The sequence below is a fragment of the Microbacterium phyllosphaerae genome, from assembly GCF_017876435.1.
Classification (GTDB): domain Bacteria; phylum Actinomycetota; class Actinomycetes; order Actinomycetales; family Microbacteriaceae; genus Microbacterium; species Microbacterium phyllosphaerae.
This window is the reverse complement of record NZ_JAGIOA010000001.1, coordinates 1822245-1879430: the sequence shown is the minus strand read 5'-3', so window position 1 is coordinate 1879430 and position 57186 is coordinate 1822245. Positions and strand designations below refer to the sequence as shown.

General features: G+C 68.5%; 53 protein-coding genes and 2 riboswitches (1 of these 55 cut by a window edge). Of the genes, 16 read left to right on the top strand and 37 right to left on the bottom strand.

What is annotated here, in order from left to right:
- Positions 1-540: 540 nt before the first annotated feature.
- Together JOF42_RS08720 and nudC are read right to left on the bottom strand one after the other, a co-directional pair.
- Positions 541-2262: an ATP-dependent helicase gene (locus tag JOF42_RS08720; RefSeq protein WP_210097505.1), complete on the bottom strand. Its 1722-nt coding sequence runs from the start codon at positions 2260-2262 to the stop codon at positions 541-543.
- The gene (nudC, locus tag JOF42_RS08715; RefSeq protein WP_210097504.1) at positions 2259-3155 is read right to left on the bottom strand and encodes an NAD(+) diphosphatase; all 897 of its coding nucleotides are present in this window, start codon (positions 3153-3155) and stop codon (positions 2259-2261) included. The genes JOF42_RS08720 and nudC overlap by 4 nt, the downstream gene beginning before the upstream one ends.
- Before the next feature lie 64 nt (positions 3156-3219).
- On the opposite strand from nudC, the gene JOF42_RS08710 reads away from it, so the two are divergent.
- Entirely contained in the window at positions 3220-4563 is a 1344-nt protein-coding gene (locus JOF42_RS08710) for a phosphotransferase (RefSeq protein ID WP_245340760.1), read from the top strand.
- Here JOF42_RS08710 and JOF42_RS08705 read toward each other — a convergent pair.
- Positions 4509-7952: an ATP-dependent DNA helicase gene (locus JOF42_RS08705; RefSeq protein WP_210097503.1), complete on the bottom strand. Its 3444-nt coding sequence runs from the start codon at positions 7950-7952 to the stop codon at positions 4509-4511. The genes JOF42_RS08710 and JOF42_RS08705 overlap by 55 nt on opposite strands.
- A complete protein-coding gene (locus JOF42_RS08700; protein ID WP_210097502.1) occupies positions 7949-11179 on the bottom strand; it encodes an ATP-dependent helicase in 3231 nt (1076 codons plus the stop codon). Before JOF42_RS08700 ends, JOF42_RS08705 begins: the two co-directional genes overlap by 4 nt.
- Before the next feature lie 184 nt (positions 11180-11363).
- Here JOF42_RS08700 and JOF42_RS18205 point away from each other — a divergent pair, with 184 nt between their 5' ends.
- The gene (locus JOF42_RS18205) at positions 11364-11588 is read left to right on the top strand and encodes a DUF3107 domain-containing protein (protein ID WP_210097501.1); all 225 of its coding nucleotides are present in this window, start codon (positions 11364-11366) and stop codon (positions 11586-11588) included.
- A gap of 7 nt (positions 11589-11595) precedes the next feature.
- On the top strand, positions 11596-11883 hold the full coding sequence (locus JOF42_RS08690; RefSeq protein ID WP_210097500.1) for a hypothetical protein: 288 nt from the start codon (positions 11596-11598) through the stop codon (positions 11881-11883).
- 33 nt (positions 11884-11916) lie between these two features.
- Here JOF42_RS08690 and JOF42_RS08685 read toward each other — a convergent pair whose 3' ends face one another.
- Positions 11917-12630 carry a ferritin-like fold-containing protein gene (locus tag JOF42_RS08685; protein ID WP_210097499.1) on the bottom strand — a complete coding sequence of 238 codons (714 nt, stop codon included), beginning with the start codon at positions 12628-12630 and terminating at the stop codon, positions 11917-11919.
- Positions 12631-12798: 168 nt separating this feature from the next.
- Between JOF42_RS08685 and JOF42_RS08680 the strand changes: the two genes are divergently transcribed.
- Positions 12799-14322 (top strand): DEAD/DEAH box helicase, encoded by a 1524-nt coding sequence (locus JOF42_RS08680; RefSeq protein ID WP_210097498.1) that lies wholly within the window; start codon positions 12799-12801, stop codon positions 14320-14322.
- 94 nt (positions 14323-14416) lie between these two features.
- Here the strand turns inward: JOF42_RS08680 and JOF42_RS08675 are convergent, their stop codons facing one another.
- Positions 14417-15292, bottom strand: coding sequence for a PHP domain-containing protein (locus JOF42_RS08675; protein WP_210097497.1), 876 nt, complete (start codon positions 15290-15292; stop codon positions 14417-14419).
- A gap of 87 nt (positions 15293-15379) precedes the next feature.
- Between JOF42_RS08675 and JOF42_RS08670 the strand changes: the two genes are divergently transcribed.
- From JOF42_RS08670 to JOF42_RS08660, 3 genes are read left to right on the top strand one after another with little or no spacing between them, the layout of a single operon-like run.
- Positions 15380-16402: an endonuclease/exonuclease/phosphatase family protein gene (locus JOF42_RS08670; RefSeq protein ID WP_210097496.1), complete on the top strand. Its 1023-nt coding sequence runs from the start codon at positions 15380-15382 to the stop codon at positions 16400-16402.
- A 37-nt stretch (positions 16403-16439) separates the two neighbouring features.
- Complete coding sequence (locus tag JOF42_RS08665; protein WP_210097495.1) at positions 16440-17861, top strand: aminopeptidase P family protein; 1422 nt, start codon at positions 16440-16442, stop codon at positions 17859-17861.
- Between the two features lie 9 nt (positions 17862-17870).
- Positions 17871-18764: an aminoglycoside phosphotransferase family protein gene (locus JOF42_RS08660; RefSeq protein ID WP_210097494.1), complete on the top strand. Its 894-nt coding sequence runs from the start codon at positions 17871-17873 to the stop codon at positions 18762-18764.
- A gap of 3 nt (positions 18765-18767) precedes the next feature.
- Here the strand turns inward: JOF42_RS08660 and JOF42_RS08655 are convergent, their stop codons facing one another.
- From JOF42_RS08655 to JOF42_RS08635, 5 genes are read right to left on the bottom strand one after another with little or no spacing between them, the layout of a single operon-like run.
- Positions 18768-19163, bottom strand: a complete 396-nt coding sequence (locus JOF42_RS08655; protein ID WP_210099137.1) for a VOC family protein — start codon at positions 19161-19163, stop codon at positions 18768-18770.
- Positions 19160-19897, bottom strand: a complete 738-nt coding sequence (locus JOF42_RS08650; protein ID WP_210097493.1) for a metallophosphoesterase family protein — start codon at positions 19895-19897, stop codon at positions 19160-19162. The genes JOF42_RS08655 and JOF42_RS08650 overlap by 4 nt, the downstream gene beginning before the upstream one ends.
- A 12-nt stretch (positions 19898-19909) precedes the next feature.
- Complete coding sequence (locus JOF42_RS08645) at positions 19910-20560, bottom strand: alpha/beta hydrolase family protein (RefSeq protein WP_210097492.1); 651 nt, start codon at positions 20558-20560, stop codon at positions 19910-19912.
- Positions 20560-21354, bottom strand: coding sequence for a DUF4870 domain-containing protein (locus tag JOF42_RS18085; RefSeq protein WP_210097491.1), 795 nt, complete (start codon positions 21352-21354; stop codon positions 20560-20562). The genes JOF42_RS08645 and JOF42_RS18085 overlap by 1 nt, the downstream gene beginning before the upstream one ends.
- The gene (locus tag JOF42_RS08635) at positions 21354-22106 is read right to left on the bottom strand and encodes a general stress protein (RefSeq protein ID WP_210097490.1); all 753 of its coding nucleotides are present in this window, start codon (positions 22104-22106) and stop codon (positions 21354-21356) included. The genes JOF42_RS18085 and JOF42_RS08635 overlap by 1 nt, the downstream gene beginning before the upstream one ends.
- A gap of 112 nt (positions 22107-22218) precedes the next feature.
- On the opposite strand from JOF42_RS08635, the gene JOF42_RS08630 reads away from it, so the two are divergent.
- Genes JOF42_RS08630 through JOF42_RS08615 form a run of 4 tightly spaced genes read left to right on the top strand, consistent with a single transcriptional unit; the run spans position 22219 to position 25632 of the window.
- Entirely contained in the window at positions 22219-23484 is a 1266-nt protein-coding gene (locus JOF42_RS08630) for a magnesium transporter MgtE N-terminal domain-containing protein (protein WP_210097489.1), read from the top strand.
- On the top strand, positions 23484-24035 hold the full coding sequence (locus JOF42_RS08625; RefSeq protein WP_210097488.1) for a DUF1003 domain-containing protein: 552 nt from the start codon (positions 23484-23486) through the stop codon (positions 24033-24035). The genes JOF42_RS08630 and JOF42_RS08625 overlap by 1 nt, the downstream gene beginning before the upstream one ends.
- A complete protein-coding gene (locus tag JOF42_RS08620) occupies positions 24032-25150 on the top strand; it encodes an Mrp/NBP35 family ATP-binding protein (RefSeq protein ID WP_210097487.1) in 1119 nt (372 codons plus the stop codon). The genes JOF42_RS08625 and JOF42_RS08620 overlap by 4 nt, the downstream gene beginning before the upstream one ends.
- 8 nt (positions 25151-25158) lie before the next feature.
- Positions 25159-25632 (top strand): YcxB family protein, encoded by a 474-nt coding sequence (locus JOF42_RS08615; protein WP_210097486.1) that lies wholly within the window; start codon positions 25159-25161, stop codon positions 25630-25632.
- Positions 25633-25659: 27 nt separating this feature from the next.
- On the opposite strand, the gene JOF42_RS08610 is transcribed toward JOF42_RS08615, so the two are convergent.
- A complete protein-coding gene (locus tag JOF42_RS08610) occupies positions 25660-26046 on the bottom strand; it encodes a twin-arginine translocase TatA/TatE family subunit (protein WP_210097485.1) in 387 nt (128 codons plus the stop codon).
- A gap of 89 nt (positions 26047-26135) precedes the next feature.
- Here JOF42_RS08610 and JOF42_RS08605 point away from each other — a divergent pair, with 89 nt between their 5' ends.
- Entirely contained in the window at positions 26136-26771 is a 636-nt protein-coding gene (locus JOF42_RS08605) for an O-methyltransferase (protein ID WP_210097484.1), read from the top strand.
- Between the two features lie 88 nt (positions 26772-26859).
- Here JOF42_RS08605 and JOF42_RS08600 read toward each other — a convergent pair whose 3' ends face one another.
- The 3 genes from JOF42_RS08600 to dapE form a co-directional block, all read right to left on the bottom strand.
- The gene (locus tag JOF42_RS08600) at positions 26860-27033 is read right to left on the bottom strand and encodes a DUF3117 domain-containing protein (RefSeq protein WP_017203323.1); all 174 of its coding nucleotides are present in this window, start codon (positions 27031-27033) and stop codon (positions 26860-26862) included.
- Positions 27034-27129: 96 nt separating this feature from the next.
- A complete protein-coding gene (locus JOF42_RS08595; RefSeq protein WP_210097483.1) occupies positions 27130-28347 on the bottom strand; it encodes a hypothetical protein in 1218 nt (405 codons plus the stop codon).
- Positions 28329-29402, bottom strand: coding sequence for a succinyl-diaminopimelate desuccinylase (dapE, locus tag JOF42_RS08590; RefSeq protein ID WP_210097482.1), 1074 nt, complete (start codon positions 29400-29402; stop codon positions 28329-28331). The genes JOF42_RS08595 and dapE overlap by 19 nt, the downstream gene beginning before the upstream one ends.
- A 66-nt stretch (positions 29403-29468) precedes the next feature.
- Between dapE and dapD the strand changes: the two genes are divergently transcribed.
- The gene (dapD, locus tag JOF42_RS08585) at positions 29469-30422 is read left to right on the top strand and encodes a 2,3,4,5-tetrahydropyridine-2,6-dicarboxylate N-succinyltransferase (protein WP_210097481.1); all 954 of its coding nucleotides are present in this window, start codon (positions 29469-29471) and stop codon (positions 30420-30422) included.
- 228 nt (positions 30423-30650) lie between these two features.
- Positions 30651-32048, top strand: coding sequence for a DEAD/DEAH box helicase (locus tag JOF42_RS08580; protein ID WP_210097480.1), 1398 nt, complete (start codon positions 30651-30653; stop codon positions 32046-32048).
- 72 nt (positions 32049-32120) lie between these two features.
- On the opposite strand, the gene JOF42_RS08575 is transcribed toward JOF42_RS08580, so the two are convergent.
- The 7 genes from JOF42_RS08575 to JOF42_RS08545 all read right to left on the bottom strand — a co-directional run bounded on the left by JOF42_RS08575 (position 32121) and on the right by JOF42_RS08545 (position 37052).
- Positions 32121-32600: an SRPBCC family protein gene (locus JOF42_RS08575; protein ID WP_210097479.1), complete on the bottom strand. Its 480-nt coding sequence runs from the start codon at positions 32598-32600 to the stop codon at positions 32121-32123.
- 11 nt (positions 32601-32611) lie between these two features.
- Complete coding sequence (locus JOF42_RS08570; protein ID WP_157534228.1) at positions 32612-33931, bottom strand: citrate synthase; 1320 nt, start codon at positions 33929-33931, stop codon at positions 32612-32614.
- Positions 33932-34075: 144 nt separating this feature from the next.
- Entirely contained in the window at positions 34076-35188 is a 1113-nt protein-coding gene (dapC, locus tag JOF42_RS08565; protein WP_210097478.1) for a succinyldiaminopimelate transaminase, read from the bottom strand.
- A gap of 3 nt (positions 35189-35191) precedes the next feature.
- Positions 35192-35512, bottom strand: a complete 321-nt coding sequence (fdxA, locus tag JOF42_RS08560) for a ferredoxin (protein ID WP_042542002.1) — start codon at positions 35510-35512, stop codon at positions 35192-35194.
- Between the two features lie 9 nt (positions 35513-35521).
- The gene (locus JOF42_RS08555) at positions 35522-35995 is read right to left on the bottom strand and encodes a histidinol dehydrogenase (RefSeq protein ID WP_307803569.1); all 474 of its coding nucleotides are present in this window, start codon (positions 35993-35995) and stop codon (positions 35522-35524) included.
- Positions 35996-36030: 35 nt separating this feature from the next.
- Positions 36031-36345, bottom strand: coding sequence for an AzlD domain-containing protein (locus JOF42_RS08550; protein WP_210097477.1), 315 nt, complete (start codon positions 36343-36345; stop codon positions 36031-36033).
- Complete coding sequence (locus JOF42_RS08545) at positions 36342-37052, bottom strand: AzlC family ABC transporter permease (RefSeq protein ID WP_210099136.1); 711 nt, start codon at positions 37050-37052, stop codon at positions 36342-36344. Before JOF42_RS08545 ends, JOF42_RS08550 begins: the two co-directional genes overlap by 4 nt.
- Before the next feature lie 93 nt (positions 37053-37145).
- On the opposite strand from JOF42_RS08545, the gene JOF42_RS08540 reads away from it, so the two are divergent.
- Entirely contained in the window at positions 37146-37694 is a 549-nt protein-coding gene (locus JOF42_RS08540; protein ID WP_210097476.1) for a helix-turn-helix domain-containing protein, read from the top strand.
- Position 37695: 1 nt separating this feature from the next.
- Here JOF42_RS08540 and JOF42_RS08535 read toward each other — a convergent pair whose 3' ends face one another.
- The 4 genes from JOF42_RS08535 to typA form a co-directional block, all read right to left on the bottom strand.
- Positions 37696-39321 (bottom strand): MFS transporter, encoded by a 1626-nt coding sequence (locus JOF42_RS08535; RefSeq protein WP_210097475.1) that lies wholly within the window; start codon positions 39319-39321, stop codon positions 37696-37698.
- Between the two features lie 36 nt (positions 39322-39357).
- Entirely contained in the window at positions 39358-40368 is a 1011-nt protein-coding gene (glsA, locus tag JOF42_RS08530; protein WP_210097474.1) for a glutaminase A, read from the bottom strand.
- Positions 40369-40540: 172 nt separating this feature from the next.
- Positions 40541-41434 (bottom strand): aggregation-promoting factor C-terminal-like domain-containing protein, encoded by an 894-nt coding sequence (locus JOF42_RS08525; RefSeq protein WP_210097473.1) that lies wholly within the window; start codon positions 41432-41434, stop codon positions 40541-40543.
- Positions 41435-41597: 163 nt separating this feature from the next.
- Positions 41598-43511 carry a translational GTPase TypA gene (gene typA, locus JOF42_RS08520; protein ID WP_210097472.1) on the bottom strand — a complete coding sequence of 638 codons (1914 nt, stop codon included), beginning with the start codon at positions 43509-43511 and terminating at the stop codon, positions 41598-41600.
- A 101-nt stretch (positions 43512-43612) separates the two neighbouring features.
- Between typA and JOF42_RS08515 the strand changes: the two genes are divergently transcribed.
- Positions 43613-44398 (top strand): CPBP family intramembrane glutamic endopeptidase, encoded by a 786-nt coding sequence (locus JOF42_RS08515; protein ID WP_307803568.1) that lies wholly within the window; start codon positions 43613-43615, stop codon positions 44396-44398.
- Positions 44399-44420: 22 nt separating this feature from the next.
- Here JOF42_RS08515 and JOF42_RS17890 read toward each other — a convergent pair whose 3' ends face one another.
- The 11 genes from JOF42_RS17890 to JOF42_RS08460 all read right to left on the bottom strand — a co-directional run.
- Positions 44421-44984 carry a PH domain-containing protein gene (locus JOF42_RS17890; protein WP_210097471.1) on the bottom strand — a complete coding sequence of 188 codons (564 nt, stop codon included), beginning with the start codon at positions 44982-44984 and terminating at the stop codon, positions 44421-44423.
- Positions 44981-46660, bottom strand: coding sequence for a dipeptide ABC transporter ATP-binding protein (locus tag JOF42_RS08505; RefSeq protein WP_210097470.1), 1680 nt, complete (start codon positions 46658-46660; stop codon positions 44981-44983). The genes JOF42_RS17890 and JOF42_RS08505 overlap by 4 nt, the downstream gene beginning before the upstream one ends.
- Entirely contained in the window at positions 46657-47601 is a 945-nt protein-coding gene (locus JOF42_RS08500) for an ABC transporter permease (RefSeq protein ID WP_210097469.1), read from the bottom strand. Before JOF42_RS08500 ends, JOF42_RS08505 begins: the two co-directional genes overlap by 4 nt.
- Positions 47594-48520, bottom strand: a complete 927-nt coding sequence (locus tag JOF42_RS08495) for an ABC transporter permease (RefSeq protein WP_210097468.1) — start codon at positions 48518-48520, stop codon at positions 47594-47596. The genes JOF42_RS08500 and JOF42_RS08495 overlap by 8 nt, the downstream gene beginning before the upstream one ends.
- A gap of 103 nt (positions 48521-48623) precedes the next feature.
- The gene (locus JOF42_RS08490) at positions 48624-50297 is read right to left on the bottom strand and encodes a peptide ABC transporter substrate-binding protein (RefSeq protein WP_210097467.1); all 1674 of its coding nucleotides are present in this window, start codon (positions 50295-50297) and stop codon (positions 48624-48626) included.
- A 225-nt stretch (positions 50298-50522) separates the two neighbouring features.
- A complete protein-coding gene (gcvP, locus tag JOF42_RS08485) occupies positions 50523-53354 on the bottom strand; it encodes an aminomethyl-transferring glycine dehydrogenase (protein WP_245341090.1) in 2832 nt (943 codons plus the stop codon).
- Positions 53355-53415: 61 nt separating this feature from the next.
- On the bottom strand, positions 53416-53793 hold the full coding sequence (gene gcvH, locus JOF42_RS08480) for a glycine cleavage system protein GcvH (protein WP_210097465.1): 378 nt from the start codon (positions 53791-53793) through the stop codon (positions 53416-53418).
- Positions 53790-54974 (bottom strand): glycine cleavage system aminomethyltransferase GcvT, encoded by a 1185-nt coding sequence (locus JOF42_RS08475; RefSeq protein ID WP_210097464.1) that lies wholly within the window; start codon positions 54972-54974, stop codon positions 53790-53792. The genes gcvH and JOF42_RS08475 overlap by 4 nt, the downstream gene beginning before the upstream one ends.
- Before the next feature lie 54 nt (positions 54975-55028).
- A riboswitch (glycine riboswitch) is annotated at positions 55029-55130 on the bottom strand.
- A 1-nt stretch (position 55131) separates the two neighbouring features.
- Positions 55132-55226, bottom strand: a riboswitch (glycine riboswitch).
- Positions 55227-55352: 126 nt separating this feature from the next.
- Positions 55353-56189, bottom strand: a complete 837-nt coding sequence (locus JOF42_RS08470) for an ATP-binding cassette domain-containing protein (protein WP_210097463.1) — start codon at positions 56187-56189, stop codon at positions 55353-55355.
- Positions 56186-57049: an ABC transporter ATP-binding protein gene (locus JOF42_RS08465; RefSeq protein WP_210097462.1), complete on the bottom strand. Its 864-nt coding sequence runs from the start codon at positions 57047-57049 to the stop codon at positions 56186-56188. Before JOF42_RS08465 ends, JOF42_RS08470 begins: the two co-directional genes overlap by 4 nt.
- On the bottom strand, positions 57046-57186 hold the 3' end of the coding sequence (locus JOF42_RS08460; RefSeq protein WP_210097461.1) for an ABC transporter permease. It continues 840 nt past the right edge of the window; 141 of the gene's 981 nt are visible here — the last part of the coding sequence; its start codon lies off the right edge, out of view — the gene reads right to left on this strand; it ends in the stop codon at positions 57046-57048. The genes JOF42_RS08465 and JOF42_RS08460 overlap by 4 nt, the downstream gene beginning before the upstream one ends.

Sequence of the window (57186 nt, the reverse complement as noted above, 5' to 3'; positions counted from 1 at the left end):
GGCGCTCGGCATTCGATGTGATCGCCCACTCCGCGGGTGCGCCTCGCGCCGACGCGCGGTCGCTCCTCGCCCGCCTCGAGCCCCTGCTTGTCGATGATGCCGAGGCGGCGCGCGCGGCGTGGGTCGAGAGCATCGACGTGCTCGACGGACGCTGCGAGTACCGGATGCGCGAGGCCCTCGCCGAGGAGGGCATCGCCGCCGGCGCGAGAGAGAACCCCGGCGACATCGGTGTCGTCCTCGTCGAGGGGGCCGCCGCGGCACTGCAGTTCGCGCGCTACCTGCGCGAGGACACCGCCCATCTGCCGGTCTCGCTGGAGAGCGGCCGGACGACGATCGGGCCTCTGATCGTGCCCGGCGACACGCCGTGTCTGACCTGTCGTGACGAGCACGAGCGCGACCGTGACTCCGCCTGGCCGAGGATGCACGCGCAGCTCATCGGACGCAGGTCGGGGCCGATCAGCATCGCTCGGATCGCCGAAGCGGCGACTCTCGTGGCGCGCCTGCTCATGACGACGGCCTCGCTCGGGTCCTCTGTCGAGGTCAGCGGCGATGGCCGGCGCGTGTGGCGTTCACTGACGTTTCACGCAGAATGCCGGTGCCGCGCGCAGTCGTTCCTATCTCTGCCAGGAACCGGGACGGCGCCCGCTCCCCTCGTCCCGCTGAGCGCGACCACGACAGAGAAAGCGTACGCGCGGCGCGCGTGACGCCGACGTATGCGAGCCGACGTTCCTCGTCGATCGCCTCGAAGCCGGTGGCATACGAGATCGGCAGTGCCCCCTCCGCCCATCCGGCGAGGTACACGTGCGGCCACTCGAGGCCTTTCGCCGCGTGCAGCGTCGACAGCGTGACGGTTCGCATCGTCGGCTCGTGCTGGTCCTTGGCCCGGGCCATGAGCGCATCGCTGAAGGTGCGGAGGTTCTCGTCGGGACCGGCTTCCTCCGCCAGTCGGAGGATCGCCCGTCGCGCTTCCCACCCGTCGCGCTGCGCACCGCCGGCCTGGGGCGGATCATCGGTGAGGCCGAGCTCGCGAAGCACCCGCTGAACGCCGGGAAGGAAGCCGTGCTCCGTGGGGGCCACGGCGGCCGCACGCAGCGCGAGGATCGCCTGGCGCACCTCGGGCATCGCGAAGAAGCGGGTTCCGCCCAGCACGGATGTCGCGATCCCCTCTGCGGCGAGCGCCTGCTGCAGGACGGCCGACTGCGCGTGGGCCCGGTACAGCAGGGCGATGTCGGCCGGTGAGGCTCCGGCCTCGATCCGCGCCGACACCGCGGCCGCGATGCCCTCCGCCTCGTCGCGCTCTGTGTCGTAGGCGGTGACGGTCGGCGAATCGGCGTTGAAGGTCTCGCGAGCAGGCACGAGTTCGAGTGCGCCCGGCCGGCCCTTCATCAGGGCGTTGGCCGCGTCGAGGATCGGAGCCTGCGACCGATAGTTGGTCTCGAGGCGCACCACTGTGGCATCCGCGTGTCGGCGTTCGAACTCGAGCAGGAACCGCTGCTCCGCACCGGCGAACGAGTAGATCGTCTGGCTCGCGTCGCCGACGACGCAGATGTCACGGCGATCGCCGAGCCACAGCTCCAGCAGCCGGTTCTGCAGTGGGGAGACGTCCTGGTACTCGTCGACCGTGAAGTGCCGGTACTGCTCGTGGACAGACGCCGCGACTCGCGGCTCGGCCTCGAGCATCCCCGCACAGGCCAGCAGGACGTCTTCGAAATCGAGCTGGCGCCTCTCGTCCTTCAGCGCCTCGTACCGCTGCTGGAGTTCGGCGAACTGCGACGCATCGATTCCGCTCATCGAACGCCCGAGTGCCGCGTGCTGCTCGATCGAGAGCATCGACACCTTGCGCCATTCGATCTCGGACGCGATGTCACGCAGAGTGGCCGTACTCGGCCGCAGCCGCATGGCGTCGGCGGCCTGACCGAGCACCCGCACCTTGTTGTCGATGATCGAGGGCGCCGGCGAGCCGGCGAGTGTCGGCCAGAAGAAGTTCAGCTGCGCGAGCGCCGCGGCGTGGAACGTGCGGGCGGCGACGCCTTCGACACCGAGCGCGCGCAGTCGTCCCCTGAGCTCACCCGCAGCTTTGGCCGTGAAGGTCACCGCCATCACGCGCGACGGCGAGTAGGCGCCGGTGTCCACGCCGTGGGCGATGCGGTGGGTGATCACCCGGGTCTTTCCGGTTCCGGCACCGGCAAGAACGGCCACGGGGCCTCGGAGCACCGATGCCGCCTCCCGCTGTCGATCGTCGAGTGCCTCGAGCGCGCTCACGCACGCTCCTCGAACCACGACACGATGAGGGCGCGGGCGATCGATGCGGGGCCGGGCAGTCCGACGGGTCCGTCGCCGGCGAGGGCGGAGCCGATCTCGTCGCGGGTGAACCACCGCACGTCGATGATCTCCTCACCGTCCGGGCGCAGTTCGTGATCGTCCACAGCCACCGCACGGAAGCCGAGCATCAGCGACCGCGGGAAGGGCCACGGCTGCGACGACACGTATCGGAGGGATGCGAGGCGGACGCCGGACTCCTCCTCGAGCTCGCGGTGCACGGTGGACTCCAGCGACTCCCCCGCCTCGGTGAACCCGGCGAAGCACGAGTACATCCGGCCGCCCCAGTTCGCGTTGGCGCCGAGCAGCAGCCTCTCGCCGTCCGAGCTCTCGACCGCGACGATCACGGCGGGGTCGGTGCGCGGGAAGTGCTCGCGGCCGCAGACGAGGCAGTGCCGCGACCATCCGGCCTGACGAAGCTCCGTCGCTCCTCCGCAGGTGGGGCAGAACGGGGCGTCGCGCAGCCATCCCCCCAGTGCGAGGGCCTCGATGAGGAGCTCGGTGTCATCCGCGCCCAATCGCGCCCCGAGGTCTCGAAGGCCGAGCCAGGTCTCGTCCGGAGCCGTGTCGACGGTGTCGCCCTCCGGCGGCAGCATCGCGAGAAGGATCGGTGTGCCGTCGGCGTCGCGCCCCAGCAGTGCCCAGACGGCATCGGCGATCTCGGACGCGGGCACCCTGAGCAGCGAGGCCGTGTCGAGGTCTCCGCCGGCGATGCGCACCCGCCCGTCGCGGACGGCGATCGCGCGAGTGTTCTCGTCGGCGCGGAGCCGCTCGATGACGCCCGGTTCCGCTCTCAGATCTGCGGCTCGGTCGAGGGACGTGGTCTTCGTGGTCATCGGCTCCCTCTCTCACGGGCGTGGCGGAAGCGGGACCGCCCCCGCGTCCACCTACCCTGGGGGTATGGGACGCTCTCCATTCACTCTAGCCGCGGCGGTGACTGCCGCACTGCCCGGCGCGGAGGTGACCGGAGCCCGCACACTCAGCGCGGACGGCGACGGACGCTTCGACTCCGCGGTGGCCACACTCGCAGACGGACGCGAGCTCGCGATCCGCGTCGCCGACGACGACGAGTCCGCCCGCGAGCTCGCCGGCGAAGCCCTCGCGCTGCGTGCTCTGACGGCCGGCGCACGAGCGATGCTCCCGTTCCAGGCGCCCGAGTACATCGGCGAGACCCGTCTCGCCGATGCCCGCGCCCTCGTGACCGACCTGCTTCCGGGTTTCCAGATCGAGGCGGCGATGGTTCCTGCGGGGCGCGGCGCCGCCGAGTCGATGGGAACCGCCATCGCGGCCGTGCACGCTCTCCCCACCTCGGTGGTGCGCGGTGCCGGGCTGACCACGCGCTCCGCACTGGAGAGTCGCGACGAACTGGCCCGTCTCGTCGACGCTGCCGCGTCGACCGGGCGTGTACCCGCCCGACTCACGGTGCGCTGGCGCGAAGCCGTCGCCGATGACGAGCTGTGGCGGTTCGAATCCACCGTCGTGCTCGGCGGAGTGCAGTCGACCTCCTTCCTCTTCCACGACGACCCCGAACGCGGGCCTGAGGTGACCGGCCTCATCGGGTGGCATTCGCTGGCCGTCGGCGACCCTGCCGTCGACCTGTCGTGGCTCTCTGCAGCCCCGGATGCGGCAGACGACGTGCACGCCGCCTACGCGCGGTCCGCCGACCGTGTTCCCGACCCCGCGCTCGAGGTGCGGGCACGGCTGCTCGCCGAGCTCGAGTTCGCACGCTGGCTGGTGCACGGAGACTCGCTGCGTCGCACCGACATCGTCGATGATGCGTCGGCCCTGCTCGAAGCCCTCGCCGAGGGACTGCACGAGGATGCGCTCGGAATGATCGCGTCCCGCACTGACGGCGTCGACTCCGCCCTGGATGCCCTCGATCGCGTGCCCGCGAGCGCCTCGCCCGGTGCCGACACGTCGATGCAGACCGACGCGTACAACCCGAACGAGCTGTGGCGTGACGATGACGCCGATGACGACGCCACCGGCGACCTCACCGACGGTGCAGCGGAGGCCGCGCGACGCCTCCAGGTGGGCGGCCTCGAGACGGAGGATCTCTCAGCCGTGCGGTCATCGACGTCCGACGACCGCACGCCGGAGGGGCGTTCGACCGACGAGATGTCGACCGGCGCTCACACCCACGCAGGCGATGGCGACCCTGACGGCGACGGTTCGCCGGAAGACGAGGCTCAGCGGGCGGCGCGGGCCGCGCTCCAGCGCTGGAAGAGCTCCGACTCGGTGTAGAGACGGTCGCCGCGGATGATCAGGTCGTCAGCGACGTAGTACAGCGCGACGTCGATCTCGTCGAGCGGCACTCCGAATCGTCGATGGTAGGCGAGACGGTAGAGGGCGAGCTGCAGCATGCGCTCTTCACGCTCCTGCGGCGTGCGCGGGGCCTTGCCGGTCTTCCAGTCGACGATCTCGATGCGTCCGCCTCGGTCTTCTCGTCGATAGACGGCGTCGAGCTTGCAGATCACGATGTGAGCGTCGCCCGAGCGGTCGGCTCCCCCGAGAGCGAAGTCGATCTCGATCTCGACGGCGATGGGTTTCAGTGCACCCCACTCGCTGCGTTCGAAGATCTGCTGCAGGCCGGCGAGGTCCGCCGCGTCGACAGGTGACACCTCAGTCCCATGATCGACGTCGAACGCGGAATCCTCCTCGTCGATCTCCCACAGCCCCTCGTCGACCCGACGCCCGACGCCGACGATCTCACTGCGTCGCTCGACCCACGCGTGGAACAGGGTGCCCAGACGTGTCTGTCGATAGGGACGTTCGGGCATCGGCCGCACGATGGACGAGAGCGTGCCGCCGAAGTCGGTGACGTAGTCCTTGAAACGCGAGGCGGGGACGCGGGTCGGCGGTGGCGCATCGGTGCCACGCGCGCGTGCGGCGCGCTCGGCGAGAAGACGCGTCAGCTCGGGAGATGCCACAGGTTCGGCCTCGGCCGCCTCACGGACGGTCGATGCTGCGGCCTCGACGGATGGTCGGCGAGCGCCGAGCGGGTCGAGGGGCCACGTCATGGTCGCTCCGGGGCCGTCATAGGGATTCTCGTCGGGATCGACCTCGTCGATCGGACGAAGACCGAGTGCCTCGATCGCCTCGATCAGGAACGGACTCGGAGCCTTCGGCTGCTTCTGACCGGCCCAGTGGGCACCGGTCAGCAGCAGGTCCGTGCGCGCGCGGGTGACGGCGACGTACGCGAGCCGTCTCTCCTCCTCCTGCTGGTAGGCCCGGTAGGAGTCCTTGAACACGGTGAGCGCGCCGGGCGCGGTCTTGCTCCTGCTGGTGAGCGAGGCGATTCCCGCTTTCAGCCGCTTCGCCGGGTCGAGCTCCTCCTCCGACGGCGGGATCCAGCTGAACGTCGGCAACGCCGCGCTGTCTCCGCGCAGCGCGAACGGCAACACCCCGAATCCGAACCAGCCGGCCGTGTCCGTCGGTCGCGACGGCAGCTCGCCCTCGACCATCCGCACCACCGCGACGGCATCCCATTCGAGACCTTTGGAGCCGTGGATCGTCAGCAACTGCACGACTCCGGGCTCGGGCGGCTCGGGACGAGGAACCAGCTCGTCGGTGGTCTCGGCCTTGTCGAGCCACGCGAGCAGGCTCGAGATCGTGCCTCGTTCATCGGCGGCGAGGAACGTGCGCACCTCGTCGGTGAAGGCGCGCAGCTGCGTCGACGCGATCCGCGCGGGACCGCGGGTCTCGTTCGCGGCGAGCTCGATGTCGAGGCGCAGTTCCAACTCGATGAGGCGCAGCAGATCGGGGAGCGGCAGAGACGACGCACGACGGAGCCGCTCGAGCATCTCTCCCGCCGCGCGGATGCGAGATCTGCCCTCGGGCGTGATCCCCGCGAGCAGGCGATAGTCGTCGCTGAGCCCTCGGAGCACGTCGACGGCATCGATGATCGACAGCGCCTCATCGGCACCCCGCGACGCGCGGACACGCTGGCGAAGCTCATCGTCGAGGGGCAGCAACCCGCTGTCGCGACGAGAGAGCTCGGCGGCGAGACCCTGCAGCGCCGCCATGTCGGCGACCCCGACGGCGAATCGAGGGCCCACCAGGAGCCGGATCAGCGCAGAGCCCGCCGTCGGATCATGCAGCACACGCAGCGTGGAGACGACGTCGACCACCTCGGGCGTCGACAGCAGACCACCGAGTCCGAGGATGCGGTGCGGGATCCCTCGCGCCGCCAGGGCCGCTGCGAACGTCTGCATGTGCCGCTTGGAGCGGAAGAGCACGGCCCCAGTGTGAGGCTTGGCACCTTCACCGTGAGCGGCACGACGGGCGGCGAACCACTCGGCGACCTCGTGCGCCTCGTCATCGACCGTGAGCGGGAAGCGCACGTCGACGGCCCCGGCGCCCGCGCCCGGGCGGGCTTCGAGAGGCGGTACGTCCAATCCCGGTCTGCGCAGCGGACCGAGCACGCGATTGGCGACGTCGAGGATGCTCCGGTCGTTGCGCCAGCTCGTCATCAGGCTGTAGTGGGCGACGCTCGCCTTCTCGGCGAAGGTGCGACCGAACGCGTGCAGGTTGTCGGCGCTGGCGCCGCGCCAACCGTAGATGGACTGGTGCGGGTCGCCGACAGCCATCACGGCGGAGTCGCGGAACAATCGCGCGAGGAACTGGGTCTGGATCACCGACGTGTCCTGATACTCGTCGAGGAGCACCACACGGTGCTGCAGCCGCAGCTCGTCGCGCACGTCGGACGAGGACTCGACGATGTCGTATGCACCGCTGACCTGGTCGGCGAAGTCGAGGACACCGCGCCGTTCCTTCTCTGCGATGTACTCCCTGACGAGCTCCGACAGCGCGGGAAGAGCTCGGAGATTGGCCTCTGCCGTCGCGACGTCGGAATTGCTCCGGTACGGTTCGAACGCCTCGGCCTGGCGCAGTGCGATCCGGTCCGCGCGCGAGAGATCTGCGCGATGGTCGAGCGAATCGCCGGCGAGCCGCTGGACGGCGTCGACGACACCTGCCACCGACCGCTCGATCTCCTCCAGTTCGGGCAGGTCGGAGCGAAGCACGATGTCACGAGCGAGCATCCATGCCGCTGCCTGACTCAGCATCGCCACATCGGATTCGCGCCCGATGCGTGCCGCGTGCTCGCGCACGATGCCGTCGGCGAACGCGTTGTAGGTCGACACCTTGGGCCTGATCAGCAGGTCCTCGACCGCGGGCGGCATGATTCCCGCCGCGGTGCCGAATCGAGAGGCGAGCTCATCGAGCACCTGGGAGCGCACGAGCTCCTGCTGGCGACCCGGCGCTGCCCTCGAGACCCGGTCGAGCATGCCCGACGACACGATCTCGGGCAGATGAGGCAGCAGTCCCCGGCGGCCGTACTCGTCGATGAGTGCGAGACGGGTTCCGATGCGCTCGGCGAGCTCGCCCGCGGCCTTTCGAGTGAAGGTGAGCCCGAGGATCTCATCGCGTCGCACATGTCCGTTGGCGACGAGCCAGACCACGCGGCCGGACATCGTCTCGGTCTTGCCACTCCCGGCCCCGGCGACCACGAGCGCCGGAGAAGGAGGCGCTTCGATGACACGCTGCTGTGCCTCGGTGGGCGCCGGGAGGCCCAGTGCCGTGGCGACGTCGAGTGCCGACACCCCGTTGCCTGCTCCGGCCCACGCGCTCACGCGCTCACCGCCGCGACCGTGTGGATGCGGCAAGGCTGGACTCGCCACTGCGTGTCGGCGCAGTGCGCCTCGACGTGGGCGGTGAAGCTCGACGCGGACATGCCGCGAGCGGCATCCGCGACCCGTGAGAGGAACTGCACCCTCTCGTCGCCCGCGAGCGTGTGTTGGTGAGCGACCCGGAAATCGCTGTTCGCCAGGGTCTTCGCCACGAGGACCAGCCTCGCCCCTGCGAGCGCCGCCGGGTCGGCTCCGTCGATCAGACCCTCCTGGACCGCCACCTGGTACGCGGCGAGCTGCGCGTGATCGGCGACCTTCTGCTCGCTCTCCGGCTCGTACTTGCCGGTCTTCAGATCGACGACGACGACGCGCTCCCTCTCAGGATCCGCCATTCTCGTCCATTTCTGCCCTCGCGCCTTGGCATGCTCCCCGCCGCCCGCCGTATAGGCCTCTACCCTGTCGATGAACCCGTGGATGATCGCCTGCTGCGGGTGCGCCTCCGACTCGTCGAGCGCCGCGCGCACCGCCGGCACTCCCGCGTCGTCCGCGGGGATCTCGACGGCGAAGCGGAACTCGACCTCACCGGCGATCACGCGGCCGCCCTCCGTCGCCACGTCGGCGAGGTAGCTGTGGAGTCGATCGATGTAGAGGTCGGCGCGACGGCGCTCCTTCCGCCCGATCCAGGCCGTCTCGAAGTCGAGCTCGGGCCAGTGCTCGACGAGCACGGCGCGGAGTCGGTCGAGCTCGCCGTCCGGCACCTGTTCCATCGCCTCGTGGATGATCGTTCCTATCCCCGCCGACGGGGGCATGACGGTGTCGCCACCCAGCGCCGACACGGCCCAGTTCAGCTCGCACTCCTCGAAGGACTCCATGCGCGAGGGCGATACCCGGGCGGCCTCGACGGTGAGGTCGTGCAGGGGTGCATCGGTGGTCGGCGCCGTCACTCCGTACCAGTCGGAGGGGTCGGCTCCGGGAACGCCTTCGCGCGCGAGCACGGCCAGCTGCGCGGCGGCGTGCTCTCGCGCAGGCGCAGAGGTCGATGTGGTGAGCACACGGCGGTGGCGGGCGACGAGCCCGCGCAGGGTGAGCGGATGCTCTGCCGATGCATGCATCTCGGGAGGGTCGGGCAGCGGCAGGAAGGCGAAGAACGGACTCGGGGTCATGTCGTCGTCATCGACCGCCGTGATGAGGAGTCTTCTCCGCGCCCGCGAGATCGCTCGCACGAAGAGGCGCAGTTCGTCGTGAAGTGCGGCCCGGCGTCGATCGAGCACATCCGGGGTCTGCTCGTCGGTTCCGGTACGGGCTGCGAGCAGGGCGTCCGCAAGACGCCAGGTCTGCAGCATCCCGCCGCGCAGGCGCACGTTGGGCCAGATCCCGTCCTGCACCCCCGCCACCACGACGGCGTCGAACTCGGCTCCGAGTGCGGTCGCAGGCGTCAGGAGCGTGACTCTCCCCGGTCGATCCGGGCTCGACAGGGAATCTTCAGGGACCTCGCTGTCGAGGATGTCTCTCACGAAGACGTCGGGCTTCTCGTTCGGGGTGCGCTCGACGAACCGCTTCGCCGCGGCGAACAGCGACACGAGAGCGTCGAGCGCCCTGGCCGTCTCCGCGCCGCTGGACTGCTGCGACATCTCGCGCCACGCGACCTGCAGCTTGCGCCCGTCGACGGCTCGCGCCTGATCCCACACGCGCCACAGAAGGTCGTGGATCGTCTCGCCCGCGTCGGCCGCGTCGGCCACCTCGGCGACCGCGTGCGCGAAGCGAGTGGCGGTGCGGGATTCCTGCGCGTCGATCAATGTGAAGTGGTCGGGAGACGTCAGCGCCTGCCGAAGCAGCTCCCGCGCCGGGGTCGAACCGCCGTTCGCGAGCTCGATGTGGCGGAGTCGGGCGCGGAGTCTCCTCAGGCCGATCGCGTCCATTCCCCCGAAGGGCGTGCGGAGCGCTTCCTCCCATTCCTGAGGAGTGCGAACCTCCGGCGCGGTGAGCGCGAGGCGCACGATGCCGACGATGTCGCGCACGATCGGCTCGGTGCCGAGGGGGCGCTGCACGCCCGCTGCTCTGGTCGGTATCTCACGCGCCGCGAGCTCCGCCTCGAGCTGGGTCACCTGGCGGGTGTCGTGGGCGATGACGGCCATGCGTTCCCAGGGGATGTCGCGGGTGAGATGCCACTCGCGCATGACTCCGGCGATGCGATCCAGCTCCTCGTGCGGAGACGGCGCGATGAATGTGCTGACCACCGCGGGTGCGCCGAGCTCATCCGCCTCGACGGGCACCGGTGCACGTCGGTGTTCGACACGACCGGACACGCCGATCGCCTGGGTGACCGTGCGGGTCAGCGCGGTGAGGGCGCGGGCCTGGCGATGCGGCTCGTCGAGTACGTGCACCTCTCCCAGCTCGGCTGCGAGCTGCGCGAACAACTCGGGGCTCGCGCCACGGAACGCGCCCGAAGAGATGTCGGGATCGCCGAACGCGTGCACCGCGACGCCTCTCGACCGCAGCGCCCGCACCACGGCGACGCCACCTCTGGTCAGCTCCTGGGCGTCGTCGATCAGGACCACGTCGAGGGAGGCCAGCGGACCGAGGGCCGCCGCATCCGCCGTCTGCAGGATCGCGGATGCCTCGGCGAGCAGATCGGCGGCGTCGCGATGCGAGGCGCGCGCCTGGTCGAGCACAGCACGGTACTCGACGAGGAAGTCCGCAGTCGCGGACCATGCCGGGTCGCCGGCTGCACGCAGTTCGTCCGGCTGTGCGCCGAGCTCGACGCACTCTGCGAGAAACGCTCTGAGTTCGGATCGGAACCCCTTGGAGGCGCGGACCGAGGGGCTCAGCGCCTCGGGCCAGACGATGCGCTCGTCTTCGACATCGCCGGCGAGGAGTTCGGCGATCAGACGGTCCTGATCGGCTCCGGTGAGCAGCGCCGGCGGCTCGGACCCGGCGCGCACCATGGCTCCGCGTACGACCTGGAACGCGAAGGATCCGAGCGACCTCGCCAGCGGACCGGGCGTGGCCTGCCCGATGCGGACGCCGATCCGGTCTCGCAGCGCTGTCGCCGCGCCGCGGCTCGGTGTGAGCACGAGAAGCTCTTCAGGACGCAGCCCCTCGGTATCGAGCAGATGCACGACGCGTTCGGTGAGGGTGCGGGTCTTGCCCGTTCCCGGGGCGCCGATGATGACACCGGATGCCGTCGCGTCAGCGCCGATCACGGCTCTCTGCGCGGCATCCTCTGTCATGCTCTCCACGCTACTGCGGCCCGCGGACATCCCCGTCCGCGCCGGTCTCCGTCGCTGTGCGCTCACGGCGAAACAGGGCCGTCGGCCGATCCCGACGCGCCGCCGCCCGGTAGAGTTGGGCACAGTCGTCGACCCCCGTGGTCGACTCGACCACAGCATCGTCGACTGGAAAACAGGAGTACGCGTGGAAATCCGCATCGGCATCATCAACACCGGCCGCGAGCTCAGCTTCGAGACCGCATCGAGCGCGGACGAGGTCCGCACGCAGGTCTCGACCGCTCTGGAGCAGAACACCTCGCACCTGAGCTTCGCCGACGTGAAGGGCAACTCGTACCTCGTCCCCACCGCGAACCTCGCCTACATCGAGCTGGGCACCGAGGAGTCACGTCGCGTCGGCTTCTTCGCCTGACACGACGATGTACATCCTTCTCGCACTCATCGGGGCGTGCGTGCTCGGCATCGCCGCCCACTTCATGATCGATGGCCGAGAACTGCGCGGAGTCGCACTGACCCCCGCCATCGCGACGGCTGTGGCCGCTGCCGTCTACACCGGCCTGCAGTGGCTGGGCGTGGGTGAAGACAGCCTCTGGCTGTGGCTCGCGAGCGTGCTCGGCTCGGTCGTGGTGGCCGCAGCGTTGACGATCGCGATCGTCGCTTGGCGTAGGCGTTCTGATGCCGCTGCCAAGGTCGCACTCGGCATCTGACCTCGAACGGCTGCGGGCGAGGACGGTCTCGGACTAGGAGGCCAGCCCCATCGCATCCATGCGACGCGCGTGGGCACCCATGAGCTCGGTGTAGACGAGCTCGACGCGGTCTTCACTCATCGCGGCGAGCTCGGGCTGGCGCAGAGCCGACCGGCACACCAGGATGGTGTCGCCGACCAGGCGTCGGGCCCACATCGAGAGCAGCGAGCGCCATTCCCCGTCGCCGTCGATCGTCTCCTGGATGATCGCGACGATCTCATGGCGGGCGTCGTCCTCACTGAGGATCTCCGCGACGCGTTCGCCGGTCTCGCCGTAGCTCGACGCGAGCGCGAAGTAGAAGTCGTCGAGCATCCCGGCCGTGATGTAGACGGCCAGCAGCGTCTCGCGCGGGCGTGCACCGATCGTCTTGCGACGGAAGGCGTCGAGGTTCTCCCTGAACGGCAGCATGAGCTGCGTGGGATCGTCACCGCGCTCCGCGATCAGATCGACGATCGCCCTGTGCTTCGTCAACGCTGCGCCGGCCGCGCGCGACAACGACTCCTTCTCGGACAGCTCGGGGGTCGCCCGGATCAGGCGCGTGAGCGTCTCGAAGTACCCGAGCTGCAGGTAAGCCGCCTGGCCGAGGAATCTGTTGAGTTCCGGAGCGAGCTCGGCGAAGTCGACGCGCGTCGACGCGCCCTGATCACCACGGCTGCGCAACGTCAGTGTGCGCCGGGGCGTCCTACGCTTCCAGAACCAGTTCACCACGGGGTTCACAATACTCGGGCGACGCGTCTCTTCCGGGCGCCACCACCCCCTCGGGTAGGCTTATGCTGTCCCCGCCGTCGGAGCGGGGCCCGCGCCTGTGGCACATGAGACGGCGTGGATCCGTGAAACATGGCGATCCTCGCAGGTCGCCGGACAGGCATCTGAACATTGACTACCTTCGCTGATCTCGGAATCGATCAGGACATCGTCGACGCACTGGCCTCCAAGGGCATCGTCGACGCCTTCCCGATCCAGGAGCAGACCATCCCCCTCGGCCTTCCCGGCCAGGACATCATCGGCCAGGCCAAGACCGGAACCGGTAAGACCTTCGGCTTCGGCATCCCCGTCGTGCAGCGACTGGGCCTGAACCCGGAGCACGGCGTCAAGGCACTGATCGTCGTCCCCACGCGCGAACTCGCGGTGCAGGTGTACGAAGACATCGATCTGCTGACGAGCAACCGCTCGACCAGCGTCGTCGCGATCTACGGCGGCAAGGCCTACGAGGGTCAGATCGACCAGCTCAAGGCCGGAGCGCAGATCGTCGTCGGCACGCCCGGGCGTCTCATCGACCTCGCGGGCCAGCGTCTGCTCGACCTCTCGAACGCGACCGAGGTCGTACTCGACGAGGCCGACAAGATGCTCGACCTCGGCTTCCTCGCCGACATCGAGAAGATCTTCCAGAAGGTGCCCGCCGTGCGGCACACGCAGCTCTTCTCGGCGACCATGCCCGGCCCGATCGTCGCCCTGGCGCGCCGATTCATGTCGAACCCGATCCACATCCGTGCGAGCGACCCCGATGAGGGCCTCACGCAGGCCAACATCAAGCACCTCGTCTACCGCGCCCACTCGCTCGACAAGGACGAGATCATCGCGCGCATCCTGCAGGCCGAGGGCCGCGGCAAGACCGTGATCTTCACCCGCACCAAGCGTGCTGCGCAGCGCCTCGTCGACGAGCTCGGCGACCGCGGATTCAACGTCGGTGGAGTCCACGGTGACATGGGACAGGACCAGCGCGAGCGCTCGATGGCCGCGTTCAAGGCGGGCAAGCGCGATGTGCTCGTCGCGACCGACGTCGCCGCCCGAGGCATCGACGTCGATGACGTCACGCACGTGATCAACCACACCATTCCCGACGAGGACAAGACGTACCTGCACCGCGCCGGCCGCACGGGTCGCGCGGGCAAGACCGGCATCGCCGTGACGTTCGTCGACTGGGAAGACCTCCACAAGTGGGCTCTCATCAACCGCGCCCTCGAGTTCGGACAGCCCGAGCCCGTCGAGACCTACTCGTCGAGCCCGCACCTGTTCGAGGACCTCGACATCCCCGCCGGCACCAAGGGCCGCCTCGTCTCGGCACCGAAGACGCAGTCGGTGAAGACCGAGCGCGCGCCTCGTCCGGAGCGCGCAGCGGATGCCGCCGCCGAGGGGACCGACGAGGGCGGCACCCGTCGTCGGCGTCGCCGCCGCGGAGGCTCGAACCCGGTGGGTTCGACGTTCGCAGAGGGCGCGACGGACTCGGCGTCCGGCGATTCGCAGTCCGCTCCGTCCGGTGACCGCAGCGCCGAGGGCGCAGGCACGCACGACGGCGCGGGCAAGGAGCACCACGACGGCAAGCCCGCACCGGCACGCCGTCGCCGTCGCCGCCGCGGCGGCTCGGGTGGCGCAGGAGCCGCTCCGGTCGTCGGAGCCTGACAGACCTCGATCCGATCGATGGCAGAGGGGCGGATGCCACACGGCATCCGCCCCTCTGTCATCCCCCCCCTAGACCTCGGCCCCGCCGTCTCGTTCAGGCGTAGCGCGGTGCCGTGCCCGTCGCCCGCTCGATTAGTCTGGCCACCATGTCGTCGGAGGTCGTGTTCTCCCCCGGCAGGTTGGGCTTGCCCGTGCCGTGGTAGTCGCTCGAGCCGGTGACGATCAGATCGTGCTTTGCGACGATCGCACGCAGCGTCTTCTTGCCTGACTCGGTGTTCTCGCGATGGTCGATTTCGAATCCGCCGAGGCCCGCGGCGATCAGCCTCTCGATGAACGGCACCGGCATCATCCGGTCGCGTCCGACCGTGACAGGGTGCGCGATGATCGCCACTCCCCCGGCATCCGTGATGAGACGAACGGCTGTGAGCGGGTCGGGTGCGTAGTGGGGCTCGTAGTATCCCTCACGCGGGTGCAGGATGCCGTCGAAGGCCTCGGTGCGATCTCTGACGATCCCTCGGGCGACCAGCGCATCCGCGATGTGCGGGCGCCCGACGGTCGCGTCCAGGGTCGTCTGGGCGATGACGTCGTCCCAACTGAGGTCGTAGTCGCGTCCGATGCTGCGGACGATCCGCTCCGCCCGTCCGATCCGATCACCGCGGATGCGGTCGGTCTCAGCCCTGAGTGCCGTGTCGAGCGGGTCGAAGAGGTAGCCGAGCACGTGCACGCTGCGCCACTCATGCTTGGCCGAGAGCTCCATGCCGGGGATGAACGTCATTCCGAGCTCGGCTGTGGTCGCCGCCGCTTCGTCCCATCCGGTCGTCCGATCGTGATCGGTCAGCGCCATCGTGCGCACCCCGAACCTCTGCGCCTGACGCACGACCTCTGCGGGAGACTCCGTGCCGTCGGACTGGTTGGAGTGCATGTGCAGGTCGGCGGGACCGGCGAAGCGAGGTGAACGAGCGGTGGCCATCCTCTGAGCGTACCGACGCCGGCGGGCGCCGGAGGCGCGGCCCGTCGAGGCAGGGACTTCACAGAGACGCCTTCTAGGCTGGATGGGATGTTTCGACTACTGGGGATCCTCATCACGGTGCTGTTCGCGATCGCGACGGCTGTCGTGGTGTGGCCGCAGTTCTTCCATCTCGAGCAGACCTACCCGTTCGCGCAGGTCGTCGCTGCACGTGGCGCCGTGCTGGCCGCCTTCCTCGTGGTGGCGGTACTCGCGCTGCTCCTTCTCCTCGCCAAGCCGCTGCGAGGATTCGCCGCGTCGGTCCTGATCGTCGCGCTGCTCGGAGCAGGTGCCACCGGCGTCATCGGATTCCAGCGCGGGTTCGGATCGGACACGCTGCCCGCGGCGACGGACTCGAGCATCCGCGTGCTCACCTGGAACACAGCCGGTGATGAGGTCTCGGCAGACGAGATCGCCGGCCAGATCCTCGACCAGGGCGCCGACATCGTCGCGCTGCCCGAGACGACCGAGGAGGTCGGCGAGCAGATCGCGGTGCTGCTGCGTGAACAGGGGCATCCGATGTGGGTGCACCACGTGCAGTTCAAACCCGACGTCGTCGACGGACCGAAGTCCTGGCACACGACCGTCCTCGTCTCCCCCGATCTCGGCGAGTACGCGGTGATCGAGTCGTCTGAGGATGGCACCAGCAACACCGGATCGGTGCCGAGCGCCGTGATCATGCCGGTGAGCGGTGACGGACCCACCATCGTCGCTGTGCACGCCGTCGCCCCGCGCATGGAGGACATGGCGCAGTGGCAGAGCGATCTGCGCTGGATCGCCGATCAGTGCCCTGAGGGCAACTTCATCCTCGCGGGCGACTTCAACGCGACGATCGACCACATGGCCGGTCTCGGAGTCGAGGGGGGCGACATGGGGTACTGCCGTGACGCGGCGAGTCGATCGGGCAACGGCTACAGCGGCACCTGGCCGAGCTCGCTCCCCGCTCTGCTCAGCACGCCGATCGACCACGTCATGGCATCGCCCAGCTGGACTGCCACGGGATCCGTCGTGATCGACGATGCCGGCGGGAGCGATCACCGGGGCCTCGTGGTGCAGCTCGAGCCCGCGGGCTGACATCACGCAGCCGACCCGCAGGTGACAGACTGGTGGGATGAGCACCGCAGAACGCGACACGATCGCCGAGCCCAGCACCGAGGCCCCCGCCGAGACGACCACCACGAACCGGAAGCAGCCCTTCCCCCGCGGATTCCTCGACACGATCTCGACCGGCTGGGCCGAACGCCCCGAGTCCATCCCGGCGCCGCGTGCACAGGCCGCGTTCGCCGCCGTCCGTCGCTCTGCCGTGTCGGCAGCCTTCCCGGGCAAGCGCCTCGTCATCCCCGCGGGCTCGCTCAAGCAGCGCAGCAACGACACCGACTATCCCTACCGCGCTCACTCCGCGTTCGCGCACCTCACCGGATGGGCCGCGGACTCCGAGCCCGACTCGATCCTCGTGTTCGAACCGACCGACGGCGGACACGACGTCACGCTGTACTTCCGCGAGCGCGCCGACCGCACGACGACCGAGTTCTACGCGGACGCGACCGTCGGCGAGTTCTGGATCGGTCCTCGCCCGTCGCTCGCCGGTGTGGCAGCCGACCTCGCCGTGGCGACCGAGCACCTCGACCGCTTCACGGCGGTCGAGGGTGAGCTCGTGCTCGAGGAGGACGACGACCTGACCCGTTTCGTCTCGGAGCTGCGCCTGGTCAAGGACGAGTTCGAGATCGCCGAGATGCGCCGTGCGGTCGACATCACCGCGCAGGGCTTCGAAGACGTGATCCGCTCACTCCCCGAGGCGATCGCCCACGCCCGTGGCGAGCGGGTCGTCGAGGGTGTCTTCCACCGCCGCGCCCGCGAGGACGGCAACGGCGAGGGCTACGACACGATCGCCGCCTCTGGCCCCCATGCCTGCTACCTGCACTGGACCCGCAACGACGGCACGGTCGTCCCCGGCGACCTGATCCTCGTGGATGCGGGTGTCGAGGCCGACAGCCTCTACACCGCCGACATCACCCGCACTCTGCCGGTCTCCGGCACCTTCACCGAGGTCCAGCGCCGCGTCTACGAGACCGTCCGCGAGGCAGCGGATGCCGCTTTCGCCGCCGCCCGCGTCGGCGTGCGCTTCCGCGAGGTGCACGAGGCGGCCATGCGTGTGATCGCCGCCCAGGTCGCCGAGTGGGGCCTGCTCCCCGTGACCGCGCAGGAGGCACTCGACGCGGATGCCGGCGGACAGCACCGCCGCTACATGGTGCACGGCACCTCGCACCACCTCGGCATCGACGTCCACGACTGCGCTCAGGCCCGTCGCGAGATGTACTACGACGGCATCCTCGCCCCGGGCATGGTCTTCACGATCGAGCCCGGACTGTACTTCCAGATCGACGACCTCACCGTCCCCGCCGAGTACCGCGGTATCGGTGTGCGCATCGAGGACGACATCCTGATGACGGAGGAGGGCCCGGTCAACCTGTCGGCGGAGATCCCCCGCACCGCGGACGAGGTCGAAGCCTGGATCGCGCGAGTGCAGGGCTGACCTCGCTGCATGCATGAGGGCGAGTTCGGGCTCACCGATGACACCGCTGCGCGACTGATCGCCCGGCGGTTCCCGGAGCTCGCCCTCATGCCGTTGCGGCGCGTCCGCACGGCGGGGACGGTGAACACCATCTTCCGCATCGGCGACGATCTGGCGGCGCGGTTCCCGCTCACCGGGGAGACCGAAGCGGCATTGCACAGCGAAGCCGCCGCGATGACGGAGTTCGCCGCGGTGTGCCCGGTGGCATCGCCCCGACCTGTCGGCATCGGCCCGTCGACGTCGGAGTATCCGTCGGCGTGGTCGGTGCAGACCTGGGTGCCGGGCATGACCGCGAGCCACGACGGCCACGCGGCATCCGAGTCCTTGGCGTCCGACGTCGGCGATGTGATCGCTTCTCTCCGGGCCGCGGATGTCCGCGGGCGTGTGTTCGACGGCCACGGTCGCGGCGGCGTCCTCGCCGACCACGACGAGTGGGTCGAGCTCTGCATCGACAGGAGCGGCCACCTGCTCGATGCTCCTCGAGTCCGTCGTCTCTGGAATACGCTGCGGGGGCTCCCCTCGTCCGGCCCCGAGCTCATGAGCCACCGTGACCTCACGCCGGTCAACCTCCTGGTCTCGGACGATCGCCTGGCGGGGGTCCTCGACGGTGGCGGCTTCGGCCCCGCGGATCGTGCGCTCGACCTCGTCGCGGCCTGGCACCTGTTCGACGCACCACGTCGCCGTATCATCCGTGACCGGCTGGGCTCCGGCGACGTCGAGTGGATGCGGGGTGCGGCCTGGGCCCTGCAGCAAGCGATGGGACTGGGCTGGTACTACGAGGAGTCGAACCCCGCGATGAGCGACCTGGGGCTCTCCACTATGCGGCGGCTGCTCGATGACCCTGAGCTCTCATCGCTCGGCTGACGCCTATGCGGGCTGCTCCGCGACGATCTCGACCTTGAACCCCTGCGCGTTCTGCACCCAACCGGCGTAGTGGTCCGGTCCGCCGGCGTGCGGGTACCGCTCCTGGTAGAGCGGATGCCATCCGTGCGCGTCCGCGTCCGCCAGCAGGGAATCGACCTCGGCGCGCGTCCCACCCCAGAACGCGAGATGGTTGACGCCGGCGCGACGCCGATCGTGTGCGGTGGCTGACAGATTCGGCGAGGTCGTGAGCGTCACGTACGCGCTCCCCGCCTCCCATGTGCGACCGTCCGCCCACTCGCCCGTGAGCTCGAGACCCAGCCGCGGGAGCAGCCAGCCCCAGCTGTCCACGGCCTCGTCGAGATCGGCCACCCAGATCTCGACGTGGTGGAGCCCTTTCACCACTGCCGTCCTCGGTAGACGGCGGTGCGGAGCTCGATCGACCAGACGTCGGTGGTCGGCATGTCGAGCGACTGGGCGACAGCGATCTCGGCCTCGACGTCGTACGGCACACGGACGAACTGGATGCCGAACGGATCGTCGGCCGATTCCCCGCCCTCGAGGATCACGTACGACGGCACGGGCGTGTCGAGCGGGTTCCCGACGCTGCCGACGTTGAACAGCGTGCGTCCGTCATTCGATTCGATGTAGGCATCGTGGATGTCGGCGTATCCCACGACGTCGGGCAGCGGGCCGTCTCCGGTCATCTCGGTCGCCTCGAACATCGCGGAGAACTGCTCGGGCGTGTGGTGGAAGTGCACTCGGACGTGCGGGCTCTGCGCCGACGCGTGGAACAGCCGGATCCGGCGACCACTGAGTATCAGATCGGCACTGAGGGGAAGCGCCGCGAGCCACTCCCTGCTCGACGGCGACAGCTCGTCGCGCCACCAGAGCATCTCAGCGGGTCCGTCGTCGGGGATCGTGGGAAGGAAGTCGTCCCAGTTGCCACGGACGTTCACCTCGCACACCGCACGGCAGCGCCGCACCGCATCCTCGCCTCGCGGACCCTTGCCCGCGGTGTCGCCGAGGTTGACGATACGCGTGATCCCCCGGCGCCCGATGTCGGCGAGCACCGCCTCGAGGGCGGTCAGGTTGCCGTGCACATCCGAGATCAGGGCGATTCGATCGAGACTCACCCTGCCATGCTGTCAGGGCCGGGCGAACTCCGCGACGAAAGGCGCGAGCGACGCGCCGATGTCGGATGCCGGGCGCTTGTGCCCCTTCACCTCGAAGGTGTGGCCTCCGCCCTCGATCCAGACGACACGGGCGTCCTGACAGGTGGCGACGACGTCTTCGAACTGCGTCACGGGCTGGATGAACGGATCGTTCGTGCCCTCGACGAAGAGCTGCGGCACGGTGATCGCCGGCAGGTGCTCCGCGCGTGGCTTCTCGGGCTTGCCCGGAGCGTGCAGCGGATAGCCGAGGTAGGCGAGACCGTCGACGACAAGACCGTCGGACACGGCCATGGAGGCCATCCGTCCGCCGTAGGACTTGCCGGACGCCCAGACGGCAGCCTCCGGATCCTGTTCGCGAGCGAAGGCCACCGCCGCGTTCCAGGTCGCGATCGCGTGCGTCGCCGGCCCCGGCATCCTGCGCCCCTGCTCGACGTAGGGGAAGTTGAATCGCAGCGTCGAGAAGCCGAGTGCACCGAGCGCATCGGCGAACCCCGTGAGGAACGGATGGTCCTTGCCTGTGCCCGCCCCGTGCGCGATGACGATCGTCGAACCGTGGGTACCGGCGGCCCAGTCCGCAGAGACCGTCGTCGCCCCGGTGGGCAGTTCGACGGAGATCTCGGACATCAGGCGCGCAGGTACGGGATCGCGAACGGGACTCGCATGAGCTTGCCGCCCGATGTGCGGATCATGCCCATGATGACGAGCCCCAGGTGGAACACCGACAGGGCGAAGTAGATCGTGATCGGGATGCCGATCGGATAGAAGCCCGTCGACGGAGAATCGCGGGTCAGACTGGCCAGCACCACGAAGTGCGACACCAGGAGCACGGTGGAGACCAGAAGGTAGGTGAGCCCCCAGTTCAGCGCGGCGCGCGCGTTCTCGCGGGCGACTCCCCCGAAGCGACGAGAGGCTCCACCGCTGACCGCCATCGCGATCCCCGACGCGAGTCCCCCGACGAACGGGAACGGGATGAGGATCAGAAGCCCGAGCGCCCACGGGAGCAGGCCACGCGGCGGGACGGCGGCGGGGTACGCCCCGATGGGGTGGCCGGGCGCGGGGTACCCGTTCTGCGGCGGCGGGTACCCGTGGCCGGGTGCCTGCGGGTACACAGGTGCCTGCGAGTACATGGGCGCCTGCTGCGGGTACGCGGGTGCCTGCTGCGGATAAGCGGGCGACTGCTGCGAGTAGCCGTGCGGCGGCTGAGAGGCGGGCGCCTGTCCCGGACTCTGATGCGGCGCGGCATACCCCGGAACCGGAGCATCTGCGTAGACGGGTGCCACGGCCGAGGGAGGCACCGCCCCGGGCGCCGGCGGAGCAGGCGGCACCGACACGTACGGCGGTGCGGCCGGCGGCATCGGCGGCTGCGCCGGTGCGGACGGATCGATGGGGTCGAACGGCTCGCGCTGCGGTTCGGTCATCAGGCGGGCTCCGCCGACTTCGGCGGAACACCGGCGGCACCGGCATCCGGGACATCAGCGGGCGGCGTGCTCGGATCCGCCGGGCGCGGCGGGATCGCAGGTTCCTCGGGCGGGGTCTGGCCGCCGCCCAGGGGCGGTGTCGGCTCGGAGCCGGGTACCTGTTCGGGGCCGGGCGTCGGCTCGACGGGCGTGGCGGGAGGGGTGGGTGCCGTGTGGCCCCCGGGGGTGATGCGCTCACCGTACCGCGGCGGCTCATCGAGGTTCACCGGTGCGCGGACCGGTGTCGGCTTCGCAGCACCGAGCGCCAGACGCGCCTTCGCGAGGGATCCCGCCTGCACACGGACCTCGTAGTGATCGGCCGCGAACTGCGTGATGCTCGCGAAATCGCGACGACGACGCACGATCGCATACGTGACGAGGCTCAGCAGCATGCCGAGCGCGACTCCGATGAACACGAAGCCGACGAAGAGCTGGATCGGCACCTCAGGGTTGCCGATCACGAGGATCGCGGAGAGGAAGAGCCCGATGAGCACGCCGTTGACGGCACCCGAGCGAGCGGCAGCGGCGTAACCGAGGCGTCCGGTGATGCGCTCGACGGTGCGAACGCTCTGTCCGATGATCGCGATGTCGCGTGCAGGCACGTCCTCGGCGATCAGTTTCGAGACCGTCTTCTGCGCTCCCTCGTAATCACGGGTGGAGGCGACGATCTCGCCCTCATCGCGGCTGTCAGCTGGACGGTTCAGCATGCTCATCCCGCCATTGTTCCATGCCCACCGGTGGCGGGGCCGGGAGCGTGTCGCGCCGAGGCCCCGGTGCGACACACTCGGCAGGACCCTCGCAGGCCCCGCGCACTACGCTGGATGAGTGAGCACACAACGGGTATTCGCCGCGCGCCTTGCAGGCTGCGCCGTCTTCGACCCCGTGGGCGACCGGCTCGGCAAAGTCCGTGATGTCGTCATCGTGTACCGAAGTACGGCGGCTCCGCGCGTGATCGGCCTCGTCGTCGAGATCCCGGGCCGCCGCCAGGTCTTCCTCTCGATCGGACGAGTCACCTCGATCCGTGCGGGTCAGGTCATCAGCACCGGCCTCATCAACGTGCGCCGATTCTCGCCACGCGCCGGCGAGGTCCGCGTCCTGGCCGAGCTCCTCGGTCGACGGGTGGGTCTGGTCGACGGCAGCGGTACCGCAGTGATCGAAGACGTGGCGATCGAACCGAACCGCCTCGGCGAATGGGCTGTCAGCCAGCTCTTCCTCCGCCGTCCGAAGACCAGCGCGTCGCCGTTCGCCAAGGGCCCGACCACGTTCGCCGCTTGGAGCGAGGTCACGGAGCAGCACTCGCCGGGTGAGTCGCAGTCGGCCGAGCAGCTCGTCGCCTCGTACTCCGAACTGCACGCCGCCGACCTCGCGAACACCCTGCTCGATCTGCCGCAGCAGCGCATGATCGAGGTCGCCGAAGAGCTCTCCGACGACCGTCTCGCCGATGCCCTTGAGGAGATGCCCGAAGACGAGCAGGTGCACATCCTCGATCGCCTCGGTGACGAGCGCGCCGCCGACATCCTCGACCAGATGGAGCCCGACGACGCGGCCGACCTCCTCGCCCAGCTCCCTCCCAACAGACTCGAGCAGCTGCTCGAGCTGATGGAGCCGGAGGAGGCCGAAGACGTCAGGATGCTGCTGCGCTACGGCCCCGACACGGCCGGTGGTCTCATGACGCCCGAGCCGATCATCCTCTCCGCCGATGCCACGGTGGCCGAGGCACTCGCCCTGATCCGTCGGCACGAGCTGCACCCGGCCCTCGCCGCGGCGGTCTTCGTGACGCTGCCGCCGTTCGAGACACCGACCGGCCGTCTGCTCGGGATGGTGCACTTCCAGCGGATGCTGCGCTATCCGCCCCATGAGCGACTCGGCGCCATCATGGACGACAGCCTGGAGCCCGTGCACGTCACGGCCTCCGCCGCGGAGGTCGCCCGGATGCTGGCGAGCTACGACCTGGTGTCGCTGCCTGTGGTCGACACCGCGCACCGCCTGGTCGGCGCGATCAGCATCGACGACGTCCTCGACTATCTGCTTCCCGACGACTGGCGCACGCACGACAGCGACGAGTCGACGGTCACGAAGGAGGTGCGCTGATGGCCCGCTCCCGCTCGCCCCAGCTCGACGCTCCTCTCGGGCGCGGCACGACGCTCGGACGCGGAACGCCCCGCCAGCGGTCGACCTCGCGCGACAGGTTCGGCCGTTTCACCGAGTGGGTCGCCCGGGCGATGGGAACTCCGGCGTTCCTGCTGATCCTCACCCTGTTCTGCGTGCTGTGGATCTGCTGGAACACGCTGCTGCCCGACAACCTGCGCTTCGATGACGCCGCACTCGGGTTCACCGCCCTCACCCTGATGCTCTCGTTGCAGGCGTCGTACGCCGCTCCCCTGATCCTTCTCGCACAGAACCGGCAGGACGACCGCGACCGCGTACAGATCGAGCAGGACCGTCAGCGCGCGGAGCGCAATCTGGCCGACACCGAGTACCTCGCCCGAGAGATCGTCGCGCTGCGGATGTCGCTCGAAGAGCGCAACAATCAGGTCGTGACCCGCGACGTGCTGCGCCAGGAGCTCAAGGCGCTGCTCGCCGAGCTCGGCGAGCATGATGAGCCGGGCGAGCGTCGCCCCGGCGGCCGCACCTCCTCATGACCGCTGCCGACGCTGTCAGAGCGGCCGTCGCCGCGGTCACCGATCCCGAGCTCCGGCGACCGATCGGCGACCTCGACATGGTCAGGGAGATCTCCGTCGACGACGGACGCGCGCACGTCTCGATCGTGCTCACGATCGTCGGATGCCCCGCGGCGGCGCGCATCGAGTCCGACGTCCGAGCCGCTGCGGCCTCCGCCCCCGGCATCGCCGAGGTGGAGGTCGAGGTCGGCGTCATGACTCCCGCCGAGCGCAAGGCGCTCACCGAGAAGCTCCGTGACGGACGCCCCGCACGTCAGATGCCGTTCGGTCCTGATTCGCTCACCCGCGTCATCCTGGTCTCCAGCGGCAAGGGCGGCGTCGGCAAGTCCACTGTGACGGCGAATCTCGCGGCTGCCCTCGCCGATCAGGGACTCGCTGTCGGTCTCGTCGACGCCGACGTGCACGGCTTCTCGATCCCCGGCCTGCTCGGCATCCCCGCGGGGACGCAGCCGACCCGCATCGACGACCTCATGCTGCCGCCCGTGGCGCACGGGGTGAAAACCATCTCGATCGGCATGTTCCTTCGCGACGGCGAGGCCGTGGTCGCCTGGCGGGGTCCGATGCTGCACCGCACCGTGCAGCAGTTCCTCACTGACGTCTTCTTCGGCGACCTCGACATCCTCCTGATCGACATGCCCCCCGGTACCGGCGACATCGCCATCTCGATCGGCCAGCTGCTTCCGCACGCCGAGGTGCTCGTGGTCACGACGCCGCAGGCGGCGGCATCCGATGTGGCGATCCGCAGCGGACTCGTCGCCCGCCAGACCGGCCAGCGGGTGATCGGCGTCGTCGAGAACATGGGCGCGCTCACTCTGCCGGACGGCACTGTCGTCGACCTGTTCGGGTCGGGCGGCGGAGCTGCGGTGGCGGCTGCCCTGTCCGAGACGCAGCCCGTTCCGCTCCTCGCCTCGATCCCTCTGAGTCCTGCGCTGCGTACCGGTGGAGACGAGGGCGTGCCGATCGTACTGAGCGACAGCACGGATGCCGCGGCGACGGCCATCCGCGCGCTCGCCCGCACTCTCGCTGGCCAGGGCCGAGGTCTCGTCGGCCGTTCGCTCCCGATGAGCCTGAGCTAGGGGCACTCATGTCACTCACGGTCGATGAGAGGCTGCTCCGGGGAATGGCACGGGATGCCGCCGTCTACGCTCTCACCCGCCCCACAGCGATCATCATGTGGGTCGCCCTGACCGCCGCCCTCGCCCTCAGCATCCTGAACCAGAGCGCGGCCGGCGGCAGCCCGGGACTGTCGGGACTGCTGCCCGTCGCGAGCATCGCGCTCATGGTCTATGCCGTGGTGATGACGATCGTCGGCGCTCGACGTGCGGTGCGCTCGGCCACGCCGCCCGGTACCGTGGTCTGGGTGCGGCTCGGGGAGACGGCCCTGCACATCGGCGCGGGGACGCGCACGTCCGACATCGACTACCGCACCTTTCAGAGCATGCGCGCAGGCAGGGATGCGGTCCTGCTGAAGCTGCGCGGAGCCTCGGCGATCACGGCGATCCCCCGCAGCCTGCTGACCGACGCCGACATCGCGCAGTTGCGCGCTCGGATCGGTTGACCTCGGCCGGCGCGTCTGCGCCGGAGGTCAGGTGGCCTCAGGGTCGTACGGCGGAGGACTCGAGTGCGAGAACTCCGGACGCACCCGCGGAGCGTGCACCGGTTTCACGGCCGGCTCGGCGACGACGGTCTCTGCACGAGCCTTCCCCGGTGCGGGGTCATCCTCGAAGAGAGCATCGCGGATGATCCGGCGAGGGTCATACTGGCGAGGGTCGAGCTTGCGCCAGTCGACGTCGTCGATCTCGGGGCCCATCTCGTCGCGGACGCGCGACTTCGTGTCCCTCAGGAACTCCCCGGCACGCCGAGCGAGCTTGGCGACGCTCTCGGCGTAGCGCGGCAGCCGCTCCGGTCCGATGAGCAGCACAGCGATCAGACCTATGAGCAGCAGCTTCTCGAAGGTGATCCCGAACTGCATCTGTCCAGGCTACCGCCGCGCCTGCCCTCCCGCCGCGCACCGAGCGCATACCCTGGGAGAACACATATCTCAGTCGGGAGAACCAGGCAATGAGCGAGAACGATGCGAATGCACGTTTCATCCGCGAATCCATCGTGGAGCCGTCGCCGATCGCCCGCGCCCGCGCGCACGCCGTCGAACTCGGCGCCTCGCCGATCAGCGCCGCCATCGGCTCGCAGATCGCCGTGCTGGCCGCCGCGACGGGCGCCAGGTCGATCGTCGAGATCGGCACAGGAGCGGGCGTCTCGGGGCTCTGGCTGCTGCGCGGAGCGCCGCAGGCCGTTCTGACCTCGATCGACAACGAGCCGGAGCATCTGGCCGCCGCTCGTCAGGCATTCGCGGATGCTCGCGTCCCGGTGACGAAGGCGCGTTTCATCACCGGACGCGCCGCCGACGTGCTGCCGCGTATGAACGAGGCGTCGTACGACATCGTTCTCGTCGACGCCGACCCCGAGAACGTCATCGACTACGTCGAGCACGGGCTGCGGCTCGTGCGCACGGGCGGCATGGTCCTCGTCCCCCGAGTCCTCGGAGGGGGCCGGGTCGCCGACCCCGTGCAGCGCGACGAGGTCACGTCGGCCTATCGCTCGCTCATCCAGGAGACGCAGGAGTCGTCTGCGGTGCTCGCCACCGTCTCGACGAGCGGCGAGGGCCTGCTGCAGCTGATCAGCGTCGGCGAATCCTGAACGATCGGGCCACCACGACAGAAAGAGGGCGACGGATCATCGATCCGTCGCCCTCTTCGTGAATCCGCGTGCGCGAATTCGAGTTCGATCAGGCGGGAGCCACGACGGCTGCCAGCACGTCGTGAAGTTCCTTCGCCTCTGCGTCGTTCACGGAGACGACCAGACGGCCGCCTCCTTCGAGCGGGACGCGCACGATGATGAGTCGCCCTTCTTTCACGGCCTCCATGGGTCCGTCTCCGGTCCTCGGCTTCATCGCTGCCATCGTGGGCTCCTTTTCCTCCGGTGGTATGCGATCAGTTTATCGGGTGTTACCCGAACCTGGATGTCGCCTATGAAGAAATGCATCAAGCCTTAACATTCACGGCACCTGCCAGAAGGTGTTCCCGAGCGCGAAGACGTTGTAGATCCAGACCCACTGGCCCAGCACGCAGGCCGCCAGGACGCCCATCCGCCAGAGCCGCGAACGCGGCACCGCGAGCGCTCCCCAGGCGGGACTCAGGGGCAGCAACAGCCGGAATGTGCTCGACTGCGGGAAGAAGACCGCGAGCAGGTAGAGCAGATAGCTCGCGCTCCACAGCCGCAGATCCGGACCGAGCGCCCTCACCTGCGGCAGGTAGATCAGGGCGGCGCCGACGCCGACCACGAGGAGGGCGAGCACGATCGGCCCCCATGACGTGGGAAGCCCCCACTGTCCGAACCAGAACTGGGATGCCTGGATCCATCCTTCGAACGGAATGAAGCCCTCCACACCGCCGACGAGCCAGTTCCTGCGCCAGGCGAGCTCTGTCGCGAGGTAGGCGCCCGGATCCCCCGTGACCACTCCCGCGATCACCTGCCACGAGAATCCGGCCACCGTGGCGAGCGCGCCGAGGGCGATGATGTGCACGATCTCTCTCGGGAACAGCGGGTCCTCGCGCCGGTGCCACCATCGGAGAATGCCGTGCAGGCCGAGGTAGAGCGCGAACGCCAGGATGCCGGGCCGCGTGAACGCCATGACCGGGATCAGCAGATACAACCACGCGTAGCGGCGGCGCACCGTGGCATCCAGCGCCAGAAAGAGCAGGAGTAGGAAGAGCGTCTCCGCGTACCCGACCTGGAACATCGCGGCGATCGGACCCGCGGCGAAGAACACGACCGCCCACATCGCCGCCTGCTGACCGATGCGGTCTCGAAGGAGGCGGTGCAGCGCGAGACACGCCAAGTATCCGGCCACGAAGGACAGCAGGAAGGCGCCCATCCCCCAGGAGCCGAACGGGAACCCGACGGCCTTGGCTGCGAAGGCGAACACTGGCATGAACGCCCAGGCGTTCTCGGCGACCTCACCCGACTCGGTGAGAGGCAGATCGGCGGGGTACCCCTCTTCGGCGACGAGCCAGTACCACTGGGCGTCCCATCCGACGATGAAGTCGGCGAGGCCGGGCTCGGCGCCGAACCGTGACAGCGAGGTCGACTGCTGAGCAGCCGCGATCATCAACACGGTGGTGATGACTCGCGCCGTCAGATACACGAGCGCGATGCGCAGCGCGAGCGGTGCACTCGCCCAGCGACGGGTGACGGTCAGCGCGAGCTGAGCCACGTGCGGAGTCCTCGCTCGACCGCATCGATTTGCGCGAGCGGCACCCGCTCCTCGTCGTGGTGCGCGAGGTGAGGGTCGCCGGGGCCGTAGTTGACGGCGGGGATGCCGAGAGCCGAGAAGCGGGCGACGTCGGTCCATCCGTACTTCGGGCGGGGTTCGGCGCCGACGGCTGCCACGAACTCCTGGGCGATGGGGGCGTCGAGGCCCGGGCGGGCGCCCTCGGCGGCATCGGTGATCTCGACGTCGAATCCGGCGAGGAGGTTGCGGATGTGGGCCTCGGCATCGGCCGCCGACTTGCTGGGCGCGAACCGGTAGTTCACCTCGACCTCGCACGCGTCGGGGATCACATTGCCCGCGACTCCGCCGGTGATGCGCACCGCGCTCATGCTCTCGCGATACAGCAGGCCGTCGACCGGGATCTCCCTGGCGCGGTACTCGGCGAGGCGCGCGAGGATCGGAGCCGCACGATGGATCGCGTTCTCGCCGATCCACGCGCGTGCGGCGTGGGCACGCACCCCTGTGGTGCGGACGATCGCGCGCATCGTGCCGTTGCATCCGCCCTCGACCTCGCCGTTCGACGGCTCGCCGAGGATCGCGAAGTCGGCGCGGAAGAGGTCGGGGCGCACTGCGGCGAGAAGCGCGAGGCCGTTCTTCGACGCCTCGACCTCCTCGTTGTCGTACCACATCCAGGTGATGTCGACCGAGGGCTCGGTCAGCTCGGCGGCGAGCTTCAGCTGCACGGCGGTGCCGCTCTTCATGTCGACGGTTCCGCGGCCCCAGAGGTGCGCGACGCCGTCGATCTCGACGTCCTTCGTCGGCACGTTGTCATTGATCGGCACGGTGTCGATGTGACCGGCGATCGCGACCCGTTGCTCGCGACCCAGGTTCGTGCGGGCGACGATCGTGTTGCCGTGGCGGAGCACCTCGAGGTGGTCGTAGACCGAGATCGCCTCCTCGATGGCATCCGCGAGGGTCTTCTCGTCACCCGAGACACTCGGGATGTCGCAGATCGCGCGGGTCAGGTCGACGGAGGACGCTGTCAGATCGAGCACCATGCCCCCCAGCCTACTTACCCCGACATCTGTGCGATCGCGCACATCTCGTCGCGATAGCGTGGAGTCATGACTGAGGCGCGCACCGTGTGGGGTACCGGACTTTCGACGATCGCCGGCGACGGCACCGTGCTGGACGCCTGGTTCCCCGAAGTGCTCACCGACGCACCGTCGGCCGGAGACGCCGCTGCCGCGCTCGTCAGCCTCGAGGCTCTGGCCGGACCCGACGAGCGCCGCAACGTCACCGTCGAGACGGTCCGACTGCAGATCGACCTGGATGCCGCACCGGCATCGACCGTCGACGCCTACCTGCGTCTGCACGCTCTGTCGCACCTGGTGGTGCGTCCGAACGAGCTCAACCTCGACGGCATCTTCTCGCACCTGCCGAACGTGGCCTGGACGAACGCCGGCCCTGTTCATCCCGATGACGCGGCCCGGCTGCGTCCGCAGCTGCAGCGCGCCGGCATCCAGGTGCAGGGACTCGACAAGTTCCCCCGACTCAGCGACTACGTGCAGCCGGCAGGTGTCCGCATCGCCGACGCCTCACGCGTCCGACTCGGTGCGCACCTCTCCCCCGGCACGACCGTCATGCACGAGGGCTTCGTGAACTTCAACGCCGGTACGCTCGGCTCGTCGATGGTCGAAGGCCGCATCTCCCAGGGCGTCGTCGTGGGCGACGGCAGCGACATCGGCGGGGGCTCGTCGATCATGGGCACTCTGTCGGGAGGCGGCGCACACCGTGTGTCGATCGGTTCGCGCACGCTGCTCGGAGCGAACGCCGGCATCGGCATCTCGCTCGGTGACGACTGCGTGGTCGAGGCCGGTCTCTACGTCACGGCAGGCACCAAGGTCGTCCTCGTCGACGGCCCCACCACGGCCGAGGGCGGCAAGAAGACAGTGAAGGCCGCCGAGCTCTCGGGACAGGACGGGCTGCTGTTCCGCCGCAACTCGCTCAGCGGAGCGGTCGAGGCTGTCCGTCGCGCCGGCGTCGGCGTGACCCTCAACGAAGCGCTGCACGCCTGACCGCGCGACTCGCTCGGGCGGGCGACGTCCCAGGCTTCTCCTCCTGACGCGTGATAGTGTCGGATCGACGCTCCTCGCGATGCGAGACGTCTGCGTCGTCGACACGCTCCCGCGCCACTTGCCTGGTTCTGGCCATTTCGAACGGCGAAACGATGCGCGATCCCGCGCCGTCGCCCACCTTCCCGCACCCGGCCCGATGGTTCGTGCGTGCATTCTCGGAGATACTTCATGACTTCCTTCCTCGATCTCGGCGTGCCCGCCGACCTCGCCGCCGTCCTCTCGAAGGACGGCAAGACGGAGGCGTTCGCGATTCAGCGCGACACCCTCCCCGACTCCCTCGCCGGCCGCGACCTCCTCGGCCGCGGACGCACCGGCAGCGGCAAGACGATCGCGTTCGCGCTTCCCCTCGTCTCGCGCCTCGCGGCCTCGTCGCGCAAGAGCCGCCCGAACCACCCTCGCGGTCTGGTGCTCGCACCGACCCGTGAGCTCGCCACTCAGATCGCCGCGACCATCGCGCCGCTCGCCGAGGCCAAGGGTCTGCGCGTCACCACCGTCTTCGGCGGTGTCAGCCAGCGCCCGCAGGAGCAGGCGATGCGCAACGGCGTCGACATCGTCGTGGCGTGCCCCGGCCGCCTCGAAGACCTCATGAAGCAGCGGGTCGTGCAGCTCGACGCCGTCGAGGTCACCGTGCTCGACGAGGCCGACCACATGGCCGACCTCGGCTTCCTGCCCGGCGTCACCCGCATCCTCACCGCGACTCCTGCCGGCGGCCAGCGCCTGCTGTTCAGCGCGACCCTCGACCGCGGCATCGACACTCTCGCCCGCCGCTTCCTCTCGAACGCCGTGAGCCACGAGGTCGACGAAGAGAGCGTTCCGGTCGGCGAGATGACGCACCGCGTGCTCGTGGTCGACTCGACCGACAACAAGACCACGCTCGTGCGCGACCTCGCTTCGGGCACCGGTCGCCGCATCCTCTTCACGCGCACGAAGCACCAGGCCAAGAAGCTCGCGAAGCAGCTCACCGCCGCCGGTATCCCGGCTGTCGATCTGCACGGCAACCTGTCGCAGAACGCCCGCGAGCGCAACCTCGGTGCCTTCTCGTCCGATCCTGCGGACGGCGGAGTGCGCGTTCTCGTCGCGACCGACGTCGCCGCCCGTGGCGTGCACGTCGACAACGTCGACCTCGTCGTCCACGTCGACCCGCCCATGGAGCACAAGGCGTACCTGCACCGCTCCGGCCGCACGGCTCGCGCCGGCGCAGCAGGAACGGTCGTCACGGTCGTCCTGCCCGAGCAGCGTCGCGACGTGAAGGACCTCCTCCGCAAGGCGGCCATCTCGGCCGCTCTCGAGCCGGTCACGTCGGATGCCGTCACCGAGCTCGTGCCCGAGCGCGCCCCGCACGTGCGCCCGGCGCCGGTTCAGCAGCAGCAGCAGCGTCAGGCCCCGAAGCAGCGTCCGGCCGGTGGCGAGCGGAACTCCGCAGCGAACCCGCCGTCGCGTCGCAGCCGCCGCCCCCGCTCCGGTCAGGGCGGCCAGGGACAGGGTGCGCAGGCCGGATCCCGTCAGGGCGGCCAGTCCCGCTCGGGTGGCCAGGGCGGCCGCGGTCGCGGTTCACAGGGCCGCTGACCCACACACGACACGACGGGTGCGTCGATGCTCAGGCATCGACGCACCCGTTCGTCGTTTTTCAGCCCAGCCTCAGTGCGCGGTACGCCGTACTTCCTCGAGTACCTGAGGGTCTGAGCAACCGCGTACGAATCCCGCCAGGCGGCGTCTGATCTCGAAGCCGAGAACGCGGACGCCGATCCATTCGGCGATCGGAGCGATCCACGTGGGGCGGCACGAGAAGTTGTACTTCCACACGGCGAGCGTGCCGTCCGGCACCTCGGTGAAGCGCCAGCCGCCGCCGAGCTTGGTGAAGAACCACGGCCCGGTCTCCATGACCATGCCGACGTTGCGCGGCGGGGCGTAGGACACGTATCTGCTCACCATCGAGAAGCCGAATCGCTGCCGAGTGAACGTCCGCACGTCCTTGGCCGCCGCCTCCGCGCCGTCGAGAAAATGCTGCTCGCTGATGAAGGGGTCCCAGCGCCTGCGCACCGCTCCCGTCGTCTGCGACACCGCGAAGGCCGTCGCCGGGTCGACCGGAACGACGGCCTCTGCGCTGACGACGGGCATCGCGCGTCGGATCAGCGCGTCTGGAAGGTGCGCTCGGGCGAACCCGTGTAGAGCTGCTGCGGGCGACCGATCTTGGTCTGCGGGTCGAGCTGCAGCTCACGCCACTGCGCGAGCCAGCCGGGCAGACGGCCGATGGCGAACAGCACGGTGAACATGCGCGTCGGGAAGCCCATCGCCTTGTAGATCACGCCGGTGTAGAAGTCCACGTTCGGGTACAGACGACGCTCCTTGAAGTAGTCGTCGGCGAGGGCGAGTTCCTCGAGCTCCTGTGCGAGGTCGAGCAGCGGATCGGTGACGCCGAGTTCTGCGAGCACCTCGCCGGCGGCCTCCTTGACGAGCTTGGCGCGAGGGTCGTAGTTCTTGTAGACCCGGTGCCCGAAGCCCATCAGCTTCACACCCTCCTCCTTGTTCTTCACCCGCTCCACGAAACGAGACACGCTCTGGCCGGAGTCGCGGATCTGGCCCAGCATCGTGAGGACGGCTTCGTTCGCACCGCCGTGCAGGGGGCCGGAGAGGGCCTGGATGCCGGCGGAGATCGAGGCGAACTGGTTCGCACCGGTCGAGCCGACCAGGCGCACGGTCGAGGTCGAGGCGTTCTGCTCGTGGTCCTCGTGCAGGATCAGAAGGAGCTCGAGCGCCTTCGACATCACCGGGTTGACCTGGTACTCCTCGGAGTGCACGCCGAAGTTGAGCTTGAGGAAGTTCTCGACGAACCCGAGCGAGTTGTCGGGGTAGAGGAAGGCCTGGCCCACGCTCTTCTTGTGCGCGTACGCAGCGATGACCGGAAGCTTGGCGAGCATGCGGATCATGTTGAGCTCGACGTGCTCGGGGTTGTGCGGGTCGGTCTGACCCTCGTAGTAGGTCGAGAGTGCCGCGACCGCCGACGACAGCACCGACATCGGGTGCGCCGTGTGCGGCAGAGCCGAGAAGAAGCGCTTGAGGTCTTCGTGCAGCAGCGTGTGCCGACGGATCTTCTCGTCGAACTCCGCGAGCTCGGCCGCCGACGGCAGCTCGCCGTAGATGAGGAGCCACGCGACCTCGAGGTAGCTGGTCGAGCCCGCGAGCTGCTCGATCGGGTACCCGCGGTAGCGCAGGATGCCCTTGTCGCCGTCGATGAACGTGATCGCGGACTTCGTCGACGCCGTGTTGACGAACCCGTAGTCGAGGCCCGTGTAGCCGGTCTGGCGGGTCAGCGTCGAGAAGTCGATGCTGTCAGTCCCTGCCGTGCCGCGCACGAGCGGGAACTCCGCAGTGGTCTCGCCGATCGTCAGCTTCGCCGTCGCCTGCTGCTCTGCCGCTGCGCTCACGCGGGCCTCCTCATGGATCTTCATCAAGTCGGATGTGGCGATGTCACGGCGCTGTGCACCAGGTCGGATCGAGATCATCGATACATGACCGAATCGCCTTTACAGCCTAGTAGGCACACCGGCCTACTGTGACATCGAACAAAAGAAAGGTGGCGCCGAGGAGGGAACCTACAGAGCCTGGGCGTGCAGGCGACGAGCGCCCTCGGCGATCCGCTCAGACGGAGCGGTCAGAGCGAGACGCACGTGCTGGGTCGAGTACGGGCCGTAGAAGGGGCCGGGGCCTGCGAGGATGCCGAGATCGGCGAGCCTCGCGATGCTCGCCCAGGCGTCCTGCCCCTCGGTCGCCCACAGGTACAGCCCCGCTTCGGAGCCGTCGATGCGGAAGCCCGCGGCCTCGAGGGCTGGACGAAGAGTGTCGCGCCGTTGGCGGTACAGCTCCTTCTGCGCCGCGACGTGCTCATCGTCGCCCAGGGCGACGGCCATCGCGTGCTGCACGGGCTCGGGCGGCATCAGTCCCAGGTGCTTGCGCGCCGTGAGCAGTTCACCGACGATGCGCGCGCACCCGGCCACGAAAGCCGCGCGGTAACCCGCGAGGTTCGACTGCTTGCTCAGCGAGTAGACGCTGAGCAGGTTCGCCCTGCTGCCGTCCGTCACACGCGGATCGAGGATCGACGGAATGGGCTCGCTCGCCCAACGACCGTCCCAGCCGAGCTCGGCGTAGCACTCGTCACTGGCGAGCACCGCTCCGAGCTCACGAGCCCGACGGACCGCCACGGCGAGCTCGTCGACCGTCCAGGTGCGCCCGTCGGGGTTGCCCGGCGTGTTGATCCAGACGAGCTTGGTGCCCTCGGGCCATTCGGCCGGGTCATCCGCGGCCAGGGGCGTCGCGCCGACCACTCGAGCGCCCACCTCGTACGTCGGGTAGGCGATGCGAGGATGCACGACGATGTCACCCTCGCCGAGCCCGAGAAGCGTCGGGAGCAGGGCGACGAGCTCTTTGGATCCGATCGTCGGGAGCACGTTGGCAACCGTGAGGTCGGGCACTCCCCTGCGGCGCGCGTACCAGTCGACGATCGCTTCGCGAAGCACCGGCGTGCCGACCGTCTGCGGGTAGGCGTGCGCATCGGTCGCCTCGGCCAGTGCCCGACGGATCAGCGCGGGTGTCGGATCGACGGGCGAGCCGACGGAGAGATCGACGATCCCGTGCGGGTGCAACGCGGCGCGCTCACGGTACGGGACGACCGCATCCCAGGGGTAGTCGGCGAGGTCGCGGACGCTCACGGACTACTCGCCCTGAGGCGGCAGGGCGGCGATGATCGGGTGGTCGTGCGCGATGACGCCGACCTTGGCCGCACCGCCGGGAGATCCGACCTCGTCGAAGAACTCGACGTTGGCCTTGTAGTAGTCCTGCCACTCGTCCGGCAGGTCATCCTCGTAGTAGATCGCCTCGACCGGGCAGACCGGCTCGCAGGCCCCGCAGTCGACGCACTCGTCGGGGTGGATGTACAGCGAGCGTTCGCCCTCGTAGATACAGTCAACGGGGCACTCGTCGATGCAGGCGCGATCCTTGACATCGACGCACGGGAGGGCGATCACATACGTCACCCCCTCAGTCTACGACTCGCGACCCGTCCGATCGCCCAGGCGGGTCTCACGGGTCACGCCCGGCACCTCCGTGATGGGAGCCGGCGCCGGCGCTGCGTCGCGCTCTGCGGCGACGGTACGCACCGGGAGACGCGAGAAAGACGGCCAGGCCACGGCCAGCAGCACGAGGCCGGCGACCAGATAGATCCAGATGCGACCGCTGAGCGTGTCTTCGACGACCACAGAACCTCCGGGGCCGACCCCCGAGATGAGAAGCAGCATCCCGACCATTCCGAGCCCCGCGGCGAGCGTCGCTCCTCGATCGTGAGTGAGGGCGCGAATCGCCACGAGGATCGCGCCGCACGCGATCGCACCCACGATCAGCCCCACCGGGATCGGACCCCACATGAGACTGTGGCCGATCGTGCCGGCGACGCCGAAGACACCGCCGACCAGAGCCGCGGCGATCCAGGAGAGCACCCGGGAGATCCATCCGATACGCACGAGACGATCCTACGCGTGGTCACCGGCGTCCTTCATCAGGCGGTCAGGCCGAGCAGACGCAGCAGGGCGGCCACCGCGGCTGCGGCGAAGACCACGACGAGGAACGACTGCCGCAGCCACAGCAGTCCCGCGGCGACGAGCAGGGCAGGCACCCGCGCATCGACGATCACGGCCTGGCCCGCGCCGAGGGTCTGCACCGCGACCAGAGCCGCGAGGAGAGCGACGGTGAGCAGATCCGAGATGCGTGCGGGTCGAGGCGCCTCCAGCACCTTGGCTGGAACGAGGTATCCGACGGCTTTGAGGGCGAGGCAGATCAGTGCCGCCAGCAGGATCGCGCTCCAGACGCTCATCTCTCCCCCTCCGAGTTCTGCTCGCCGACCGGCGCGTCTCGCCCGAGCCAGTTGAACCATCCGACGACGATCGCCACGAGCGCGGCGACCAGCACCGGCAGACCCGGCATGATGAACGGCGTGAGCGATGCGGCCACCACCGCTGCGGCCACCCCGACGGCGATCGCCTGACGCTGCTTGAGCCGAGGCCACAGCAGAGCGAGGAAGGCCGCCGCTGCCGCCGCATCCAGCCCCCAGGTCTTCGGATCGCCGAGCACGTCGCCGACGAGCGCACCGATCAGGGTGGTGACATTCCACCCTGCGAAGATGCCGATTCCCGTGACCCAGAATCCGATCTGACGGAGCCGTGGATCACTCTGCGATATCGCCACGGCGGTCGACTCGTCGATCGTGAAGTGCGCCGCGGCGACCCTCCTCGCCGTGGTCGTGCCGACGATCGGCGACATCCGCATGCCGTAGGCGACGTTGCGCACCCCGAGCAGTGCGGCTGACGCGATCGCCGACGGAAGGGCGGCGACTCCCCCGGCGGCGAAGACGCCGACGAAGGCGAACTGCGAGCCGCCCGTGAACATCAGCAGGCTGAGGACGCAGGACTGCCAGACATCGAGACCGGATGCCACGGCCAACGCTCCGAAGGAGATCCCGTACGCGCTGGTCGCGAGCACGACTCCGAGCGCCTCACGCCAGACTTCGCGCTCGGCGCTCACAGCAGCACCGTTCGATGCAGTGAACACATGATCATCATTCTGAACACCAACAGTCGGATAGTCAAGCGAACGATCGTTTGACATGATGAACACATGGACGACCTCCGCACCCGCATCGCCCGCACCCTGCGCAGAGAGAGGGAGACGGCCGGGTTGTCGGTCTCCGAGCTCGCCCGTCGAGCAGGCATCTCGAAGGCGACGGTCTCACAGCTCGAGTCGGGGTCAGGTAACCCGAGTGTCGAGACGCTGTGGGCTCTCGGCGTCGCGCTGGGCGTCCCGTTCGCCGTCCTCGTCGACCAGCAGGCCAACGCACCGACGCTGATCCGCGCCGACGATCTCGCCGGTGTGCCGTCCGCGGCGGCGGCGTACAGCGCCACGCTGCTCGCTGCGAGCCCGCCCGGCGCACGTCGGGACATCTACGTCATCAAGGCGGAACCCGGAGATCCACGACGCTCGGATCCTCACCACCCCGGAACGACCGAGCACGTCATCCTCCTCTCCGGGCAGGCGCACATCGGACCGGTGGGCGACCCCGTGCTGTTGAACCCGGGTGACTACCTCTCGTATGCCGGAGATGCACCGCACGTGTTCGAGGCCACGGTGCCCGGCACCAGCGCGGTGCTGATCTCCGAGCTGCGCTGAGTCAGTCCCCGGCCGGCGTGGGCGACGGGTCGGGAATCTCCTCCGGCTTGTACTTCGGCAGACGGGACGCCGGGAGGATCGCCACCGCGCTGAGACCCGCGAGCAGCAGCAGTCCGAGGCGGAGAGTGCCCAGTCGCGATTCCTCGTTCACCGCCACCGCGGCGTCGATCTGATCGGGGGTCGCGTCCGTCTGCTCGAGCGCCGCACGGAGGTCGTCGTTGCTGACGAAGTTCAGGTTGTCCATGTCGACCTGCGCCACCAGGGCGGGCGGCAGCTCGGGGTGCTCCACGACGGCGCGCCCGATGCTCAGACCGAGCAGCGAGACGAGCAACGCCCCGGCCAGTGCGGTTCCGACCGCGGACGCGAGATTCTGCGTCGTTCCGCGGAGCGATCCGACGTCGCCCGCGAGTTCGGCGGGCGCCGCCGTCACCAGCACGTTGAAGACCAGGGTCACCAGGGCGCCCTGCCCGATGCCGAAGACGATCAGTCCCAGGATCGTGGGAAGCGTCTCCCAGTTGTTGTTCACGACAAACGAGAGCCACACGAGCGCGACCGTCGTGAGGATGAATCCGAAGACCCCGATCACGCGCGGCGGGTAACGCTTGTAGAAGCGCACCACGAGCGTCGCGGTGATGAAGACGGTGAGGTTGAACGGCATCATCGCGAGCGAGGTGTCGAACGGCGTGCGTCCCTGCACGATCTGGATGTACAGCGGGATCGTGAAGTTCACGCACGCTTCGAGAGCCACGACGATGAACATCGCGTACACCGCCGCCCGCTCCTTCGACGAGTCGAGCACACTGAGGTCGATCAGAGGCACCTTGCCCTCGGCCATCCGGCGCCGGGTCCACACGAAGAAGATCTGGCCGAGCACGATGCCCACGACGATGAACGCGGGCGCGGGCGACAGCCCCAGGATGCTGAACGGCGCCGCATCCGTGGCCGCGACAGCTCCCCATCCGTTCAGGTTGTTGAAACCGAGCGTCAGCAGCACGATCGCGGCGCCGATGAGCAGCGAGGCGACCAGATCGATGCGGATCGAGGCGTCTCCGCGGTCTCCGCGCAGCGTGAAGCTGAAGGCGAAGACCACCACCGCGATGCCGAAGACGATGAAGAACATCGGACGCCAGCCGACGAGCGTGCCGAGCGTTCCGCCGATGAGGAACGCCGTCACGCCCGAGATCGCACGGGCGGAGCCGATCGCACCGATCGCGGTCGCCTGCTGCGCACCTCGATAGTTCTCGGCGATCAGCGCCACGATCGACGGGACGATGATGGCGGCGGCGGCTCCCGCGACCGCCTGGCCGGCGATGGCCCACCCCACGCTCGGAGACACGATCATCAGCACCGATGACGCGGCGAAGAGCACGATGACGACACGGAAGATGAGCACCCAGCCGACGCGCTGCCCCAGCTTCGCACCGGTCATCACCAGTGCCGCGACCGCGAGCCCGTACATGACGATGGTGGTGCTCGCGACCGTGGGCGGCACCCCGAACTCGCTCACCATGCCGCCCAGCGAGATCGGCAGTGCCGCCACGTTGAACGACATGAGCACCTGGGCGAGGAAGAGACTGACCAGCGGCATCCACGATGTCTTGGTGGCCGTGGCGGCGGTGTGTGTCATGGGAGGATCCTCTGATCGTGGTGGGATGCGTCGAGCTCAGTCCGCGGTTCGCGTCTGCGCGGGGGCAGAGGCGAACAGGTTGAGCCCCAGTGCGCGGGACAGATGACCGATCGCCAGCTGGGAGCGGATCGAGTTGCCTGCGCCGTCGAGACGGGGAGAGAATCCGGCGACCGCGCCCTTGCCCGGTGCGACGGCGACGATGCCGCCCGCCACCCCCGACTTGGCCGGGAGCCCGATCTCGAAGAGCCACTCCCCCGATGCTTCGTAGAGGCCCGTCGAGGCCGTGACCGCGAGGGTGTCGCGGCAGACCTCGGCGGAGACCACCCGCTCACCCGTGATGGGATTCACACCGCCGTCGGCCAGCGTCGCCCCCATCACCGCGAGATCGTGCGCCGTCACACTCAGCGCGCACTGACGCGTGTAGACGTCGACGACCTCATCCGGGTCGCCGTCGAGCCGACCGTAGCTGCGCAGCAGCCATCCCATCGCGCGGTTGCGCTCGTTCGTCTCGGCCTCGGAGGCGTAGACCACGCCGTCGAGGCTGAGGTGGCGACCGGCGAACGCCGACAGCCCCTCTCGCACGCGCTCCCACTGCTCCACCGCGGTCGCCCCCGGCATGAGCCCCGTCGTCGCGATCGCGCCGGCGTTGACCATCGGATTCATGGGGTGTCCGCCGTTGAGCTCGAGAGCCATCAGCGAGTTGAAGGCGAGGCCGGTGTTGTTGACACCCACGATCTCCCGCACTCGCTCGTGACCGTGCTCCTGGATGGCGAGGGCGTAGACGAACATCTTCGAGATCGACTGGATCGAAAACGGATGCTGCGCGTCACCCGCGTCGTGGAGCCCACCGTCCACCTGGATCACGGCGAGGCCGAACAGCTCGGGGTCGACCTCGGCGAGCACCGGGATGTAATCAGCCACGGCCCCGTCGGTGTTCCCGGCGTACCGCCGGTGCGCCTCGCGGACGTGATCCTCGACGCTGTCCCACCCCGGGAGCGTTCCGGTCGACACCTGCTGCGGGATGCCCGACAACGCCGCGACGTCCATTCGTCCTCCTCGGATCCACGACCCCCCAGCCGTCATCGCTCACGGTAGTGGCTTCGGGGTGTCGATGCCTAGAGGCAGTTCGGAGCGAGCCGAGACCCCCGTGAAAAGACGAGACCCACCACCGCAATGAATGCGGGGTGGGTCTCGACGAGACAGTGGTTCGCCAGGAACCTCAGTACCAGTTCGACGCCTGCGAGTGGCCCCAGGCGCTGCAGGGCGCTCCATAGACGGAGGAGATGTACTCCAGACCCCAGGCGATCTGCGTGGCGGCGTTCGTCTGCCAGTCACTGCCCGCCGAAGCCATCTTGCTGCCAGGAAGCGCCTGCGGGATGCCGGTCGCTCCACCCGACGCGTTGTACGCCTGGTAGTTCCAGCCGGACTCCTTGGTCCACAGCGAGTTCAGGCAGGAGAACTGATCGTCGCCCCAGCCGTACTTGTCGGCCATCATCTGGCGCGCGGTGGCCTTGGCCCCGTCGGGGGTGTTGGCCTGGGCGAGCGCGGCAGCCTCGGCGGCGGCCTTCTCCGCGGCGGCCTTCGCGGCATCATCGGCGGCCTTCTTCTCCTGGGCCGCGGTCAGCGACTTCTTCAGCGCGGCCGTGTCGGCGATGACGTCGTCGGTTCCCGTCGACGTCTCCAGGGCGAGGCTCGAGAGCAGCAGCGCCGACATCGATGCGCGATCGCCACTCAGGTGCGCGACGTCCGCAGTGAGCTCGGCTGTCTGGACCGACGCGGGGTCCGCGCCGAGATCGAGCCCGGAGGCCGCGACCTCCGCGTTGAGCGCGTCCGCCGCGGTGACGGCATCCTGCGCGAGTGCGATCGTGATCGCCGAGTCATCGGCGATCTTCGCCATCGGCTCGCCGCCGGTCACGAAGGAGGTGACCTCGGCGACGGCGTCGGGCATCTCGGCTCCCGCCGCGGGACCTGCGGCCACGCCGACGGTGACGGCGAGGCCGAGGACGGCTCCGGCGATGGTTCCGAAGATCATCTTGGGGCGGCGGGCCGTGATCGCGTTGCGAGCGGATGCCGCCGCGTGGGCGCGCCGAAGAGCACGGGTGTTCTGAAGCATGGGTTCGACTTTCGGGTCGTCGTACGCCCGTAACAGGACACTCATCGGGAGGTTGCCCCAGGCGCAAGGTAACGATTCTGCAACGGCCCGCCTGGGCGTTCTATGAGAAAAGGGCCCTGTACAGCCGTTTTCGGCTGTACAGGGCCCTTCTCTTAGAGGATTCTCAGGCGCTGGCGTCCTGACGCTTCAGACGGGCGGTCTCGCGCGCACGGGTGTTCGCGTCGAGGTTCACCTTGCGGATGCGGACGACCTCGGGCGTGACCTCGACGCATTCGTCGTCACGCGCGAACTCGAGGCTCTCCTCGAGAGTCAGCTGGCGCGGGGGCGTCATCGACTCGAAGGTGTCGGAGCTCGCCGCACGCATGTTGGTGAGCTTCTTCTCCTTGGTGATGTTGACGTCCATGTCGTCGGCGCGGGAGTTCTCGCCGATGACCATGCCCTCGTAGACCTCCTGCGTGGGCTGCACGAAGAACGACATGCGCTCCTGCAGGGCGATCATCGCGAACGGGGTGACGACACCCTGACGGTCGGCGACGATCGAGCCGTTCTGACGCGTCGTGATCGAACCCGCCCACGGCTCGTACCCGTGCGAGATCGCGTTGGCGATGCCCGTACCGCGCGTCGTCGTGAGGAACTCGCTGCGGAAGCCGATGAGGCCGCGCGACGGGACGATGAACTCCATGCGCACCCAGCCGGTGCCGTGGTTCGTCATGTTCTCCATGCGTCCCTTGCGGTTCGCGAGAAGCTGGGTGATCGCGCCGAGGTGCTCCTCCGGCGTGTCGATCGTCAGGTGCTCGAACGGCTCGTACGTCTTGCCGTCGATCTTCTTCGTGACCACCTGCGGCTTGCCGACGGTGAGCTCGAAGCCCTCGCGACGCATGTTCTCGACGAGGATGGCGAGAGCCAGCTCACCGCGGCCCTGCACCTCCCATGCGTCGGGGCGTCCGATGTCGACGACCTTGAGCGAGACGTTACCGATCAGCTCCTTGTCGAGACGGTCCTTGACCATGCGAGCCGTGAGCTTGTGACCCTTGACCTTGCCCATGAGCGGCGAGGTGTTCGTACCGATCGTCATCGAGATGGCGGGGTCGTCGACCGTGATCGCGGGAAGCGGGCGCACGTCCTCAGGGTCGGCGATGGTCTCACCGATGGTGATGTTCTCGAAGCCGGCGATGGCGACGATGTCGCCGGGGCCTGCCGAGTCGGCCGGGTAGCGCTCGAGCGCACGGGTCTTGAGCAGCTCGGTGATGCGCGCGTTGCTGGTCGAGCCGTCGGCACGGACCCAGGCGACGGTCTGCCCCTTCTTCAGCGTTCCGTTGAAGACGCGCAGCAGCGCGAGGCGGCCGAGGAAGGGGCTGGAGTCGAGGTTGGTGACCCAGGCCTGCAGCGGGTGCTCGTCGTCGTACGCCGGAGCCGGGACGTGCTCGAGGATCGCCTCGAAGAGCGGCTCGAGGTCGTCGTTGTCGGGCAGCGAACCGTCGGCGGGACGGTTCTGCGATGCCGCTCCGGCACGACCGGACGCGTAGACGACCGGCACGTCGAGCAGAGCGTCGACGTCGAGGTCGGGCACGTCGTCGACGAGGTCGGATGCGAGTCCGAGGAGCAGATCGTGCGCCTCCTCCTCGACCTCGGCGATGCGAGCGTCGGGGCGGTCGGTCTTGTTGACCAGGAGGATGACGGGGAGCTTGGACTCGAGAGCCTTGCGCAGCACGAAGCGGGTCTGCGGAAGCGGCCCCTCGCTCGCGTCGACGAGCAGGACGACGCCGTCGACCATCGACAGGCCGCGCTCGACCTCACCGCCGAAGTCGGCGTGACCAGGGGTGTCGATCACGTTGATCGTGATCTCCTTGCCCTGAGCGTGCTTGCCCTTGTAGGTGATCGCCGTGTTCTTGGCGAGGATCGTGATGCCCTTCTCGCGCTCGAGGTCGTTCGAGTCCATCGCGCGCTCATCGACGTGGGCGTGTTCGCCGAACGAGCCCGTCTGACGCAGCATGGCGTCGACGAGAGTGGTCTTGCCGTGGTCGACGTGCGCGACGATAGCGACGTTGCGGAGGTCAGAGCGAAGGGCGTGCGCCATGCATATGTCCTAAAGAGTGTGGGTTTTTGCCGAGAAGCCGACGTTCCAGACTATCGTATGCGGCGGAGTCGTTCCTGAGCGCGCGAAGTACGATCGAGGGCGTGACCGATGCCGACCTCTCCCCCGCCCCCTCACGCAGTCGTCTGTGGTGGGAGATCGCCATCGTGCTGGCTCTCGGTCTCGGGCAGTCCGCCGTGTACGCGATCGTGCAGCTGGCGTACCGCCTCACCGACGAGACGCCTCTGGCGGACCAGACGGCGACCCTGAACCCGTCCCGCAGCGACCGCGAGATCTTCGACCTCATCTACCAGGTGCTGTCGATCGGGTTCTCGCTGGTCCCCGTGCTTCTCGTGTGCTTCCTGCTCTGGCAGACGTCGCGGCCGCATCTGGGCAGATTGGGCCTCGACGGCACGAAGATCGCAGCGGATGCCGGACGAGGAGCGCTTCTGGTCCTCGCCATCGGCATCCCCGGCCTCGGCCTCTATCTGGTCGGCCGGGCGACCGGGCTCTTCGTCGCGGTCGACCCGGCGGGACTCGACGCCCACTGGTGGACGGTGCCGATCCTCCTCCTGGCGGCAGCGCGCGCCTCTCTGCAGGAGGAGTTCGTCGTTCTCGGGTATCTGTTCGCCCGGTTGAAGCAGCTCGGATGGGGTCCGTGGACCATCATCCTGACGACCTCGCTGCTGCGCGCGAGCTACCACCTCTACCAGGGCCCCGGGGCCTTCATCGGGAACTTCGCGATGGGCCTGCTGTTCGGCTGGCTGTTCCAGCGCAGCGGCCGGCTGATGCCGTTCCTCGTCGCGCACTTCCTGATCGACGCGACCGTGTTCGTCGGGTACCCGTGGGCCGCGGCGACGTGGCCGGACCTCTTCGGGCTCCCCGGCTGACGGGCGCGCTCCGGAGCCTCGCTCAGGCGTTCGCGATGACGACCGACACGACGGCCCAGAGCACGATGACGCCGAGCGCGATCAGCGCCTGAGCGTCCCAGGTGCGGCTGAGCGGAGCATCCGCCGTCGCCGGCGCCTGCTGCCACCGGTCGCGGATCTCGGTCAGCTCCCGTAGGCCGGCCGGAGCCTTCGCCTCGTCGTCACCGCTCGTGGGGCGACGGACCGGACGCGCTCGTGCGGGTCCGCCGTAGCAGGAGAGATCACTGCCGTCTTCGAGCGAGAAGAGCAGCTGCCAGCGCAGGTCGATGTCGCGTACCCGGCTCCAGCCGAATGAGGTGCGGCGCAGCATGTTCTGCACGACCGCGCCGTCGTCGTCGACTCGCACCACCGACACGAAGGCGATCTCGTAGACGACCCAGAGTCCGAGGAGCACCCACGGCGCGAGCAGGAGCATCTGACCCCACCCTGCACGCACGACGGCGTCGCCGAGAAGGAAGAGCGCCAGGAGAGAGCAGAGCACGAGGGAGACAGGCCCGGAGGCCGCACGGAAAGTCCGTGCGGCCTCCGGTCGAGGTTCGGTGCTCACTCTCCGTGACCACCGAGGGTGATCGACGCACCCGGGATCGCCTTCAGAAGACGATCCGTGTACTCCTGCTGCGGGTTGGCGAAGATCTCGTCGACAGTGCCCTGCTCGACGATCTTGCCCTTCTCCATGACGCACACGAGATCGCTCGAGACACGGACGACCGCGAGGTCGTGCGTGATGAACAGATACGTGAGATCGAGCTCCGACTGGAGTTCGGCCAGCAGCTGCAGCACCTGATCCTGCACCAGCACGTCGAGCGCCGACACCGCCTCGTCGAGGACGATGATGTCGGGCTTCAGGGCGAGAGCGCGCGCGATCGCGACACGCTGACGCTGACCGCCCGAGAGCTCGTTCGGGTATCGGGTGGCGAGCACACGGGGCAGCGAGACCTGGTCGAGAAGCTCCTCGACCCGCTCACGCTGAGACGCGCGGTCGCCCACGCCGTGGATCTGCAGCGGCTCGGCGATGGTGTTGCCGATGTTGCGCAGCGGGTCGAGCGAGCCGTACGGGTCCTGGAACACCGGCTGCATACGCCGACGCAGACCGAACGCCTGCGCGTTCGACAGCTTCGACACATCCTGGCCGTCGATCTCGATGGTTCCGCTGGTGGGCTCCTCGAGCTTCAGCACCATCTTCGCGACGGTCGACTTGCCAGAACCCGACTCGCCGACCAGCGCGAGCGTCTTGCCGCGAGGGATCGCGAACGACACGTCGTCGACCGCTCGGAACGCCTCACTGCGGAAGCCTCCCTGACGGATCCGATAGTCCTTCGTCAGCCCCGCGACCCGCACCGTCGGCGGGATGTCGGCGAGATCCTCGAGCGTCTCGATACCCCGGTCCTCCACCACCGCCTGGATGCGCTGCGACGCCACACTCGGCGCGGCAGACACCAGGCGCTTCGTGTACGGGTGCTGCGGGTCCTCGAGGATCTGCCTGCTGGGACCCGCCTCGACGATGTTGCCGCCGTTCATCACGATGATCTTGTCCGCACGCTCGGCCGCGAGGCCCAGGTCGTGCGTGATCAGGAGCACCGAGGTGCCCTTGTCGCGAGTGAGCGACGCCATGTGATCGAGGATCACGCGCTGCACCGTCACATCCAGAGCCGAGGTCGGCTCGTCGGCGATGAGCAGCTTCGGATCGGCCGCGAGGCCCATCCCGATCAGCGCACGCTGACGCATTCCGCCCGAGAACTGATGCGGGAACTGGTGCAGACGCTTCTCGGCATCCGCCAGCCCGGCCTGCTGCAGCACCTCGACCGTGCGTGCCTTGGCGGCCTCGCGCCCCTGAGCGATGCCGTTCGCACGGATCGCCTCCTTGACCTGGAAGCCGATGCTCCAGACGGGGTTGAGGTTCGACATCGGATCCTGCGGAACGAAGCCGATGTCCCGTCCGCGAACAGCCTCGATCTCGCGACGGTTGAGCGTGGTGAGCTCGCGGCCTTCGAGGGTGATCGATCCGGCGGTGACTTCACCGGTTCCCGGGAGCAGGTTCACGATGGCCGTGGCCGTCGTGGACTTGCCCGAGCCCGACTCGCCGACGATCGCGACGGTCTCGCCGGGCATGACGTCGAAGCTGACTCCGTGGAGCACTTCGCGCAGGCCCTCCTGCGTGCGGAACGCGACGCTGAGGTCACGGATGCTGAGCAGCGGGACCTGTTCGGTGATTCGCTCGCTCATCGGCGTGCCCTCGCCTTCGGGTCGAGGGCGTCTCGGATGAGCTCGCCCAGGGTGACGAACGCGAGCACCGCGAGGGTGAGCGCGATCGACGGATAGATGAGTGCCATCGGCGCGACACGCAGCGACGCCTGGGCATCGCCGATGTCGTTCCCCCACGACATGACGCTGCTGCCGAGTCCGACTCCGAGGAACGACAGAGTGGCTTCAGCGACGATCGCAGCGGCGAGGCCGAGCGTCGACACCACCAGCAGAGGCGCGATCGCGTTCGGGACGACATGGTTCAACAGGATCTTGAACTTCGACTGCCCCAGGGCCTGCGAGGCCATCACGAAGTCGGCCTGACGCACGCGGAGCACCTCCGCTCGCACGACACGGGCGGTGGATGCCCAGGCGAACCCGCCGATGGCGAGCGCGAGGATCCACACCGAACGGATGTCCTTGAACACCGTCATCACGACCACGGCCGCGAGGATGTACGGGATCGCGAAGAAGATGTCGCCGACACGCGAGAGGACCGAGTCGAGCCACCCGCCGTAGAAGCCCGCGAGCGCACCCATGATCAGACCGAGAACAGACGAGATCAGCGTGGCGATCAGGCCGACCGCGAGGGACGTCTGGGCGCCCCACACGATGCGCGCGTAGATGTCGCAGCCCTGGAAGGTGAATCCGAGGGGGTGCCCCTCGGCCGGTCCGCCGTTGCTGTTCGACAGGTAGCACTGGTCGTTGGGCGGCGTCGCGGTGAACAGCGTCGGCCACACGGCCATCACGAGGAAGACGAGGGCCAGCGCGATCGAGAACCAGAACAGCGGACGGCGACGCAGGTCGAACCAGGCGTCCCGCCAGAGGTTGCTGGGCTTGTCCGAGATGCGGACCGCGTCGACCGCGATCGACTCCGTCTCGATGGGGGCGACGTAGTGCTTTGGAGAGATGGGATCAGGCATAGCGAATCCTCGGGTCGAGCAGACCGTAGAGCAGGTCGATGAGCAGGTTCACCAGCACGTACAGGATGACGAAGACGGTCACGAACGAGACGACCGTCGGCCCCTCGCCGCGCTGGATCGCCTGGAAGAGCGTGTTTCCGACACCCGGCACGTTGAAGATGCCCTCGGTGACGGTCGCACCCACGAGCAGCACACCGAAGTTCGTGGCCGAGTTGGTGATCACGGGGATCAGCGAGTTGCGCAGCACGTGCACGGGAAGCACGCGGTTGCGCGAGAGCCCCTTGCTGTACGCCGTGCGTACCCAGTCCTGATTCAGAGTCTCGATGACCGAGCTCCGCATCAGACGCATGCTCACCGCGTAGAGGCTGAACCCGAGCACGATCGCGGGAAGCCAGAGTCCACCCCAGTCGTTGTCGGCGCCGACCGTCGGCTTGAACCAACCCCACTGGATCGCCAGGAAGTACTGGGCGAGGAACGCGACCACGAAGATCGGGATCGCGATCGCGACGAGAGCCACGACCAGCGAGACGTTGTCGAAGAGCTTGCCCTTGCGCAACGCCGAGATCGTGCCGATGATGATCGCCAGGACGAACTCGATGGCGATCGCCATCACGGCGAGACGCCCTGTGACGGGCAGTGTCGCGGCCAGCACCGTGGAGACGGGGCGACCGGAATAGGTCATGCCCAGGTCGCCCTGGAAGACACCGGTGATGTAGTACCAGTACTGCACGAGGAACGGCTCGTTCAGGTGGTACTGCTCTCGCAGCTGCGCGACGACCGCCGGGCTCGGCGTCTTGTCGCCGAACAGGGCGAGGATCGGGTCGCCGGGCATGGCGAACACCAGGAAATAGATGAGCAGGGTGGCTCCGAAGAAGACCGGGATCACCTGCAGAAGACGTCTCAGAATGTAACCGAGCATCCGCTTGTCCCTTCTGTGAGGGGAGAGAAAGCCGCGTGGACACAAGCCTGTGAGGCGGTGACGAAGAAATCGTCACCGCCTCACAGGTGAAGTGCCGTCAGACTTACTCGCCGGCCTTCGTGATCTCGTAGTAGAGCGGAACCGAGTTCCAGCCGAACGTGACGTTGTCGACGCTCTCGCCGAAGCCACCGGTCACGTTGGAGTACCACAGCGGGATCGCGGGAAGATCCTTGAACAGGACCTCCTGCGCCTTGGTGAAGTCCTCGATCTGTGCATCGGGGTCGGGGTTGCTGATGCCGGCCTTGATGAGGTCGTCGAACTCGGGGTTCGAGTAGTCACCGTCGTTCGAGCCGGCGCCGGTCGCGTAGAGCGGTCCGAGGAAGTTGTACAGACCCGGGTAGTCGGCCTGCCAGCCCGAGCGCGCAGCCGTGGTGATGGTGCGGTCGTTGATCTTCGTGCGAAGGTCCTGGAAGGTCGGGTACGGGTCGCCCGATGCCTCGATGCCGAGCGTGTTCTTGATGCTGTTGCTCACCGCGTCGACCCAGGCGTCGTGCCCACCGTCAGCGTTGTAAGCGATCTTGAACTCGCCGTCCCACGGCGAGATGGCGTCGGCCTCGGCCCACAGCTTCTTCGCCTCGTCGGGGTTGTACTCGAGAACCTCGCTGCCGGGGACCGAGTCGGACCATCCGTCGATCACCGGGGAGGTGAAGTCAGATGCCGGGGTGCGGGTGCCCGAGAAGATCGTCTCGGTGATCTCCTCGCGGTTGATCGCCATCGACAGCGCCTGACGACGCAGCTGGCCCTCTTCGCCGCTGAAGTGCGGGAGGAACTGGCCGATCGTGAACGACTGGAAGACCGCGGACGGCTGGTTGACGGCGCGGTCGCCGAACTCGTCCTGGAAGACCTGGAGCGAGCCGGTCGGGATCGCGTCGATCACGTCGACGTCCCCACCCTGCAGGTCGGCGTAAGCCGCTTCCTGCGTGGCGTAGAACTTGATGGTCAGACCGCCGTTGGCAGCCTTGCGGCCACCGTCGTAGTCGTCGTTGCGAACGAGGTCGATCTGCACGTCGTGCTGCCACGCGTCGTCGCCGTCGATCATGTACGGGCCGTTGCCGATCGGGTTCTGGCCGAAGGCCTCCATGTCCTCGAAGGCCACGTCGGGCAGCGGGTAGAACGCGGAGTATCCGAGGCGCAGCGCGAAGTCGGAAGCCGGCTTGTTCAGCGCGATCGTGAAGGTGTAGTCGTCGACCTGCTTCAGACCGGACAGGTCACCCTGCGCGCCGAAGACGTCGTCATCGGGGTTGTCGGGGTCACCCGCGTCGTTGACGAAGCCCTCGATGTCCTCGAAGAAGTAGCCCGAGAGCTGTGCGTTCTCGGCCTGTGCGCCGTAGTTCCACGCCTTGATGAAGTTGTCGGCGGTGACCTCTTCACCGTCGGTGAACTTCAGGCCCTTGCGGATCTTGACCGTGAGGTTCTGCGGGTCCTCGGTCGTGATCTCCTCGGCGACGTCGTTGACGGGCTTGCCGTCGGCGTCGTAGTAGATCAGACCGGCGAAGATCTCGTCGAGGATCTTTCCGCCACCCACCTCGTTGGTGTTGGTGGGGATCAGCGGGTTCTCGGGCTCGGAGCCGTTCGTGGTGATGATGGCATCCGGGTCGCCGGCTGCGCCGGAGCCGCCGTCGCCGTCGTTGCCTCCACCGCTCGCGCAGCCCGCGAGCGCCAGGGCGCCGATCGCGAACAGCGCGGTGCCCGCAAGGGCGATCTTGTTGCGCTTCACTTTGTGTCCTCCTGTGGACGGGTATTCATCAGACTGCGCGCTCATCGTCGAACGCGTAGGGATAGTTGACTGTAACCCGCGATTCAGGGGACGCCGCACTCGGCTAATGAACCGTTACTGAGTGGTGACCATATGTAATCTCGCGGAAACATGCGGAAATGCACGGAAACGAGAGACGGCACCATGCCCGGATGGACACGACGCCGTCTCTGTACGCTCCTCGGGTCAGGCGAAGGCCTCGACCGGCGGGCAGGCGCACACGAGGTTGCGGTCGCCGTACGCCTGGTCGATGCGGCGCACCGGCGGCCAGTACTTGCCGGCGACCAGAGCGTGCACCGGGTAGGCGGCGTCCTCGCGGGTGTACGCGTGGCTCCACTCCCCCGCGATCAGCGAGACCGCGGTGTGCGGTGCGTGGACCAGCGGGTTGTCGTCGGCGGGCCAGCGCCCGGCCGCGACGGCATCCGCCTCGGCCTTGATCATGATCATCGCCTCGATGAACCGCTCGATCTCGCCGAGGTCCTCCGACTCCGTCGGCTCGACCATGAGCGTGCCCGCGACGGGGAACGACATCGTCGGCGCGTGGAAGCCGTAGTCGATGAGCCGCTTGGCGACGTCGTCGACGGTGATGCCGGTGGCCTCCTTGAGCGGACGCAGGTCGAGGATGCACTCGTGAGCGACACGGCCGTTCTCGCCGGCGTAGAGCACCGGGTAGTGCTCGCCGAGGCGCGCGGCGATGTAGTTCGCCGAGAGCACGGCGGCTGCCGTCGCGTGACGAAGGCCGTCTGCCCCCATCATCCGCACGTACGACCAGGAGATCGGCAGGATGCCGGCCGATCCGTAGGGCGCGGCGGAGACCGCACCGCCCTCGAAGACGAACCCGCCCGCATGCTCCGCGCGCTGGGCGAGCGGGTGCGACGGCAGGTACGGCGCGAGGTGAGCCTTGGCCGCGACGGGACCCACACCGGGGCCACCGCCGCCATGCGGGATCGCGAACGTCTTGTGCAGGTTGAGGTGCGAGACGTCGCCGCCGAGATCGCCGAAACGGGCGTAGCCGAGCAGTGCGTTGAGGTTCGCGCCGTCGACGTAGACCTGGCCGCCGGCCTCGTGCACGGCAGTGGTGATCTCGACGACGTCCTGCTCGTACACGCCGTGGGTCGACGGGTACGTGATCATCAGCGCGGAGAGCTCGCCGGCGTTCGCCGCGATCTTCGCGCGCAGGTCGTCGAGGTCGACGTTGCCGAGCTCGTCACAGGCGACGACGACGACCTTCATGCCGGCGAGCACCGCAGAGGCGGCGTTGGTACCGTGCGCCGATGACGGGATCAGGCACACCGTGCGCTGAGTGTCGCCGTTCGCCAGGTGGTAGCCGCGGATCGCGAGAAGGCCCGCGAGCTCGCCCTGCGAGCCGGCGTTCGGCTGCAGCGAGACCGCGTCGTACCCGGTGACCTCGGCGAGCCACGCCTCGAGCTGCGTGATCATGTCGAGGTATCCCTCGACGTCGGAGGCCGGAGCGAACGGGTGGATGCCCGCGAACTCGGGCCACGTGATCGATGCCATCTCGGTCGCCGCGTTGAGCTTCATCGTGCACGACCCGAGGGGGATCATGCCGCGGTCGAGCGCGTAGTCGCGATCGGCGAGGCTCTTGAGGTAGCGCATCATCGCCGTCTCGCTGCGGTGCGCATGGAAGACGGGGTGCGTGAGGTACTCGTCCTGGCGGAGCAGGTCATCGGGCAGAGCGCCCTGCGAGCCTGAGCCGTAGAAGCCGAAAGCACGATCATGCGAACCGCCGAACACACGGGCCACCTGGTGGAGCTCGGCCACCGTCGTGGTCTCGTCGACCGAGATCCCGACCGTGTCGGCATCAGCCGCGTGCAGCAGGATGCCGAAGCCATGATGGGCCTGCTCCGCATACTCGGCCGCGCGGCCGGGCACCCGAACCTGCAGCGTGTCGAAGAACGAGTCGTGCACGACATCCGCACCCGCGTCGGCGAGCCAGTCACGCAGCATCGCGGTCTTCGCCGCGACCTCCCGTGCGATCGCCTTGAGCCCGTCAGGCCCGTGGTAGACCGCGTACATCGACGCCATCACCGCGAGGAGCACCTGCGCGGTGCAGATGTTGCTGGTCGCCTTCTCACGGCGGATGTGCTGCTCGCGCGTCTGCAGCGACAGCCGGTACGCGGGCTTGCCGTCCGCATCCACCGAGACGCCGACGAGGCGTCCCGGCAGCTGCCGCTCGAGCCCGGCACGAACGGCCATGTACCCGGCGTGCGGGCCGCCGAAGCCGATGGGCACACCGAAGCGCTGCGTGGTGCCGACCGCGACGTCCGCTCCGAGGGAACCGGGCGACGCGATCAGGGTGAGTGCGAGCAGATCGGCCGCGACGACCGCGAGTCCGCCGGCGAGGTGCGCGGCGTCGATCACGGCGGTGGGGTTCCACACACGACCGGAAGCGCCGGGGTACTGCACGAAGACGCCGAAGAGCTCCGCGGGGAGCTCCTCGCCTGCGGCGAAGTCGACGGTCACGAGCTCGATGCCCACAGCCTCGGCGCGGGTCTCGAGCAGGGCCTTCGTCTGCGGGAACGCGTCGGCGTCGACCGCGAACACGTTCGAGGCCTTGTTCGACGCGCGGCGTGCCAGGAGCATCCCCTCGACGACAGCGGTCGACTCGTCGAGCATCGACGCGTTGGCCGTGGTGAGACCGGTGAGCTCGGCCACCATCGTCTGGAAGTTGATGAGCGCTTCGAGGCGCCCCTGCGAGATCTCCGGCTGGTACGGCGTGTAGGCCGTGTACCAGGAGGGGTTCTCGAGGACGTTGCGCTGGATCACCTGAGGGGTGATCGTGCCGTAGTACCCGAGGCCGATCATCGGCCGGTTCACCGTGTTGCGGGCGGCGATCGCTCGAAGCTCGGCGAGCGCCTCGGTCTCGCTCGCTGCGCGAGGGATGACCGAATCCGAGGTGGCGGACGTGAAGATCGACGACGGCACGGCCTGGCGCATCAGCGCCTCGACCGGGCTCCAGTCCTCGAGCTCGGACTCGACCCCCAGCGCGTCCAGCATCTGACGCTGGGCGGCCGCGGTGGTTCCGATGTGACGATCGGCGAAAGAGACCACTGGTCGATCAGCCCTCCGTGAGAGCGACGTACGCGTCGCGGTCCATGAGTCCGTCGAGCGCACCGGCGGCGACGGAGACCTTGATCAGCCAGCCGCCGACGAACGGCTCGGCGTTGACGAGCGACGGGTCGTCGACCGCGGCGTCGTTGATCTCGACGACCGTGCCGGTGACAGGCGCGTAGAGCTCGCCGACTGACTTGGTCGACTCGATCTCGCCCACCACCGATCCGGCGGTGACCTCGGTGCCCACGGCGGGGAGCTCGACGAAGACGACGTCGCCGAGCTTGTCGGCGGCGTAGTCGGTGATCCCGATGGTCACGGTGTCGCCGTCAGCGGCGATCCACTCGTGCTCGTCGGTGTAGCTGAGTGCGTTGAGGTCGGTCATTTGGTCCTCCGGTAGAAAGGCAGGGCGGTCACGGTCGCGGGGATGCGGGTCCCCCGCACATCAAGGAATACTGCGGTTCCCTCCGCAGCGGAAGACGGTACGACGTAGGCCATCGCGATCGGGTGGCCGAGCGTCGGGCTGAGCGCACCGCTGGTGATCTCGCCGAGCACAGCGCCGTCTTCGCCCACGACGGAGTACCCGGCACGGCCCGCGCGCTTGCCCTCGGCGACGAGCCCGACGAGCACGGGGGCATCGGATGCGGCATCCACCGCTCCCTTGCCGATGAAGCTCTCCTTGTCGGTGACGACGACTCGTCCGAGACCGGCCTGCGACGGCTTGGTCTCGCGGGAGAGCTCATGCCCGTAGAGAGGCATACCCGCTTCGAGTCGGAGCGTGTCGCGCGCCGCGAGGCCGGCCGACACGAGACCGTGCGTCTGCCCGGCGTCGACGAGTGCGTCCCAGAGCGCAGGGGCATCGGCGACGCGGACGAGCAGCTCGAAGCCGTCCTCACCCGTGTACCCGGTGCGGGCGAGGAGCAACGGTCCGCCGAGGAAGGAGGCATCGGCCCAGGAGTAGTACTTCTGCTCCGCCCAGGGAGTGCTGAGGTCGGAGATGCCTGCCGTCGACGAGACGATGGCCTCGGATGCGGGGCCCTGGACGGCGAGCAGCGCGTACTCGTCGGAGACGTCTTCGACGTCGACGCCGCGATCTCCGAGGAAGCCCTCGAAGGTGCGGTCCTCCCCCGCGGCGAGCGCCGGACGTTCACGCTCGATCAGTGAGGGGAACGAGCGGACGCGCGAAGCGAAGGCGGCATCGACGAATCCGCGGTTGCCCGCGTTCGCGATGACGAGGAAGCGATCGTCGGCGAGCCGGTAGACGATGACGTCGTCGATGATCCCGCCGTCGTCTGCGAGCATCAGCGAGTACTTCGCCTTGCCCACGGGCATGGCGGACAGCCGACCGGCCAGGGAGTAGTCGAGGAAGTCCCCGGCGAAGTCTCCGGTGACCATGAACTCGGCCATGTGCGAGATGTCGAAGATCCCGGCGGCCTGTCGCACGGCGTGGTGCTCGGCGAGGTCGGACGTGTAGCGCACCGGCATCTGCCAGCCGCCGAAGTCGGTGAACGAGGCGCCGAGCGCCTCATGGCGCTCACGGAGCGGGGTGTAGCGAGGGTCGGACATGGAGTTCTCCCGGGCTGGGTCGGGCGGAACAGCGCAGACGCTGGTCCTCGGAACTCCCCCTCTGTCATGGGCCTGAGAGCTTCACCCAGAGACTGGGCTTTCACCGTCGGCGGAGCCGAGCGCTACAGCATCGCTCGATCTCGCTTTTCAGAGTGGCCGGAACCGCGCGGTACGCATACCTGAGAGATTGGCGGGGAGGCTTGCTCCTTCGGTGCCCGGCTGCGTTCGCCGGGGCTCTCCCGCGTGGGTCATTCGGCCTGTCTTCACTTGTGCGTTCAGTCTAGCGGGTCGTCCGCACCGAGACGGGTGCCGTTCCGGTCGCACTTCGTGCCGCGCGAACGGGTCGCCGGCGGCACGAAGTGGAACCGGAACGGATGCTCAGAGACCCGCGAGCTCGGCGCGGACCTCGTCGCGGAGGCGGCCGAGGTTCTCGGGCTCGGGCGCCGCGCCCAGCAGGGTCTTCGTGTACTCATGCTGCGGATTGAGGATGACCTCGTCAGCCGGCCCGCGCTCGACGACGTCGCCCTTGTAGAGCACCATGATCTCGTCGCTGAAATGCCGAGCCGTCGCGAGGTCGTGCGTGATGTAGAGCACGCCGAGGTTCTCCTCCCGCTGCAGATCGGCCAGCAGGTTGAGCACCCCCAGCCGGATCGAGACGTCGAGCATCGAGACGGGCTCATCCGCGACGATGAACCGTGCCCCCGGTGCGAGCGCCCGCGCGATGGCCACACGCTGACGCTGACCGCCGGACAGCTCGTGCGGGCGACGTTCGGCGAAGCTCTCGCCGGGTGACAGCCGCACCCGCTCGAGCAGCTCGATCGCCCGCGCACGCACCTCGGCGCCCGAGAGCTTGGGGTGGTGGAGCCTGATCGGTCGCTCCAGGTGATGGACGATCGTGTGGAAGGGGTTCAGCGAGGCGAACGGATCCTGGAAGACCATCTGCACCTGCGAGCGGTATTCCTCGACCGCTCGGCCCCGCATCCCCGCATCCTTGCCGTCGAGCAGGATCTGCCCGCTGGTCGGAGTCTCGAGCTTCATCAGCATCCGGGCGATGGTGGATTTACCCGAACCCGATTCGCCGACGAGGGCGACCGTCTTGCCCGCTTCGATCGTGAACGAGACGTCCTTGACCGCATGGAGGGTCGACGTCTTGAGCCCGGATCGCAGCGTGAAGTCCTTCACCAGGTTGCGGGCTTCGAGGGTGGGAGCATTCATCGGATCTCCTCCTGGCTGGGCTGGTTGCCGGTGCGGACGAAGTCTCCGCGCTCGCCGGTCAGACTCGGGAAGCTCGACAGCAGCTTCTTCGTGTATTCGTGCTGCGGCGTGCGGTAGATCTCCTCGGCCGTGCCCTCCTCCACGATCTGCCCCTGCAGCATCACGGCGATCCGGTCGCTGATCTCGATCAGCATCGGGAGGTCGTGGGTGATGAAGATCACCGCGAAACCGAGCCGTTCGCGCAGCCGCATGATCTCGCGGATGATGCCTCGCTGCACCACGACGTCGAGCGCAGTGGTGGGCTCGTCCATGATCATGACCTGCGGATCCAACGCGAGCGCCATGGCGATCATCATGCGCTGCCGCATGCCGCCCGACAGCTCGTGCGGGAAGCTCGTCAGCCGCGACGGGTCGACCCCGACCAGAGTCAGCAGCTCTTCGGCACGCGCCTGCTTGTCCTTCTTGGACATGCCGGGGCGATGCGTGTCGAAGATGTCGAAGATCTGCGCCTTGACGCTGATCACCGGGTTGAGCGAGTTCATCGCGCCCTGGAACACCATCGAGATCTTGTCCCAGCGGAAGGCTCGGAGCCCGTCGCCGTCGAGTGCGACGATGTCGATGTCGTGGCCGTCACGGTCGTGGAAGACGATCTCGCCGCTCGTCATGAGCGCCGGTGCCTTGAGCAGCCGGTTCATGCCGTAGGCGAGGGTCGTCTTGCCGCATCCCGACTCTCCCGCCAGACCCAGGATCTCTCCGCGGTTGAGCGTGAGGGAGACATCTCGGACCGCCTTGACGGGTGGATCCACCTCGTACTCGATCGACACGTTGCGCGCCGTGAGCACGGCATCCGGAGCGCTCATGCGGCGACCCCCTTCGTCTTGGCTGCCTTGCGCACGCGTCGGGCGGCGTCGGGCGCATTGCGCAGCTTGGGGTTGATGACCTCGTCGATCGCGAAGTTGATCAGGGCGAGGCCCGCACCGAGCATGGCGATCATGAC

Excerpts from the sequence above, each read along its gene's own strand:
- nudC (WP_210097504.1), bottom strand. The coding sequence starts at position 3,155 with ATGACCACGAAGACCACGTCCCTCGACCGAGCCGCAGATCTGAGAGCG.
- JOF42_RS08710 (WP_245340760.1), top strand. The coding sequence starts at position 3,220 with ATGGGACGCTCTCCATTCACTCTAGCCGCGGCGGTGACTGCCGCACTG.
- JOF42_RS08700 (WP_210097502.1), bottom strand. The coding sequence starts at position 11,179 with ATGACAGAGGATGCCGCGCAGAGAGCCGTGATCGGCGCTGACGCGACG.
- JOF42_RS08690 (WP_210097500.1), top strand. The coding sequence starts at position 11,596 with ATGTACATCCTTCTCGCACTCATCGGGGCGTGCGTGCTCGGCATCGCC.
- JOF42_RS08675 (WP_210097497.1), bottom strand. The coding sequence starts at position 15,292 with ATGGCCACCGCTCGTTCACCTCGCTTCGCCGGTCCCGCCGACCTGCAC.
- JOF42_RS08670 (WP_210097496.1), top strand. The coding sequence starts at position 15,380 with ATGTTTCGACTACTGGGGATCCTCATCACGGTGCTGTTCGCGATCGCG.
- JOF42_RS08665 (WP_210097495.1), top strand. The coding sequence starts at position 16,440 with ATGAGCACCGCAGAACGCGACACGATCGCCGAGCCCAGCACCGAGGCC.
- JOF42_RS08660 (WP_210097494.1), top strand. The coding sequence starts at position 17,871 with ATGCATGAGGGCGAGTTCGGGCTCACCGATGACACCGCTGCGCGACTG.
- JOF42_RS08645 (WP_210097492.1), bottom strand. The coding sequence starts at position 20,560 with ATGTCCGAGATCTCCGTCGAACTGCCCACCGGGGCGACGACGGTCTCT.
- JOF42_RS18085 (WP_210097491.1), bottom strand. The coding sequence starts at position 21,354 with ATGACCGAACCGCAGCGCGAGCCGTTCGACCCCATCGATCCGTCCGCA.
- JOF42_RS08635 (WP_210097490.1), bottom strand. The coding sequence starts at position 22,106 with ATGAGCATGCTGAACCGTCCAGCTGACAGCCGCGATGAGGGCGAGATC.
- JOF42_RS08625 (WP_210097488.1), top strand. The coding sequence starts at position 23,484 with ATGGCCCGCTCCCGCTCGCCCCAGCTCGACGCTCCTCTCGGGCGCGGC.
- JOF42_RS08620 (WP_210097487.1), top strand. The coding sequence starts at position 24,032 with ATGACCGCTGCCGACGCTGTCAGAGCGGCCGTCGCCGCGGTCACCGAT.
- JOF42_RS08615 (WP_210097486.1), top strand. The coding sequence starts at position 25,159 with ATGTCACTCACGGTCGATGAGAGGCTGCTCCGGGGAATGGCACGGGAT.
- JOF42_RS08610 (WP_210097485.1), bottom strand. The coding sequence starts at position 26,046 with ATGCAGTTCGGGATCACCTTCGAGAAGCTGCTGCTCATAGGTCTGATC.
- JOF42_RS08605 (WP_210097484.1), top strand. The coding sequence starts at position 26,136 with ATGAGCGAGAACGATGCGAATGCACGTTTCATCCGCGAATCCATCGTG.
- JOF42_RS08600 (WP_017203323.1), bottom strand. The coding sequence starts at position 27,033 with ATGGCAGCGATGAAGCCGAGGACCGGAGACGGACCCATGGAGGCCGTG.
- dapE (WP_210097482.1), bottom strand. The coding sequence starts at position 29,402 with ATGGTGCTCGATCTGACAGCGTCCTCCGTCGACCTGACCCGCGCGATC.
- dapD (WP_210097481.1), top strand. The coding sequence starts at position 29,469 with ATGACTGAGGCGCGCACCGTGTGGGGTACCGGACTTTCGACGATCGCC.
- JOF42_RS08580 (WP_210097480.1), top strand. The coding sequence starts at position 30,651 with ATGACTTCCTTCCTCGATCTCGGCGTGCCCGCCGACCTCGCCGCCGTC.
- JOF42_RS08575 (WP_210097479.1), bottom strand. The coding sequence starts at position 32,600 with ATGCCCGTCGTCAGCGCAGAGGCCGTCGTTCCGGTCGACCCGGCGACG.
- JOF42_RS08570 (WP_157534228.1), bottom strand. The coding sequence starts at position 33,931 with ATGAAGATCCATGAGGAGGCCCGCGTGAGCGCAGCGGCAGAGCAGCAG.
- JOF42_RS08550 (WP_210097477.1), bottom strand. The coding sequence starts at position 36,345 with ATGAGCGTCTGGAGCGCGATCCTGCTGGCGGCACTGATCTGCCTCGCC.
- JOF42_RS08540 (WP_210097476.1), top strand. The coding sequence starts at position 37,146 with ATGGACGACCTCCGCACCCGCATCGCCCGCACCCTGCGCAGAGAGAGG.
- JOF42_RS08535 (WP_210097475.1), bottom strand. The coding sequence starts at position 39,321 with ATGACACACACCGCCGCCACGGCCACCAAGACATCGTGGATGCCGCTG.
- glsA (WP_210097474.1), bottom strand. The coding sequence starts at position 40,368 with ATGGACGTCGCGGCGTTGTCGGGCATCCCGCAGCAGGTGTCGACCGGA.
- JOF42_RS08525 (WP_210097473.1), bottom strand. The coding sequence starts at position 41,434 with ATGCTTCAGAACACCCGTGCTCTTCGGCGCGCCCACGCGGCGGCATCC.
- typA (WP_210097472.1), bottom strand. The coding sequence starts at position 43,511 with ATGGCGCACGCCCTTCGCTCTGACCTCCGCAACGTCGCTATCGTCGCG.
- JOF42_RS08505 (WP_210097470.1), bottom strand. The coding sequence starts at position 46,660 with ATGAGCGAGCGAATCACCGAACAGGTCCCGCTGCTCAGCATCCGTGAC.
- JOF42_RS08500 (WP_210097469.1), bottom strand. The coding sequence starts at position 47,601 with ATGCCTGATCCCATCTCTCCAAAGCACTACGTCGCCCCCATCGAGACG.
- JOF42_RS08495 (WP_210097468.1), bottom strand. The coding sequence starts at position 48,520 with ATGCTCGGTTACATTCTGAGACGTCTTCTGCAGGTGATCCCGGTCTTC.
- gcvP (WP_245341090.1), bottom strand. The coding sequence starts at position 53,354 with ATGCTGGACGCGCTGGGGGTCGAGTCCGAGCTCGAGGACTGGAGCCCG.
- gcvH (WP_210097465.1), bottom strand. The coding sequence starts at position 53,793 with ATGACCGACCTCAACGCACTCAGCTACACCGACGAGCACGAGTGGATC.
- JOF42_RS08475 (WP_210097464.1), bottom strand. The coding sequence starts at position 54,974 with ATGTCCGACCCTCGCTACACCCCGCTCCGTGAGCGCCATGAGGCGCTC.
- JOF42_RS08470 (WP_210097463.1), bottom strand. The coding sequence starts at position 56,189 with ATGAATGCTCCCACCCTCGAAGCCCGCAACCTGGTGAAGGACTTCACG.
- JOF42_RS08465 (WP_210097462.1), bottom strand. The coding sequence starts at position 57,049 with ATGAGCGCTCCGGATGCCGTGCTCACGGCGCGCAACGTGTCGATCGAG.